The sequence below is a fragment of the Photorhabdus bodei genome, from assembly GCF_003287735.1.
Lineage (GTDB): Bacteria > Pseudomonadota > Gammaproteobacteria > Enterobacterales > Enterobacteriaceae > Photorhabdus > Photorhabdus kayaii.
Map to the genome: position 1 here is coordinate 1 of NZ_NSCM01000001.1, position 57,671 is coordinate 57,671.

Genomic DNA, 57,671 nt, shown 5'->3' on the forward strand with positions numbered 1-57,671 from the left:
TTCTTACCGGTCAGTGCCTGACCATCCTGAAGCGCTTTCAGGGCTTTGTCGAAATCGAAAGATTGAGTCATTTGTCATTCCTTTTTGAGATATATTACTGGAATGACACAGAATTTCTAACACTCCCGGGTTTTGCTTTTGTTATGAATGATCATATTTCCTATTTTTCTTTTAGTTACCATATATTCAAAGTGTTGATTAACCTTAAACATAATATTTCTCTTTCGATGAAGATTAAACAGGTTTAATCTTCGTATAATAATACCTTATCCATAACGCAATAAATACCAGAATAATAGAAAAAACTGATAACGACAACACAAAAATAATTCTGTCTTTATAACCCTGTTTTTCATAACGAACAAAGGATATCGCATACATCGTATTGTTGAAGCATGAAAGCTACCGACTTCAATTTCAGATTTAGAACCTTTAATCACAGTCGGTAACTTGTTTGTTTTAAATTGAAGTGTCAGATTGAGTTTGAGCTAAGACATGATGTTTTTTTAATATCTCTTGAACTCTATCTTTAGGAATAGAAAACGAAGTATTGCCATTTCTCCCAACCATTTTTTTGGCGGCGATCATAGCATTAATTATTGCTTCTTCTGTTGCACTTATTGTGGCCTCATACAAGGGATCTAGTTTGTCATTTGACAGTATTTTTATTGTTCTTATATCCTTTCTAGAGAATGCATCACTATTTGCGGTTGAAAATGCAATAAATATCTCACCGCTCGTATTTCTGGCTACCCCACCTACCTTTGCCAGTCCAAGAGAGACTCGTTTAGCTATTTTTTCTAATTGGTGAGGAGCTAATGGTGCATCTGTGGCTACCACCGCGATTATAGAACCGGCATCCTTTATTTCTTTCTTGTTTCCATGATATATCGGCTTGAGATCTTGTATTTCTTTACCAACTGGAATCCCAGAAATAATCAAATCGTCTCTATCACCAAAATTTCCTTGAACAAGAACGCCGACAGTGTATCCGCCATCTTTTTTATCTAGAATTCTTGATGAAGTACCTGTGCCTCCCTTAAACTTAAAAAGGTTCATTCCAGTTCCGCCGCCGACATTACCCTCTTCTATCAGCCCTGATTTAGCACTATTTAACGCATGATATACATGTTCTTTTTTTACATGCATACCGTTTATATCATTTAATATTCCATCCCACGTTTCTGCAACCACAGGTAATAACCAAAATAAATCATCTTTCAGGGGTGATGTTAGGTTGTTATCAAACATCCAGCTAATTGTTGAGTCTCTAACAACACCAACACTATGAGTATTGGTGATTAATATTGGCGTTTCCAGGAAACCACTCTCTTTAACCCATTGATTGCCTGTCATATCTCCATTTCCATTTAAAGAGAATGTACTAGAAAATACCGGGCTAAATTTCTTGCCTTTTGGCAATATAGCTGTTACGCCTGTTCTTATTGGGCCTTTTCCAACCTCTAGCTTTCCATCGCCTTCTATTATGGTTGAATAGCCAACTTCTACACCACTAACATCTGTAATCGCATTATATTTCCCCGTTATTCCAGAGAAAGGAATGCCTAAATCCCTTGCTCTAATCTCATCGGCTAAAGAATTAGAAGCTATCACTGACGATAGAGATAAAATTATAATATTTAATATTTTCATAACTACTCCTTGTTATACCAAATTAACTCGAAGGCTTAAGATTCAGAACATGAAGATCCAATACGAAAGGGATTGGTTTTTGACCAGTCGATATACCCTTTTGCACTATTACGTAATTATATTATTTAAGTTTACAATTTATTGTGATATTCCGCTGATATTTAGCAGGGAGTATAGTCAGAAATCAGTTCTCGGCACATATCACATGGGGTTCGGAATCATTATTATTTCTCGCATTATCTCTAAACGCTCACCTATCAAGTGAGCGTTAAATTTTACGTCAGTTATAAATTTCTATAACGGCACATTGTCACCCTTCTATTCGTCCCTCACTTTAGCCAATGTGATGCAATACTTCCCCAACGGCGTCAAAAAGCCGATCCAAATCGGCTCGTTCAGCATTGAACATAGGCCCGAATTGCAGCGTATCACCGCTAAAGCGTACGTAAAAACCCGCTTTCCAAAGCGCCATACTGGCATCAAAAGGACGTATAGCGGCATCACCGTCACGGGCAGCCAATTCAATTGCTCCCACTAAGCCACAGTTGCGGATGTCGGTCACATTTGGGCAGTTTGTGAGAGAGTGAAGTGCCATTTCGAAATGAGGAGCAAGTTCAGCAGAGCGTTGGATAAGATGTTCTTTATCCAACAGATCTAAAGTTGCTAACCCGGCAGCACAGGCTACGGGATGTGCAGAATAGGTATAACCATGACTAAACTCCACGGAGTGTTCCGGTAGAGGCTGGGACATAAAGGTCTCATAAATTTCACTGCTTGCCACTACGCCTCCCAGAGGAATGGCACCATTGGTAATTTGTTTGGCAAAGTTAAGCAGATCTGGCGTCACACCAAAATATTCAGCACCAGTCCAGCGTCCCATGCGACCAAAACCAGTAATAACTTCATCAAAAATCAACAAAATATTATGTTGATCACAAATTTCACGCAGGCGCTGTAGATACCCTTTGGGCGGAATAATCGCACCGGCGGAACTGGACACAGGCTCGACAATAACTGCCGCAATATTGGAGGCATCATGCAGTTCGATCAACTTGAGCATCTCGTTGGCCAATTCCACGCCGCCGGTTTCCGCCATACCCGGTGTAAACGCCATACCGCTCTGCAATGTATGGGGTAAGTGATCTACATCCATTAACTGTCCGAACATTTTGCGGTTGTTACCAATCCCCCCCAAACTAGTACCCGCAATATTGACACCGTGATAACCACGCGCACGGCCAATCAGTTTAGTTTTCTCGGGTTGGCCTTTTACTCGCCAGTAAGCTCGTGCCATTTTGACCGCGGTATCTACAGATTCAGAACCTGAGCTGGTGAAAAAGATGTGGTTGAGATCACCGGGTGTTAAATTGGCAATTTTTTCTGCCAGTTGAAACGATAAGGGATGACCGAACTGAAAGCCTGGTGAGTAATCGAGGGTGCTCAATTGAGTAGCGACAGCTTGCTGAATTTCTGTCCGGGTATGGCCCGCTCCACAGGTCCAAAGACCGGACAGACTGTCATAAATTTGGCGTCCTTTATCGTCTTTTAGCCATTGCCCTTCGGCAGCACCGATAAGGCGTGGATCGCGTTGGAAATTTCGGTTGGCACTGAATGGCATCCAGTGAGATTGCAGGTTTAACGATTCAGAAAAACGAGTTTCAGACATAGCTAACTTCCTCTCACAAAAGTAAAATTTGAGTTTAGTTCAATACTCCTATTTTCGCCAACGATAAATAACTAAATTACATATAAGTTGATTCAGGGCCATTTACGTTTATTTCTAGTAAAAACGTTGGGTATATTTAAGGTCTTTATCTTTATAGAGAATCAAACTTATTTTCTGCTGTAAAATAGAATGGATTGGAATATTTGAATTTTGCATCATAACTAACGACAGTGTATCTGACATTCCCTTACCTATCTTAGTCTCTTACTTGCCAGTTCATACGCTTCACTCCGTTCGCGCTTACCAACTGCTACCACGGCGATAATCAACACATTATCCATGACCTCATAAACCAAGCGAAAACCAGAAGCGCGTAATTTTATTTTGTAGCAATTCGACATGCCTCGAAGTTTAGCTGATGGAATATGAGGTTCAATACAACACTTTTTCAGCTTTTTAGCAAATCGTTGTTGGACTGATTTATCAAGTCTCTTCCACTCCTTGAGTGCATCCTCCCTGAATTTCACGCTATAGGTCATAGATAATTATCCAAATCTACATCAACCAATGCCTGCCCTCTACGTTCATTTACCAGTCGAATAAGCTCTTGATCGTCCAAAGCATCAAGTATCTGTTCGTAGAGTTCCGCAGGAATACAATAAAACACGGGTTGGTTACGATTTAGGATCGCAACAGGATATCCAGCCCCGGCACTAACGGTCGCCATAGGATTCTTTTTAAGCTCACTAACGCTTGCGCTAATATCTGACAGAATTATGTTAGCCATAGAAACACTCCAAAAGACTTGTTAGTAAGTCTTATAGTAGCTTTCTTTGTTGAGAAAAGAAACGAAAAAGACCACTTAAAAGGTCTTTTCCTACGGTGGTCTTTTTTTATTCTTAATTACTATCAGCGTCTTTTTCCGCTTAGATTTTTCATAATATGAAAATGGCATGAATTACTATTAATTTTAACTGATATGAATTCTAACTAAACAGCCTTTGACTTTATTTCAATATATCTACTCTTAATTCCCCTTCCCTTCATTATTCAGTGAAATCAGATGAATTTCATATTAAATTCTTCCGATGTTACTTAATGCCATTGAGTCAATGCTGAGGTTTGATTATTAGTAACTTGGGGAATATCGCTCCCATATTAAGGTACACACTCTCCCTAATTGAAATTAAAATCAATTAAAACAACGAATTATGAATTGCATGGATTTGCGCATCAAATTAAAACTATTGAACCTAACTTTCCTACCAATTACCCTTCTTCTCACCAAAAAATAATGCAATTACGTTTTTTTGTCTGGATATTTCGCAGTCTCATATAAAGGAGGATTTATGAAATTTCCCCATCTGTTTAATCCACTAAAAATAGGTGCTATTACTACGCCCAATCGTATTTTTATGGCGCCACTCACTCGCTTACGAAATACTGAACCCGGCGATATTCCCACGCCAATGATGGCTGAATATTATCGTCAACGTGCCAGTGCTGGGTTGATCATCACTGAGGCGACGCAGGTTTCATTTCAGGCAAAAGGTTATTCAGGCGCACCGGGGCTGCATACTCCTGAACAGATAAGTGCCTGGAAAAAAATTAATGAAGGAATTCATCAGGCTGGCGGTCTTAGCAACGTGCAACTATGGCATACGGGGCGAATGTCTCACACTTCTCTCCAGCCGGAGCAACTAGCCCCTGTGGCACCTTCTGCGATATCGGCTAACGCGCGGACTTCGGTGCGAGACGCTAAAGGCAATGTGATTCGAATCAACACCTCTAAGCCGCGTGCTCTGGAGAGAGATGAAATTCATCAGATTGTCAATGACTTCCGTCAGGCAGCCATCAATGCACAAGAAGCTAACTTTGACATGATGGAAATCCATGCTGCACATGGTTACCTTATTCATCAGTTCTTGTCTCCTTCTGCTAATCAGCGTGATGATGAATATGGTGGCAGTATTGAAAATCGTGCACGCTTTGCCTTGGAAGTGGTGGATGCTGCTATTGAAAGTTGGAGTTCTGATCGGATTGGCATCCGTATCTATCCATTAGGGCCATATACTGGTCTAAGTCATTATGAAGATGAGGAAAAAGCAGCACTTTACCTGATCCGCGAGTTGGCAAGACGCAATCTGGCTTATCTACATATTTCTGAGCCTGACTGGGCTGGAGGAGAACCTTTCAGCGAAGCATTTCGTCAAACTATTCGCGAGGCTTACCCCGGTGTTATTGTTGCGGCAGGCACCTATACTGCCGAGAAAGCGGAGAGACTGATTGAAAAAGGATTAATTGATGCTGTGGCATTCGGACGAAACTTTATCGCTAATCCTGACTTAGTTGAGCGCCTGAGAATTGATGCGCCCCTGAATGAGCCGCGTCCAGAATTCTTCTATGCTAATGGCCCGGAAGGGTACATCGATTATCCTACCTTAGAGCAGTTAAACGCGTAATCATACTGTGCGCTTTAATGGCGGTGATAAATCACTGCCATTAAAGCGCTTTCACCTGCTACTCCCAAGGCACACCGCCTTCCCAGCTCTCTACCAATAGGTCAATAAATCCTCGAATGCGAGGGGAAAGATGCTTTTTACTTGGATAAATGATTCGGATAGGTTCAGGCTCAACATGATAATTTTCCAATACGGGGACAAGCTTACCGTTACTAAGATCCCGACCAACAACATAGCTAGGTAGATGAATGATACCGAACCCTGCCAGCGCTGATTCGAGCATGGCTTCCGCGCTATCTATGTTTAGGCGTCCCGGCCCGTCGAAAACGTAGGTTTCTTCCGCAGTCTCAAAACGCCAGGTGCGGCGTCTATCCGCACTCTGGAAGAAAATGGTGTCATGCTCATGCAGCGCTTGTGGCGTTTCAGGTACGCCTCGCCGGGCAAAATAGTCCGGTGACGCACAGGTAATCATCCGCTGAGTAGCGATGGTACGTGTAAGGATACGAGAATCATCTTTCGGTTCACCAATGCGGATGGCAATATCGAATCCTTCCTCGATCAAGTCAATATAACGATCAGTAAAGGCAATATCCGCCTGTAGTTCAGGCCAGCGTTTCAGGAAAGTTTCTAGCAAGGAAAGAATATGGCGCTTCCCTAAGGAGATCGGTGCGGTTAATTTCAGCGTCCCGGTCGGGTTTACCCTGCGCATCGCCATCGTGTTATCCACCTCTTCGAGGTCTTCAAGAATCTGACGACAGCGTTCGAACATAATGCGTCCTTCATCTGTCAGGCTAAGCCGCCGCGTTGTTCGGTTCAGTAATCTTACGCCTAAGCGGGTCTCCAGGCGCACAATGCTCTTACCAATAGCGGAACGGGTAAGTCCCATAGAACCCGCCGCTTGCGTATAACTTCCGGCCCGTACCGCGGCAACGAAGGCTGCAATATCACCGATTCGATTTAATTCCATTTATGCTCCTAGGACACTCTGAAGATGGATCGCCTGTTCGTTATATAATTTTATTTTTTGAATATGCGCTACGGCCTAGCTCTTTTACTCTATCTTTTATCAGTGATAGTCATTGATAAGTAAAGTTCAGCGTTTATCGTCAATGATTGCCGCTACTACTTCATTTTGTGCATAGGTGGCCACTGTCTGGCTGTATGGATAAGCGTCAATATCCATATTATTTCTCCGTTGATCTCATACCAGGCGATAATTCTCGTTTGGAAACAGTTCGCGAGTGCCTGGCATTTTCCCCGGCCGGCCAAGCATGGGATGTCGTGCAAGATTGGATGCTGCATCACTAAACTGTTCATCCATTCTGACCGCCGCGTATGGGTTATCGGCTGCGATGTAGTCCCACACGTCAGAGCGATCTTGCTTCGCTTCGGGTGTCCAAATAACTTTCACGCTTGGTCCACCACATTGGCACGCCGTGCGGCAAACTCGGCTTCGACCTCATCATTAGATTGGCCCAAACCAGCACGCATTGAGGCTCGCCCGGCTTCTACCTTGTGACATAGGAATTTATCGTATTCTCGTTCCTCACGTTGGCGTTGAATAAACTCGCGCATAAGTTCGCGTAGCACCTGTGAGGCTGGGCGGTGAGCAGCTTCGGCTTCAGCCATAAATTCGGCACGTAGTTCAGGTTCTAATTTCATCGTAAAAACAGCTTGTTTCGTCATGAGCTGACCCCCTAACATTATTATTCTGTACTAATAAAGTATGTATAATCTCATTACTTTGCGCGATTTTCTAGCATAATTAGAGAGAATTGAAATCAATATTGCTTGTCGGAAAACATCTGTTTTCCGACAAAACAAGCGCCCTTTCTGAACTACATATTAGGATATTAGGGCTGATAACTTTTTTCAGATTGTAATGGTGCCATTGATACAAGTTACAGCACTACCGCCGACAAAAATCTTATCGTCAGAATGGCTGAGCCATACGCTTCCCTGACGGCCAAGTTTTTTGCCTTGTGATGAATGAACGATTTTATCGTCAATCATCGCTACTTTGTAGTAGTGCATGAATGCGGCAACGCTGCCGTTTCCACTACCGCAAACAGGGTCTTCATTGACACCGCATGATGGGGCGAAAGATCGTACTTCAATATCAGCCTCTGCTCCTTCACGGTAGGCACCATACAGACAAACCCCGGTGATGTTCATTTGCGTGTCATGCTCGCACAATTTGGCATAATCAGGTTCCGCTGCCAGCACGGCTTCTGCTCCCGTAGTATGAACGACAATCCAGCGAGCTCCCACGTCAATAAGTGCCGGTGTTAACGCGCGATCTAACGGGCAACCCAGAATGCTTTCGAGGCGATCTATCTGTTCGGCACTAAGCAATGTGATGGCGGGTTCCGGCAGTTCGAAAGTGATTGATTGCTGACTACTTTCCATTTCAGTAATGTTCAATGTAATTAGCCCCACCCCACATTCCTGCACAATACGCCCTTCTCTCGCCTGAATTAAACCGGCTTCAAGCAGAGCATGTGCGGTGCCGATCGTAGGATGACCGGCAAAAGGAAGTTCACTGCCGGGAGTGAAAATCCGTACACGGTAATCTGCTAGAGGGTTTTCTGCGGGAAGAACAAAAGTGGTCTCGGAAAGATTGGTCCAGTTAGCAATGGCCTGCATCTGTATTGGTGTGAGTCCCTTGGCATCCATGACAACGGCAACGGGATTTCCTTTAAAAGGTCGGTGAGTGAATACATCAACCTGCTTAAATGGTACGAGAGACATAAAATTTCCTTTTTATGATGTTGAAGGTGGTTTAGCAATATATCAGGGAAAATATATCAAGACTATCATAACGTTACGCTTATTTTCCCAAAAGTAGCTTCTACCCTATCCTTTAATTTAAACATCCATATTATCTATACCCGTCATCTTTCAAGTTGCTTCTTTGTTGGCTGCACTCACTCACCCCGGTCACATAGTTATCTATGCTCCCGGGGATTCGCTCCCTTGCCGTCGCGATGCATCTTGAAATCCATAGAGTATATATAGTGATTTATAATAAAAAAATAATTTCGGTAGAGTATATGTGATGAAACTCAAATAAAACAATTAAATTAAACCCTTTGTGAAATAACATAATACTAATGTTAAAACAATTGTGTTTAATTGATTGTAATGAATTGATACTTTTATGGGAAATAATAAATCATGATTAGACTTATCTATACAAATGATAAAGAACAATGGAAAGAAGGATTATCGACCATAAAAACAGATGAAAAAGCCAATTTAATTATTACTGATAAACGAGGTCGAAAATTAGATGGCTTTGGTGGTTGTTTCAATGAGCTTGGGATGAAAGCTTTATTAAATTTGGATAAAGAAAATAGAAAAGTAGTGCTAGATAAATTATTTTCACCGGATGGAGAGTGTAAATTAATATTAGCCAGGATGCCTATTGGCGCCAGTGATTATGCGGTTTCTTGGTATAGTTTAAACGATATTGAAGATGATTATAGTATGGCTAATTTCTCCATTAAAAGAGATAAACGTTTACTCATTCCCTATATAAAAGAGGCTTTAGAAAGGCAACCAAATTTAAAAATATCCGCTTCACCGTGGAGCCCTCCGGTATGGCTTAAAACCCATCAAGTTTATAATTTTGGTAGATTAAAGAGTGATGCTCAAAGTCAGGATGCATATGCTTTATATTTTGTAAAATTTGTTGAAGAGTATCAGAAAGAAGGTATTTCAATTGATCAAATTCATATTCAGAATGAGGTTGCTGCGGATCAAAAGTTCCCTTCTTGTGTATGGATCGGTGAGCAATTAAGAGATTTTATAAAAAACCATCTCGGACCGAAATTCGAACAAAATAATGTAAAAACTGAGATTTGGCTAGGTACTATTAATGCCCCTGAGTTCTCTAAAGAAATTGGACAGGATTATGATGATTATGCAAATTGTGTATTGCGTGACATAGACGCCTATAAATATATAAAAGGCGTTGGTTATCAATGGCAAGGAAAAAATGCTATCCAAAGAACGGTACAAAGCTACCCAGAATTAAGATATTATCAAACTGAAAATGAATGTGGTGATGGTCATAATAGTTGGGAATATGCTCATTATGTATTTACACTTTTCAGACATTATTTAACTAATGGTGCTAATGGTTATTTTTACTGGAATATGGTGCTACATTCAGGGGGAGAAAGTAGTTGGGGTTGGAAACAGAATAGTATGATAAGTATTCCAAAAGGAATAAATAAAGTGATATATAATCCAGAGTATTATGTCATGCGCCATTTTTCGGGTTTAATTTTACCTGATGCGCAACATGTTGAGTTAGAAGGTAATATGTCAGGAAATGCCGTTGCTTTCGAGAATAAATCGGGTTCCCTGGTGGTGAATATAAATAACTCTTATAAAGAAAAGCAAAAAATAAATATTAGTTATAATAATGATATTTGGTCTGTTTATTTGGAGAATAACTCAATTAATTCTATTATCTTTAATTAAGAAAATAGATTTTTGATGAAGATAATAATCAGGAGTTATCTATGAATACCTTATGGATTTCAAGATGCATCGCGGCGGCAAGGGAGCGAATCCCCGGGAGCATAGAGAACTATGTGACCGGGGTGAGTGAGTGCAGCCAACAAAGAGGCAACTTGAAGGATGACAGGTAAAGAATAAATTCCCTACCGGTTTTTTATGGGGCGGCGCGGTTGCCGCTAACCAAGTTGAAGGTCATTGGAATCAGGACGGTAAAGGAATGAGCATTGCTGATGTTATGACAAAAGGAGAACACGGCGTTGATCGTGTCATAACCGAAAATTAATAGACTTTTTCATGAATTTTAGCCTGGTGGTTATGGAAAGATATAAAAATAAAGTCAAATACTGGATTACATTTAATGAAATTAATAACCAAATAAATTGGCAATATCCACTATTTGGTTATTGTAATTCAGGTGTGATTTATCAGGATTACGACAATCCAGAACAGGTTATGTATCAGACCATTCATCATCAATTTGTTGCTAGTGCAAAAGTTGTCAAATTAGGCCATGAAATAAATCCTAATTTTAAAATTGGCTGCATGATCCATATGTCGCCATTATATCCAGCGAGCTGTAAGCCGGAAGATGTTTTATATGCACAACAAGTCATGCGCCAGAAATATCTTTTTAGTGATGTTCAACTTCGTGGATATTATCCATCTTATCTTATTAAAGAATGGGAAAGAAAAAAGATAGAACTTCATATTGAAGATGATGATTTAAATTGGTTGAAGGAAGGTTGCGCTGATTACTTAGCGATAAGCTATTATATGAGTAATATCGTCTCTTCATCCACGGAAATGTTAGAAAAAAATAGCCAATCCCTCTCCTTCTTTGAGAAAGGAAAGCTCAACCCCTATTTAAAATCCTCTGAATGGGAATGGCAAATTGATCCTATAGGTATTCGATACAGTTTATCTGAGTTATATGAACGTTATCAAAAACCCATTTTTATCGTTGAAAATGGGCTAGGTTCTGTTGATAAATTACCCCAAGATGGTGTTATCAATGATGATTATCGTATTGAATATTTAGCATCACACCTATCTGAAATTAAAAAATCTATTTTATTCGATGGTGTTGATATCCTCGGTTATACTGCATGGGGATGTATCGATTGTGTCTCTTTTTCAACTGGTGAATATCGTAAACGATATGGATTTATTTATGTCAATGATAATGATAATGATAATGGAAATGGAGATTTTGTACGTTATAAGAAAAAGAGTTTTTATTGGTATAAAAAAGTCATAGCAATGAACGGCGAAGATATCTAATTAAATTAAAAGCTATCCTATTTTTTGAGGATGGCTTATTTAACTATTTTTGGTAATTTTATATTTATCTCGATACTCTTTAGGTGTCATATTATAATTTCGTTTGAACATGGAGTAAAAATAATGTAAAGAAGAGTAGCCGCAAACGGTAACAATTTCACTGATTGAAATAGAGGTGTGGATTAAAAGATTTTTTACTTTACCTAATTTCTCATTATGAATGATAGTATGAATTGTTTGACCAAATTCACTTTTAAAACGGTTTTCAAGATTAGAACGAGACATACCAATAGCATCAATAACTTGTTCAACTCTTATCCCTTTACACGCGTTATGACGAATATAATGCATTGCTTGAATAACTGCGGGATCATTTAATGCTCGAAAATCTGTCGATTGCCTTGCAATAACCTTTAAAGGTGGAATTAATTGGCGATGATATTTTTTAGGAATATAACCTTTAAGAAGCTGATGAAGCAATTTTGCTGCTTGGTAACCCATTTGTTGTGTACCTTGCACAACGGAAGAGAGCTCGGTACGTGAAAGGAAACGGGCTATTTCTTCATTATCTATGCCTATAACACAGATTTTATCGGGAATAGGAATATTTAAATGTTCACATGCGGCTAAAATATGTCTAGCTCTGGCATCCGTTACTGCGATAACGCCTGTATTTGGCGGTAAAGTTTGAATCCAATTTTTTAATCTATTTTGTGCGTAAAACCAATTTTCTGGAGTCGTCTCCATTCCTTGATACACCACACCTTGATATTTTTCTTTTTCAACTAATTGTCGGAAAGCGTATTCACGTTCTATTGCCCACCGTTTACCACTTGTCTGAGGTAAACCATAAAATGCAAAACGTTTAATACCTTTATCTTTTAAATGATTAAATGCACTTTCTATTAAAGCGAAGTTATTTGTCGCAATATAATGAGCCGCAGGATAGTGATTTTCTTGGTGATAAGAGCCACCGACACCAATAACAGGAATGTCTAACTGACTGAAAATACGCTGGATTTCTATATCATCGAAATCAGCAATAATTCCATCACTCTGCAAAGTTTTCAAACTATTTAATTTCGTGGTGAAATCTTCTTCAATGAAGATATCCCAATTACATTGGCATGCATGTAAATATTCACCTATCCCTTCTATCACCTGACGATCATAAGCTTTATTGGCATTGAATAATAGTGTTATATGGTATCGTCTGTTCATCATTGATGTCCTTATTGATATATACAATATTAATCATAATTATTTTTCTATTTTCAGGATTGAATTAATGCCAAATTATGAGATAAATCACACAATTAACAATAATCTTAATGAAGAAATAAAATAACATAATTGAAAATAGAGACATTGATGAATAAAATTTTATACACACACGTATGTCTATACCCTATGGATTTCAAGATGGATCGCGACGGCAAGGGAGCGAATCCCCGGGAGCATAGATAACTATGTGACCGGGGTGAGTGAGCGCAGCCAACAAAGAGGCAACTTGAAAGATGACGGGTATATACCCTATAGATTTCAAGATGCATCGCGGCGGCAAGGGAGTGAATCCCCGGGAGCATAGCAAACTATGTGACCGGGGTGAGCGAGTGCAGCCAACAAAGAGGCAACTTGAAAGATAACGGGTATATTAGATAGAGGTTGATATGCATCGATACTTTGAGAGAGTAAATAGAATTAGTTACGAAGGTAGACAAAGTAATAATCCATTAGCTTTCCGTCACTACAATCCCGAAGAGATTATTCTAGGCAAAAAGATGAAAGATCATCTGCGTTTTGCCGTCTGCTATTGGCACAATTTTTGTTGGAATGGTACTGATATGTTTGGTGCTGGGGCATTTGAGCGTTTTTGGCAAAAAGGCAATGATGCTTTAGAACTGGCTAAGCTTAAAGCTGATGTTGCTTTTGAGTTTTTCTACAAATTAAATATTCCTTTTTATTGTTTCCATGATATTGATGTTGCTCCCGAGGGTTGTTCCTTAAAAGAATATAGTTATAATTTGGGTGTCATGTCCGATGTTCTTGCAGATAAACAAGCAGAAACTGGCATTAAATTGTTATGGGGAACGGCAAACTGTTTTACACATCCTCGTTATGCTGCCGGTGCGTCAACTAATCCAGATCTCAATATTTTCGCTTATGCATCAGCACAAGTCTGTCAAGTTATGCAAATGACTAAAAAACTGGGTGGTGAAAATTATGTACTGTGGGGCGGACGTGAAGGTTATGAAAGTTTGCTCAATACAGATTTACGTCAAGAAAGAGAACAGATCGGCCGTTTTATGCAAATGGTTGTGGATTACAAATACAAAATTGGTTTTCAGGGAACATTATTAATTGAACCTAAACCTCAAGAGCCGACTAAACACCAATATGATTATGATGTGGCTACCGTTTATGGTTTTCTAAAACAGTTTGGCTTAGAAAATGAAATTAAGGTGAATATTGAAGCTAACCACGCCACATTAGCTGGACACTCCTTTCAGCATGAAGTCGCCACAGCGATTGCATTGGGAATATTTGGTTCTATTGATGCCAATCGCGGGGATGCTCAACTTGGCTGGGATACCGATCAATTTCCGAATAGTGTCGAGGAGAATTCTCTGGTAATGTATGAAATCTTAAAAGCCGGTGGTTTTACTACTGGTGGTTTAAATTTCGATGCAAAAGTTCGCCGTCAAAGTATTGATATTGATGATCTGTTTTATGGGCATATCGGTGCCATCGATACTATGGCTTTATCATTAAAGAGTGCGGTGAAAATATTAGTAGACGGTAAATTAGATGAGTATGTCGCTCAACGTTATTCTGGTTGGAATAGTGAACTAGGTAGAAATATTCTTGAAGGAAAAATGACACTTGATGAAGTGGCTCATTATGCAGAAACATTGGTTCAGGAACCTAAACATCGAAGTGGGCAACAAGAATTACTCGAAAATCTTATTAATCGCTATATTTATGATTAAATTAATTATTGGTTAACTCTCTAGACCACTTTTTGTAAATCTTTACATTTTTTGATTTGTCAGAAAATTAATATTTTATCTCTGTGCAAATAACAATCTGTTTTATTGTTGATGTGTGAATACATATTTCTCAACAATTAAATAGGTATTATAAGATGGCTGAAATAAAATTAAAGAATGGTAAAATTATTGCTCTTGATGAAGCAGAGAAAGTAAATTCTCGTGAGGCGAAGGGCGGATATTTGTATATGTTTAATAATATAGTTTATAAACCAATGAATCTAGGCAGTTCTGTTGAACATTGTTTTAGAAATGCTGATATTAATTATGGATTGCCAAACGTATACTTAGATGTTTTTAATGCTATATTTTCATTTCAAGCTGCCAATGGTATGACTCGTAGCGAGGAAGCTACTTTTATTAAGATGAAACGAATTGATACGAGTAATAGTAATAATCATTTCTTTCAAATTTCTCATGGTGGGGAGGCGAATCTTAGGAACTTTATTAATATAGAGAGTGATAAAGAAAGGTTAAAAAGAATTTTACGAGCTTTATGTGCAGCCCGGGAATCAAAATTAAGAGACCCTCAAGGTTTTTATTTGTCAAGAGGCTCAGATCCGATATTGTTCTGTGATATTCATTGTGGTTCAACACCTCCCCCAGAAATTGAAGGATTGATTGAACATACCAAACGTAGGATGGAAGATCTTTTTGGTAATTAGGCTCACCTTCATCGTCCAGAATTTTCACATCACTTTACATATGTATGTATATACATATAATTAACATCATCTTATAATGATAAGCGTAATACAGTAACAAATGTTACTTGTTGAGTTATATAACGATTTGTTTTTACTCTCTTATTGAATTTAACTTAGATGAGAATAACATGATGACAGTATCCTACAAGCCCAACCTTCAACTTGTTTACGTATCTGATATTGAACGCTCGACAGCTTTTTACAAGACACTTTTTAATTCTGAACCGGTGTTTTCGAGTCCTCGTTATGTGGCATTTGCCGCCGATGGTGAAGCACTATTCGCTATTTGGTCAGGCGGAACAACGCCAGATGCCTCTACTCCACGGTTTTCTGAGATCGGTATTATGTTGCCATCTGGCGAAGATGTAGATCGTTTATTTGAGGAATGGCGAAAGAAACCCGATATTAAGATTGTGAAGGAACCTCACACTGAGGTCTTTGGTCGTACTTTCCTGGTTGAAGATCCCGATGGTCATATTATTCGAGTATGTCCTTTGGATTAGGGAGGTCGCTATCATGATTTCTTAAAATAACGACTAGAGGACTTCGTTTGTGAAGTCCTCTGAAAGGTAGTCACTTAATAGTGGTAGCGGCACTGTACAATAATGATTGCATCATCTGTTACCTTGTAAACTAAACGATGCTCTCGATTAATACGTCTAGACCAATAACCCGACCAATTATGTTTTAAAGGTTCTGGATCCCCTAACCCATTGAAGGGTTGCCTTTTAATGTCTTTGATGAGTGTATTAACACGCTTTAGGGCTTTTTTATCGGTTTGTTGCCAATAAAGATAGTCCTCCCATGCCATTTCTGCCCAAGATAAAATCATTCTTCCAATAGCCCTTTTTCAATCATTCTTCCTGCTTCCACTTCGGCAATTGCCTGACTTAAACGTGCGGCATTTTTCGGGCTAGCCATTAAATAGGCTGTTTCTTCGTAGGCTTGAAAATCTTCCAAACTTAGGACGACTGCTGGTTTTCCATTCTGACGAGTAATTAAAATTGGCTTGTGATCGTCGTTCACTTTATCTAAAGTGCTGGCCAAGTGAGTCCTAAATGCTGAATAGCTTATTGTGTCCATCGTTAATCCTCCTCGCTTCATTGTACCTATTATTGTACCTGTACAAATATAAGTACGCAAGTGTTACGAAATCAATTCGATGCGATGCCTTTTTCAATTTCTGCGATGATATATACCTTATGGATTTCAAGATGCATCGCGGCGGCAAGGGAGCGAATCCCCGGGAGCATAGATAACGATGTGACCGGGGTGAGTGAGTGCAGACAACAAAGAGGCAACTTGAAGGATGACAGGTATAAATTGCACTCACCTTTTCAAGGTTTCTTTTGGATAGTTTCACCTAGTCTCTAACCCTGCAACTCTCCCAATTTCTGTTCAATCTGCTGTTGAAAATATTCTGCACGGGTTAATAAAACGGTTATTGTTTTCACATCACAATGTCCACTTTTTTCAATACGCAGACAGACACGTATTCCTTGCTGATATTGCATCAACGCAAAAGCGCCTTTCATACGATGGGCGTGATGTACAACTTTTTCATGACATTGCTGGTTTTCCTGTTGTTGCAATTCTGCAATATCTTCCGACATTCCTTGCTGTATTGCGCTGAGTAATTGGCGTTCTACAGCCATATCTTGTTGAGCCAACGCTTGAATCTCATCGAATGTTAACGTTGATTTGTCATTGACTTGCCGGTAATAACGGGTAATTTCCGCCAGCAATTTGCTTTGCACCAATGGCTTAATTAATACACCATTCATTCCCGCTTCCAAACAACGAGCCTGTTCGGTAGAAAATGCGTTCGCAGTGCATCCCAGAATAATAAATGGCGGTAATTGCCGTAATCGCTCATGTTTTCTCAGCAACTGAGCCAGTTCGTAACCGTTCATCACCGGCATCTGGCAATCTGTCAGCACGATATCGAAATAGCCCTCTTCCACCAGATTCATGGCCTGTTCACCGCTTTCAGCGAGCGCGATACGATGGCCCGATGACGCTAACTGTAATGACAACACCTGTAAATTGGCAGGTAAATCATCAACCACTAAGATATTCAAAGATTCATGAAGTTCCGTCTCAATGTTTTCGGTTTTTTCGCTTATCGCCTCTTTTTCAATAACACGGCGCGTAAGCGGTAACACTACGGTAACCTGTGCGCCACCACTGGGCGCACCCGTGATTTTCAAGTTGCCACCCATTAATTCAACTAACTGTACAGAGATAGGTAATCCCAACCCCGTACCAGTTTTACCACCATTATTTTGTGTCACCTGTACATAGGGCAGCAAAACCGCTTCATACATGGTTTCCGGGATGCCACAACCGGTATCGGCAACCACCAGCGTAATTTCATCTTGGTGACTCTCTGGAATAAGCTGGTAGCTGGCGCTGATCTGTACACCACCCTGTTCGGTAAATTTAATAGCATTGCCCAACAGGTTGTTGATGACTTGAGTTACGCGTGTTGCGTCAAGGAGATGATAATATTCAGACGGCAAATCAAATTGATAGGTGAAGAATAACTCTTTTTCCTTTGCCCGATGGCTAAAAGTTGCCACGCAATTTTCCAGAATTACCTGCAATGATTCCGGCTTGAGATTCAGCACCATCCGCCCAGATTCTATCTTGGAGAAATCCAGCACATCACCGATGATTCCTTGCAAGGATATGGCAGCCTGCCAAGCGATATGTAATGGCGTGGATGGCTGAGTTTGCTTTTTTACCTCCAGATCAAGAATACCGATAATGGCTTGTAGCGGAGTGCGGATCTCATGGCTCATGTGGGCCAGAAAATCTGATTTCTCCAGGCTGGCGAGTTCCGCCTTATCACGTTCCTGGCGTAGTTCTTGCGCCAACAATTTACGTTCGGTCACATCAAACCAGCCACCAATGATTCCCTGAACAACGCCTTCGGTATTGCTATAACTTTCGAGCCACAAATAAACGTCTTTATCCTGTCCTTGAATAACAATGTTGCGATCAGAAAAATGGACAGGAGCACCTTCCAAACAGCGTAGAAAAATTAGACTGATCTCTTGCTCATCGACCGGTTTTAAAAAGCATAGGGAAAAAAGACTACGGCCAATCACCTCAGATCCAACAGAGCCCATTTCATGCTGGAAATAGAGGTTAGCCGCCGTGATACACATGGTGGGATCGCAGACAAACATGGGCGTAGGCATGTTATTAAAGAGTGTTTCCCAGTACGCCAACAAATTCTGTAAGTTGCTTTCCGCGGTTTTACGTCGTTTGATCTGATGAGCAAGATAACTGCCCCAAAAAATTGAACTTAGCGCAATCACAAATAACGCCCCTCCCCACAACTTTACCCAAGGCGAAATGTTATTATTGTCATAGGAAGCGACATTCCCCATCGATAACCACTTCAACCGTAATACCCGCAGTTCATTTGGTGGCAGTGCATCAATGCTTTTATTTAATATGTCCACCAGTTGAGGATAGGCCGGTATGATGGCGTATTGTTCCGGTTGCAATGAGCCCTTAAAGGACTGAATAGAAATATTGGCGCCATAACGGCTTGCTTGTAGATAATCCGCACTGATCAGGCTATCAAAAGTGGCATCTGCCGCCCCGGCCAGCACCATATCGATACCTTGTGTCACGCTGTCAACTTCCACGACGAAAATCTCTGGATACTGCTTCAATAGCGACGAAAGTGCATGACCACGCTGAATCGCCACCCGATGGTGTTTAAGTTGTTCAAACTCATTGGGGGTATTGCGCTCATTGCGGGTGATCATCACCCATTCCACGGTACCATAGGGATGGCTGAAAGAGAGCCAACGGCTACGCTCGGGTGTGTTGATCATAGAGGTCATTTGCGCTTCGCCATTTTCTAACAACTTTTTAATGCCGATTGCGCCATCTGTTGGCATAAAATTAAAGGTGATGCCACTTTTTTCTCCCAGTAGACGCAAAATGTCCACATCCAGCCCAGTGATTTGACCGTTTTTATCCAGAAAGGAATAAGGTGGCGCAGTACGAGTCAGTGCCACGTTGACGACAGGATTTTTTTTAATCCAAGCTTTTTCCTGAGCTGAAAAGATTGTAGCGTCATTATTACTGCCCAATGCCAGCCCAGAAATCCAACGTTCGTAAACTTTATTTCTGATAGCATGAGGAATGGATGTCAGAATCAGATTTACTGCTTCAACCATGCCATCACCGTTGTGACCGAGAAAGTCATACCGTTCCCCCAACGAGATATCCCGGCGGTAGGTCAACCCGGTAAATGGACGAAAAGCCAGCAAATAGGCAATCTGACTTTGCCCGTCCAGATAGGCATCCATTTCGCCATCCACGACTGCCTGTATCCCCTCCTGCTGATCCTTCGCCACCAAAATGCTATGGTAATGTTTACGTAATTGCTTAATGACATTTGGATCACTGCTTGGTGCCGCCATAATATTCATTTTGGCAAATGGCATATTCACTTGTTCTTTGCGCATAATTAGGGCGAGGGGTTGTACCAGAATCGGGTAAGTGTCATTTGCTTCATTTCCTGATTGTGATGAAGCGGAATTTGATAACAGTTGGATATCTCCATGTTGCAGAGCCTTATAAGCTGATTCCCAGTTGCCAAACAGCCGTACCTCCACCGGTCTTTTCAGCACAGTTTCGATCAAGCGCAGATAATCAGCATAAATCCCTTCCAACTTGCCGTCCCAACGATGGATCACCAATGGCGCGCCGATACAGCAGAGAATACCAACTTTTAATGCCGGAAAACTCGGGGGAAGCACCCCCCCATATTCTTTAACGGGAAAAGGCAGAAATTCTTGTGATTCTTGCGTGATGTTTGAATAAAACTCCACCGGTAGCCCATTTGCAGGTAGCTTTTGCGCATTGCGGTATTCAAACAGGTTGAGGCTCCAGCCAGATAGCGGTAACAGCAATACCAATATGGCAAACCATCGCCATGCTTTGCTCCGGCACTTCATGGCTTACAGCCCCAATCCAATCTGATGCAAATAATTATAAAGCGCGGCTTCGCTATCTAACCCGAGCTTTTTCATTGCGCTAATTTTTTGGGCGCTGATCGTCTGCTTAGTACGGTATAAACGCGCGGCAATATCATTCACACTCAACCCTTGTCCCAACAGTTTAATCACTTCCAACTCTTTGCTGGTTAGCGTTTTTACAACTTCTTCGTCCGGTGATTCGAGAAATTGCTCACTTAGATAGGGTTCATAACGTCCGGTTGTACTGTACAACCCTTTTACCAGTTCATGGGATAAGCTGTTTTTGTTCAAAATCGCTTTCACTTTGTAGTCAATCAATGAAGCTATTATTTTTCGGTCGCTGATCATTGTAATCACCACAATCGGCAAATACGGATATTGTTCCCGGATTCGGCTAATCATCCTCAGACCGTCGATCTGGTTATTACCCGGCATAATGAAATCTGTAATCAGCATATCCGCTTCTTTTTCCTCCAGCAGAGAGAAAAGTGAAGTAACATCATGGGCTTCCCCCACAATCTGGTAATTCTCCGGCAATGTTGCCAGTATCGTACGTAGTCCTAATAAAAATACCGGATGATCGTCGGCAATAATGACTCGTCTGGGCATAGGTTATTTCTCCAGATTATTGACTATTTTTTATTTACTATCTATTTCACGTATCGTTCCTTCAATAAAACCGGCATCTTCTCCCACATGGATGATTAAGGCGATAATGACGGGGTTAAATTCGCCTTTACCATCGGCAATCCGAACTTTTAATGTCTGTGGTATTTGCGAGACTGAATTTTTAAGCTGTTCGATTTTATGCCGATCTTCCTGATGAACCCAAGCCATCAACTGCGACCAGGAGACGGGCGCTTTTCCGCACCGCATCCAGGCAGCACCATTATGATGCCAGTACAAATGTCCGTTGGCGCTTAACCGAAAGCAATTAATCTGTTCTTGATCCAGCATGGCTCTCATTAACAGAAAACGCGCTTTACGCCGATGTAATGCATTGATTATGTTAGATAAATAGCTACAGCATAACAACGCGGGTAAAGTGAACGCTGTACTGTACCAAGCCGCTATCTGCACATTTTGTTGAAGATTGGTTAACGGGGATGAGAATGGCCCGAGACCAAAAATGGTGGCACTCACGATCCCCACCGTACATAGGGATAAAAAGCTGCTTAATACCAGCAGATTACCGCTGAGTGCCAGTAGCATCGGCAAACTGAAGGAAAACAGCAGTGCGATACCTTGCCAGTGTATTTTCCCGGCTTCCGGTGGTGGACTGATGAACAATACTGTCATGGCAAATAGGGCCACCAGCCATAAGCCATGGATTTTCCAGTTCCCAACCCCATTTTTCTCGTGGGTGATGTAGTAGATAACAAACAATGTCAGTGGTAGATAACTCAACACTGAGCCTACGACAATCGGTAATGAAACTGATATGTCGGTAGGATAACCAAATAGATGAAGTATCCATTTCGCGATAAATCGCTCAATGATTCCACTTAACGAACAGAGTACGGTCAGGTTAATGATGTCCCTTGTCCGTTTCGGCACCCACATGACACCGTAAAAAAACTGCCAGATCAGCGCTGTTGCTACCAGCATCATCATATTGATGCTGGAAAAGGTCAGCGATACATTTACTGGCCTGCCATACCACTGACTGGCAGTCAGCGAAATCAAGGCACCTGTGATTAACCAGACAGGCCAGTACCGTGGTGCCCTGGCGCAAAAAATGCCTTGTAACAAGCCTGCCGGAAACCACACTAGTGATGACAGACTCCACACATCCCGTACCTGTAGGTTTAACAGTGCCAGCGCGAAATTGACCAATGTAAAGATAAACCAGAAGATCACTATCTTTTTCATTTTCATCGGGATCTCATTTCGTAACACTGATGTTACATTGTAAGATAATAATAGCAGAGATAAGCTCTTACTACCCTTAGTTGATAATATTATATAGTTATAATTTCTTTTGGTCTGATCGTAACTGTATTTGGCCGTCTATAACATCTATCCAGACATCCTGATTGACTGGCATATCACCTAATAGCAATTGATCTGATAACAACGGCAGGACAAACTGTGTTAACAGGTTGTCAATTTCACGTGCCCCACTTTCCGCGATTCGACACCCTTCAGCGATAAAATCCACCAGCGTGTCGCTATAGTGCAATTCACATTGGGTTGATTGACGATAGCGTGTGACAATTTTATTCAGCTTATGGCGGACAATGGCATGCAGAACTTCGCCATGTACCGGCAGATAAGGAATAACCTGCAAACGACCTAAAAATGCTGGCGTAAAAATACGTTGCAGCTCTGGCCGGATAATTTCCTGAATATCTTCCAGGGTGGCCGGGCGATTTTCCCCCTGCTCTTTTACTCCGTGCATTGCGGCCCGCATTACCAAATCTGATGCCGCATTCGTGGTCAGGATGATCAACGTATTACGAAAGTTAATCTGTTGCCCTTCGGCATCTTCCATCATGCCTTTATCGAACACTTGAAAGAACAACTCCAGTACATCGGGGTGAGCTTTCTCCACTTCATCAAGTAGCACCACGCTGTAAGGTTGACGCCGAACCGCTTCGGTCAATACACCACCTTGTCCATAACCGACATAGCCCGGAGGAGAACCTTTCAGGCCGGAAACCGAATGGGCTTCCTGATATTCCGACATGTTAATCGTGATCAGATGATGCTCACCGCCATACAACTCATGAGCCAGCGCTAAGGCGGTCTCGGTTTTCCCTACACCGGAGGGGCCTGCGAGCATAAAGACTCCGGTAGGTTTGACCGGATCGGCCAGTTGTGCCTTAGCAATCCGAATTTGACGGGCTATCTGATTGAGCGCATGATCTTGCCCCATGACCCGTTGGCCGAGGCGGGTTTCCAACCGACGCAACACATCACGCTCATTTTCGACCATTCGACCAAGGGGTATCCCTGTCCAACCGGAAACAATGTCCGCTACACAGGCGGCATCAACACAATCAAAGACATAAGCGTGCTGATGATGGCGCTGATGCAGTTCTGCACGTAACACAGGTAGCCGTTCATCGTGTTCTTCACAGGCGAGGATGTCATTAACCAACTGACGTTGAGCATGATATTCCGGCAAAATTGCTTCTAGTGATGCCTGCAATTCTGCCTGACGCTGCGCCAATTTCTGTAGCTGAGTTTCATGGCCGCCTTCACGTAACAATGCTTCCTGTTCGCTAGCAATGTTTGTCAGCATGGCACGCAGATCTTCAATCGGCGCTGGTTCGTCAGTCTGTGAAACGGCAACGCGGGCACAGGCGCTGTCCAACAGGCTAACCGATTTATCCGGCAACTGACGTCCAGTGATATAACGGTTGGCTAACGTAACGGCTGCCGTGACCGCCTCTGCAAGTACTTTGACGCCATGATGTTTTTCCATTGCAGGTGTCATGGCGCGCAACATGGCGATTGCCAGTTCTAGCGAAGGTTCTTCGACTTTGATCAACTGGAAACGACGTGCTAACGCTGCATCTTTTTCAAAGTACTTCTTATATTCAGACCAGGTGGTTGCCGCAATCGCCCGTAACTCACCCCGTGCCAGCGCGGGCTTCAACAGATTGGCTGCATCATTTTGCCCGGCTTGGCCGCCTGCACCAATCAGCGTATGCGCTTCATCGATAAACAGAATCACGGGTGTAGGATACCCCTTCACTTCATCCAATAATTTTTGCAGACGGCTTTCAAACTCACCTTTTACGCTAGCACCCGCTTGTAACAGCCCCATATCCAGCGTAAATAGTTCAGCCTGTGTCAAAACTTTCGGTACACGGCCATCAACAATCCGCTGAGCAAGCCCCTCGATCAGCGCGGTTTTGCCGACACCCGCTTCACCGGTTAACAACGGGTTGTTTTGGCGACGGCGTAACAGCACGTCAATCAACTGGCGAATCTCCCGCTCACGCCCTAAAACCGGATCGAGTTTGTTATCACGTGCTGCCTGTGTCAGGTGATGCGTGTATTGTGCCAGCGCAGATTGAGTATTATCTCCGACAGGCGTTGTAGTTTGTTGCGGTTTCGGATGTGCTTGTGTACGCAACCACTGTTCTATCCCATCAGTGTTACCCTGTAACGCTTGTTGTAGTTCTGAGGTCAGCGAATGGTGCAGTGACGGATTCATGATCAGTGCCACAATCAGCGCCTGAGCGCTAATCTGTGATGCGCCCCAATGAGTACTGGCGTACATCCAAGTCTGTTCCATCCATTCAGTTAGGCTGGTCGCCAGTACCGGCGAACGATGATTACCACTGCGTAATAGTGTCAGTGATCTCTGGCAGGCATTCAGCAACGTCATGGCATCAATCCCGCCGTGGCGACACACTTGTTCCATCGTCGGAAGCTGTTTTTCAAACAAAGCCAATAGCAGGTGTTCAATTTCCACTTCATGATGGGTGCGCCGTACCGCCAGATTAGCGGCCTCATCAAGGCACTGACGCGCTTCTACCGTTAATTTACTCACGATCTGTTTAAGATAATTACTCACTTTTAGGTTTCCTTAATTCGTTCCAATGGGTGGTGATCTGTGATGGCAAAGTAGAAAGGGTCCCTTTTGCCACTGTTGGTTCACTTAAATTTAACAACTGGCTATCCAGTCGGTTGCGTTGTTCCAACAACGCCGTTTGTTGTTGCTGATGTTGCTGCCATTGCTGATACAGTGTTGAAACAGCTTTGCTTCCGCTGACTTGATAGCGCACAGTGATGTTATTGATACCCAGAGCACTTAATTCATCGCGTCGCTGTGGGAACGCTTGTGCTGCTAGTGCCAGTTCACCGCGGGAAAAAGCGTGCATAAATTGCAGCAAACCATCGGGGCCAACGTAACTTTTGCTTAATGTAAAGCGAGGAAAATAGACATCAATTTGGACTTTACCGCATGTTCCTGGGCTCCAATGCAGCGTCATGCTGTCATTGAAATTCATACTTTTAAGCTGCTGTACGCCATCATCACAACTCAACGTCACTGAACTTCCTATTGGCAATACCTTTGCCCCTGGGTTAGCGGTCGCCGGTTGGCTGATAATCGTCACTTCCGCCGATGGTTTCTGTTCTTGTTTCGGTTCCTGTTGTGCCGTCGTCAGTTGCTGTTCGCTTTCCAGTAAGGCGAGTTTCTCTTGCAGGCGACGGCGAATATCCGATGTCGCTGAAAGTAGGTCATTTGGCTGGATGAGGTTATTAATATAGAAAATGAAATCATCGCTAAGCGGAAAGAGCACATCTTCCATTTCCTGACGCTTAATCCCTTCGGGACGAATATCCAGCGCATACTCTGCGGTATCCCGTACAAATGCGTTACTGTATTCATACAAACGCGCATTCAATTCCCGAGCATCAAACAGTTCCTGTCTGCTCAATTTTTCCATCGGCCAAATCACTTTGCTTTCCCACTGGGTTTGCAAGCGGCTGGCGGCACTTAAGAAGGCGTAACGCAGTACCAGATGCGCATCACCCTGATAGAGTCGCCATAAGGCTTCATTCAACCCGGTTACCTCGGTATTCTGTTTGCTTTCGGCCTCGTGGCGCCACAGGGTGAAACGGTTGAACAATGCGTGCAGACCGCTATCGTCCAGTTCCCCTTTCTCGTTGTTTAACGCATTTTTAACCAACACTTCGGTTTCTATATCACTGAGCAATTCGCGTTGGCTATTTAACTGCACCGCTTGCCGGTAGGCGCGATAGCGTGTCAGTACGTTGTCATCTAGCCGTACAGAGATCTGCGGTGAAATACCAAACCATGACATGATGCGCTGGCGTAAAGAGAGGTTCCCTAGCGAGACCCGTTGCATCGCGCTACTTTTTTGTGCATAACCATGCAGTTGCCATAAACGATGTTGTGTCTGTAACCAAGTCTGCTGCTCCGCCGGTTCTATCGTGGCTAAATCACGTTCTAACTGTGTCAGAAAGGCGATATAGGGGCTGTCATATTGACCCGTTGCTAATATCAACGCCTGCCAGTTTTTCTTGCCTCGTACTAACGTTTCTCCTTGAGGCATGGTCTGGGCGAATGCTAACCACTCTGATTGGCGCTGACTTTGATACTGTTGATGAAATGAGCGCTGCAAAGGAGCAAAGAATGCCGGTCTGTTAAGGGCTTGTGATAATTCATCCAAGGTTGCCTGAATATCCCGTTCACCGGTTTGAGTATAGACACCACGGATACGAGCGTTAATGGTGGCGGCATCTTCTTTGGTTAGCGGCCAGAAATCAGCCAGTGTCAGCGAATGCGTTCCAGCCGGTTGTTCGTCAGCTAATAGCCACTGCCAGTTATTGCTATCTTGCAGTAATGTCTGTAATACATTTCGCCATTGTTCAAATTCTTGCTGTGCATTGCCTTGGCGATATTGCGCCAGACGGAGTGCGACGCGTTGTTCCGCTGATAAAGGATCGTTTTCACCACTTAATAGTGAAGCTGAATAAGCAGGCATATGCTGTAAAGTTTCTAGCGTAGCGCCATGCGCCATTGCCTGTTCAATGTTAATAAAACGTGCCCAGTGTAAAGCTAACAGTTGTTTTTGTGGTGCTTCCGCGTTACGGAAACGTGTTAGCAAATGTGTTGCTAACGATGCCGGGTTGAATGCATTAACAGGCGCTTGTTGCTGGTATTGCTGCGCCATCCTTTGTTCCATCGTATGGATGACCGGATAGAAAAGCAGAGATGGCAAGGTTTCCTGTGACCAGTACTCAACTTGTCGATAGCGTAAGTAACTCCGCTCAAGGGGGTTTATCTTATGGATATTCTCAAGCTGCATAACGCTACGCCAGGTTGTCATTAATGCGTTGCCGGCACCGTACACCAGCATCAAACCCAGTAGGCTAACGAATACGCGTTTGGTCAATGTCCGCCAGCCGGTCAATAATACGCTATTACTACGTTGATCTTGGCTATGTTGAACTTGGTCTGGCAGATATTCTCCCAACAAACGGTGGCTGAAAACGCCAGCAGTTTGATGCTCGGCGGTAAAAAACATGCCACGCAACAGACCATGCTCCAGATAATGGTCTCGGTCGAACAGTGCATTCAAGTAACAACCCAGTGCAGGTTGCAGTTGAGCGACGGTTTCTGGTAACGCTAAGATTTCCACATTGGGTTGCCGCCGTTGTTGATTGAGCAACTTAAGGCGCATCATTTTCAACGTGTTGACAATGGTGTTCATGCTCTTATCCAGCACGTCGGTGACATTACCCACCGTATGATGCTCGATAAAATCGCCTAGCAATTCAGCATGTTGTTCTACTGACAGTTGGGTGCACCAATGGTCAAACCCCGGCAATGTTTCGCTGTGGGTAAGGATCAACCAGATGGGTAAGCGGCGTTCCAGACGTATCTGTAATGGTTCCAACTGAGCACGTACCTGACGTGCGGCGATATAGAGCGCTCGATTGTCGCTGTTTAGCAACTGTTCCACCGATAAGCAAACGAGTACACCAGCAGGTTTACGGACTTGGGCGATCCAGCTTATTAGACGCAACCAGGCTTGCCGGTACAGGGATTGACCTTCGGTATAACGGCCGGAAACGACCATGTACATTGCCCGGCGGAAGAACCACCAGCGACAGGTAAAGGTGTTTTCTGTCAGAGACGGTAGATTTTTCCCCGTCATGGGTGCCACATTGCTGCGTGTTAACAACTTCTGTTTACCATTGCCGCGTTCGCCTACCACCAGAAACCACGGTGGAACGGGACCGTTACGGTGTAACAGTGAACGGAATCGACGCCAACTTTGTAAATATCCTCCCTGCCACCAGTGCTGATAGAGTAAATATTCCAGACGGTTATTTCCTTTCCGCCAGAATTTATTTATCCAGTGCAGTTTATTCATTATTTTCGGCATGAATACCATTGCCCCACGCAGCAATAATAACAACAGCAATAGGCAAATAAATAGTAACAGGCCACCTATTGTCGGCCATGAAAATGCCACCGCAATAGTTAAACTGAGTAATAAAAGGATAACCATCACGCTAAGCCAGCCAATGGCATAAAATAATTTTTTCATGTTTAATTTCCGAGTTTATCGGCCAATATTTAATAAATAGACAGTAAGAAAAATATAAATTAATGTAATGGATGACATGAATAATATTAATTTTCTACGCCATTTATGATTGGAGTGCTTATTTTTCGGCTTATTATCGCTCCTGTTCATTAATCGGTGATTTTCTAAAGAGAGATAACCACGTAAAGTATCAGGAAGATTATTTAATTCTTGCTGGATAATATTGTGCAATTCTAAATTATCATGTTTGCCATAACGGCCATAAAATCCAGCAAGCAGACAAAAAACATAGACCAATCGAACCGGATAATTATCCGGTACTAATGCAGCAAGACGATCAAAAAATGTATTTCCGCCCAGTTCGGCATCATAAAGCTCAGCCTGCAATGATGATTGGCGCCAAATACTCAACTCTTTCTGACCTGCACACAAAATGGCTTCGTCTGCCCAAACGACCACGGCGAAATTTGCCTCTTCGATATCTTGTGCCCCATAACCCTGCGAACGCGCCCTATTCTGCGCTTGTGTCAACTCAGCTAACACGGTTTGCCGCAGTATTTCCGCTTTATTCACCTGCTGCTGGATCATGCGCAATACGCAAGTGAATACTGGAATATAACAATCCAACAACTGCATCATGATGCCCTCACTATAACGATTTCTGTTTGTAAATCGTCTGGCGCATCTGCCCAGTGCACTGCCACACGTTTGCTCTCTTCTACCTGCCGCCACAATGCACCACGGTTTTCTACCCGGAAATAGCAGGTATTTGCTCGGTTAGGTAAACCATGTGGCGCAATTTCCTGGTAGTACAGACGTACACCGGGCAAAGCGCGGTTAATAATGTTGTCGATCTGTTCTGCCGCAGCCAGTTTAATTAAGCGATCATCAGGAATTTCACGCTCGCGATGGGTAAAGCTGTCAGAACGCAGTACCAAATAGAGCCGTTGCTGTTCATTGCTCCCCGTTGTATTGAAGGTTGCATGATAATAACCACGGCTTTCCTGTTGCAGAGGGATCACGGTATTGGGTTCCAGCACCAGTGCATTAAGCAAATCGGCAATTGTCCGTTCACAACTATCAAGAGTTAGCGTCAGATCCAGATGTTGATATTTCTCCAGTACTTCTTCCTGCCCGTTCCATTGACCTAAAAAGGAGCAACGGTCGGTAAAGCAGGAAAGCTCGCTGATCAGTTGGCGCAATAGCCCAAAAATCTGTAAGGGATGAATATCTCGTGCTTCCTGAAAATGGCGCAACTGTACGACATAGCGTGCCAGAGTCCGTAGTGTCAGCAATAATGTGCTTTTTTCCTGGGTATAAATTTCCCCTTCCAGTGTTTGCGGGCGTTTCAACTCTTCCAATTGATGGACGCGCCCGGTTAACTCCTGACACAGTTGATCAATGCGCTGGCCCAGTGGTGGCACAGCATAGAGCGTCAAACATGGCGGTAGATAGCGGTTATCCAGCGCAATACCATCACTGGTGCAGTGCAGTTGACCCACCGGTAATAATGTATAACCCGTTGCCTGAGCAATCTCATCGTGTAGGAAAAAACGTAAGTTATAGGTCAATTGTTGCACTTCCGCTTCCGGCCCCTCGCCAAAAGCATCCCGCATACGCTGTTCTTGCGGCCATGTTACCCAACGGCTGGTGATATTACCGACACCGTTGGCATCCGTGATACCGGTGACGTTACTCTGATTGTGGCTGAACATACGCAGGCCAACATAGATGCGCTGCGGTTTGTCACGTACCGGCCAGCAATCCCGCAATGATCGGGCACTGAGTACGCCATTGACATCACAATCCACGTAACAACCATCGGGAAAAATAAACGCGGCGTGATGAACACTCAGTATTTCATCACTTAGTGCGGCCAGATTGAATGCGAGTTTCACCACACCAAAAGCATAAGGCTGTGTCAGTAACTGATAACGTCCTTGCCAGTATTCATGTTGCAATTCATGGGTTTGAAAGTGCTGTGGTTGTAAATATAATCCTGAATACCAATATATCGGTTTATGTTCAAACATGGGTTACTTCCTTAACACACTTTCGTCACTGCTGGATTCTGCCGTTTGTCCGGGGAAATCTATTTGTCCGGGTTGTCCGGGGAAAACCACCTCATCTCCGGTGTTGCCCGCGGAGAAATCACTGCGGGTAATGGCGTAACGTCCTAGCGTCAGATTAATGCGCATGGGAACAAATTCAGCGCTCCAGGCGCTATTCCACCAACCGTGTTGCTCAAGGCGCAGCGGCAGTGATAATACTCGTGTATGAGTACTATCTGGCATCGGGTAGTAACCGGCAATTAATGCGATATAACGCGCCTGTTCCGCTCTATCGATGTGTAAAGATACCGATTGCCCCGGCATCATCACGTAATTATCCAACTGTAATATTTGCTCTGTTGCACCGGTGCCGGCAAATAAATTGCGTAATAACACCGGATTAGCCAGTAATTTATCTAATTGCTCTCGTTTCTCTGCTTGAGCAATTAATATTGTGCAACTGTTCGACATATTATTAAAAACATTCAGTTGCGGAACCGCGGTTATTTTTAAACGAATGGCATTGCTGGCATAAACTGGTTTGGCTTGTTCAATTGCCTGTAAGCGTTTTTCATCGTTGGAGATAGAATGACTGCAACCACTTATTACAAGAATTACTGTCAATATTAAAAAACGGCGTTTAATGACGCTATAAAAATTTATGTTATTCATTTTGCTCTCTATTTGTTTCTGGTCCTTTCATCACGCGCATAATTTCTTGTAGCGCGGAGGTATTTTCTGACATCATTTCTTCCAGCCATTCGGCCATGCCCATATTTGCCCAACGCGCTGCACGTTCAATTAAATAGGGCACCGGACTGGTAGGTTCATTTTGACGAAAGTAGTTGGCGATATTGATCATTTGTCCTATAGCGATAGTGCGCATTTCATGGTGCGCCCGATCTTCTGTTAAAAAAGTCGTATTCATGCCGTTTGGCGCATCTTCCCCTGACGCTATTGCTTCATTGCGATTACTGGATTCTTGGCTTGATCCCGGTGCCACCATTTCACGAAATCGTTCGATTAAGGCCACCAAATCTTGCAATCGTTGCGTACTGGCACTCATGCTGTTACCAGCATCAGGCAATAGTTCCACCATGATTTTTTGCAGTTCTGCTAATGCCTGGCTAACTTGTTCAGCCCGCACTAGCAGTTGGTTAAATTGTTCGACTGGTGTAGTGCGAATACTGCCGTCGCACTCAGCGATACCGAAATAGCCATCACTGATCAAAGCACTGCGTAATTCGCTATTAACGGCAACGCGTTGTTCAAAATATTGCACTCGTTGCCAGACGCTTAAGCTCAATTTGCCATCATCGGTCAGTGTCAGATTGTCTAGTTGTTTCACCAATTGCTTATCCAACCAGCTTAACCGGCCAAGACGAGCATCTGCACTGTTTGTCTCTGCATCATCCAGCAGCGGGTAAAGTACCGGCCAAAAAGTTTCCAGTAGATGGGCAAGTAATGTGATACCACCGCTAATCCCTGCCAGACCATACAGTTCCCCTTGTGCTTGGGTTAACCAGCAGGCTATTTGCAAGTCTTTACTCTGTTTTTCCAGCACCTCTTGGCACAACGTTGAAACTCGCATCCAATCAGCCTGACGAGTTTCATAACCCCATGCGTCGTCCTGGAGAAAATCGTCGTCGGTTTCGCGTGCTGCGTTTATCTGTTCAAAAATAGGTTCGTATTCGATATCGCACCCCGCGGGTTTGTCAGCAGCAATGGGTTGTAAAAAATGCGCGATATCTGTTTGGGCTAAGTTCACAGTGGCTTCCATTTTAAGCAATAATCACCAACGGGTAGCCCGTGGTAATTGTGCCGCCATGTGCACACAGATCGCCGAGTCTGGCCGCAGGCCGTCCGCCAATCAATACCGTTGGGCTGCCCATGACTATTGTATCCGGCGGCCCGACGCACACCAGCATTGAGCCCATTGTCGCCGCGGGTAATCCACCAATCAGCACTGTCGGTACACCTGGCGGCATAATCGGTCCGCCTACATGTGGCACTGGCGGTACCGCAGGCGAGACCATTGGACAAATATGCATATCACCCACACGGGCGGCTGGCATTGGCATCATTGTTCTCCTGATAATGTGGCTTCATGGTACAGATAGTTTTTGCGTCCCTGATCTTGTGACGGTGACAATTGCCTTAGTTGACCATGTGCCAGTTGAAAAAATTGCTCAACGTACTGCATTTGTCGTTCCGGTTGTTCGCCATAAATATGCAATATCAGGCACAACGTATCGGCTAATGCCGCCAGTGACTGCCACGGTTGTGGATAGACCGCTTCCAAATCCGGGGTGGTCATGCTGCCTTCACTCCAAAAAACGGAAAGCACCAAACATGAAATTGGATTATCGAACCCGACTGTTTGCGCCTGTTCGAACAGCTCATGACGCAACGGATCACCGCCATCAACCCGCCAGCGTCGCACTTGTTGCAATAACGCCCGTTGTCCTTGCATCAGATCACGTTCGTAAACGCAGGAGATAAATGTCAGTGCCAGTTCCAGAGCCTGAGTGTAAGGCAACATAAAAATGGTGTAGCACACTGCGTCTTGCCACAATATTTCTTTATTGAGCGCCGATAGATTCTGTTCATGTGCCGCGTGTTGTTGTAGTGCCAATTCCGCCTGTGGCGAAAGCTGGCAGTGTCGTAATTTAACCATGATTGCAAACTCTTATTATTCGTTGATCCTGCTATTAACCAATCTTGGTCAGAGTGCCTTTCACCATAGCAATGCCGGTCGCATCCACCTGAACAATGCCGCCTTTTAATTGTGCCATCGCACTGCCTTCTACTTTTACCGTGGTGCCGGTTAGCTCCGCCATGCCACCGCTCTTCAACGCCAATTTTCCTGATCCTTCTACGGTAACAGATGGCGCTTTGATGGTGATCCCGGCCGGGGTAATCGATAATGTGCTGGCACCGACTTTCAGTTCAATGCCCTGATTTGCCGTAATTGTGCATTGTTGACCTACATTGATTTTGGCGTTACCTCTGGATACCTCCAGCTCATAACTGCCTGCACTGACGGTGGTGGTAAAATTGCCACGATCCAGTGTTTGTTTTTTGTCACCTTTTTTCACCTCAGTTAAGGCGTTGCCTTCGCTCAAAATTAACGTGTCATTGCCCTTTTTAATTTGGGTATCGCGCTTTTCTTGGATTTCCCATAACACGTTGCGATCAATCTGCGCCGAAAAATCATTTTTCACTTTCAGGCGCATATCTTTTTGTGAGTGAAGCAAAATAAACTCTTCACCTTTCTTATCTTCAAAACAGAACTGATGTCCTTGCTCCACTGTGCCTTTTGCACTGCTGCGCGTCGTAATCCCGCTTTGGGTTTTCTGCCCCGGTAGCGCGAATGGTGGCATCTTCACCCCGTTATAAACCGTTCCGGTCACCAGCGGGCTATCTGGGTCGCCATCAATAAAACTCACCAATACTTCACTGCCCACACGTGGCACAAATTGCGCACCAAACTTTGCGCCATTCCAGAACTGACTGACGCGTATCCAACAAGAACTGTCATCATTTTTTTTATGTTCTTTATCCCAGTGAAACTGGATTTTGATGCGTCCCTGTGCATCAGTATGGATCTCCTCTGACGTCGGCCCCACTACTAGCGCGGACAATACGCCGGAAATGTAGGGCCGCGTAACAGAAGGACGCGGGCGAAATGCTTTATTCGCCGGGAATAAGGTCACTTGAGACGAAAACAATAATTCGCCTTCCTCCAGGTTGTTTTCCGCTTTTAATCGCTGGTGGCCCACGGCATAACGGCCATCGGCACTGCCGTGCCCTTTCAGGGTAAACTGATGCCCTACTTGCAAACCGGGATAACTGTTAACGGCACGTGCGTAATAGGACTGTGATTCCCATTGTTCCATGCACAGTGTTGCCTGTACTTCCAGTTGATTACGCTCCTCCTGACGTCGATCATCATAGATAGAAAGCTTTGGATTGGTAGAATAGCCGCTGTTCGCTTTGGCACTGGCACTGATTGCCGCGGCACTTTTAACGTTATAACCATTCATTTCCGCCGTACCTGGAATCAGTGTGCGATGAATATGCCAGGCGCGTAGCCCATAGCCCTGCTGATCACCCACTTTCGATTGATATGGCAATACCGCTAAAGGCGCGTTAATAAACGTAGAAGGATGATCTGCCAATACCAGCACATGACGCCCCTCTTCATGGCGAAAGAAATAGAAAATTCCAGCTTGTTCCAGTTGGCGTGTCACAAAGTCAAAATCTGATTCCTTGTATTGCATACAATATTCAAGCTTCGGATAACGGCTTTTTAGCGCCAGTTCAACGTCGTTAAACCCACGTTTACGGAAGATATCACATACCATATCCGGCACGCTGATGCGCTGATAGACGCGTAAATTATGCGTTAATGTCAGCATTTTCAGCCAGGGTTCAATACGTGCCTGATAACAAAACTGGCCGTCGCTGAAACCTTGTTGCTGCAGTTCAGTCAATATGCCATGCACAATGCGGTGATTCGGTGCTTCACCGAGACGAAATGCCAATGGCTTACCGATATGAGACTCCAGCTTATCCCAGTCCGCGTTGGAATAGAGCTGAGCAGAAAATGAATAAGGCCGCGACAGGTGCTCTTCACCCTCTATTTTGCTCAGTGCCACAATGTCTGACAGGCTACCGATAACCTGTAAAAAACGATTCTTTTGCCCTAACAGCATTTTTTTATTACCTGTATTCTTGTTTAATTCGCGTAGGGGCCTGTACATTCAGCCAGATAGATATGCTGAATATTGCTCTTGCCGGTATTGCCCAAACAACCATCCCACCCCAGTTGACGGCTGCCATTTAATATATTGTCTTGCCCACTATGCTGTACCAACAATTCCAGTGAAAAGGAGAGCAACGGCCCGGCAAATTGCCATACCCATTGTGTCAGTTTGCGATATTGTTCATTTCCCGGCATAAAGGCGGCTCGCCGCCGAGCGGCAAACGGTCCCAACTGAATATGAAATCCTGATTGAATATCCCAATAAGCGCGACCCAACATCGGGTTATCGCTTAGCAAACTGCGACCTAAACAGCAACAGTGCGCCTGTTCAACATATTGCCAGCGCCCTTTAAAGGGCTGGATGTTGACCGCCATACCAAATTCCCGCTGCAACAGGTGTTGCAAATTCACCATTGAACGGACCGGTGTTGCCAGCAATCCGACACAAGCGGGATGAGAGCGCTCTATTTTGTTCTCCATCAATTGGCCGGCAACTGCCGGAATGACGGCCGGTAAAGCCCGATGGGTTTGTAACTCTGCATGGTTTTGCAATTCGGCATTGATATATAACCGATATTTCTGCCATGCCTGAAAACGCAGGCTAAGCAGGCGGTGAGTAAAAATATCAATAAATGCCTGAGCCGATTCGTCGCCATAGCGGTAACGCCTATCAATCAGCCACTCGGTATAACGCAACGGTAATGCGCCAAGGGTTCCTAATAGACCAAAGTGATGTACCGCCATGCGATACTGCTCATCCCCCTCTTGCGGTGGTAATAGCGACTCGACTTCCCTTTCCGGCGCATCTAATGTCAGTGCAGAGCTGAATTGCACCACATCATCAGGGATGATTATCGCGTCTTCACGTTGGCGACAACGTTTAAGCAAACGACGTACATTTTGATAAAAACGGCCGCCAGCTAAACGCATCTTATTTTCTAAAGCCATGTCACTCTCCCACTGCGACGCGGCCAACGGTGAGTACTGTTATTAAGCGTCTCTAACTGTGTTACGGTCTGCGTGAAGCTGTTAATCGGCGCATACATGGCAATAAAACGCTCTAGCAGGCTGCAAAACAGATAAAAATCAATAAACTCGCCTGCTTGCGTCTGAAATGTCAATGTCACTTCCAGCCCACGCGCCAGAGAATGGGGATCGGCGGGATTTAGGCGTGCGCTCACCGGCGCAATAGCAATTTGCTGTAGTTGTGCAATCAACTGCGATATGGCTGGATCGCCAAGCAAGTTGTAGAGTTCTAGCGCCTCTTTTAAGTGCTGAACACCCTGCGGACCACTCAGTAACATTTGGTTTAAATTGAGTTGCGATACCAATCGCCAGTTCAATGCACTATTGGGCTGTGGACGCACCGGCAATCGGGGACGGATCAATCCCAGAATTTTTACTCCCGGCAGCGCGCTTTCTGATTCGAAATCGCCATCAGGATGACCGTTACTCAACTGTCGCGGTATATCGCGGTTAGTACAGGTCAAACTCAGGCTCACCACATCGGTTTCGGGTTTCAGATGTTCACCACGGCTATCAGAAAAACCGATGAACATATTCATTCCCAGATCGTTATGTCTGAGTGAGGGACGTGACGTTGCCTGCCAAAATAATGGGGGCTGTTCGTCAGACTGTGTATGTTCAATACCAAATAACGACGGCACCGGTTTGGAACTTAATTGTTCCTGTTGACGGCTGACAATCTCGACCTGATCGATGGTATAAACTTCCATACTTTGTGGGCGACGAGCATCCGGTTGAACCAGATATTCATGCTCTGTTTCCAGCGGAATAATGGGTTCCGCCTGATGAGAAAACAGATTAATTATCGGCACGCAATTTAGCCGGAAGGTTTCATTGCTGACTTTATCACTCATACGTTCAATGCGGCGCAATGCAACACAATCCTTAAGCTGGAAACGGTATTGCAGCTTGCCTGATGAACGGGTGATCAAACCAGCATCCGGTAACGGAATATCCAGGAATAAAAACTTTTCTGGGAAACTGAAATAATCACGAAATAAGTGATGAATCGGGTTTATTAATGCATCATCGGCACATAAGTTATCTTGCGGATCAAAGCCCACTACCTGAACACCCCGGCTATTCAGGTTGAATGTACGCTCGCCTAACCGACATTCCAGTTGCTTAACTTGCGCTGACAACAATTCATACAAACTATGGGTCAGCACCGGTGCGCCATGTAAATACAACCGGATATGTTGCGCCTGAAAGCTGGCACCCGGCCACAGGGTAAAACTTAGCGTTAGGATAAAGTCCCGATCGTAAGGGTCTGGTATCAGTTCCGCGTGCGTTAAATCCAATGGCAACATCTCCAGCGGATATACCATGCGGAAACGACAGGTCACATCGCCTACCGGTTGAGAAATCAACGGGGTATGCCGCGCTACCGTCATCATCCCAGTCACACCGGATGCTAATGGGTCCTGTTGAAACTGCACCAACGATACCGACGGTACCTGACGTAGAAACTGTGGCGCTAATACCTCCAACATGGCGTTGCTAAGTTCCGGCATATCTTCATCAATCCGCTGATGGATTTTTGCCGTCAGGAATGCAAAAGATTCCACCAGGCGTTCTACATGCGGATCTTCTGAAACACCTTCTGCGAACCCAAGACGTTTAGCAATTTTAGGAAAACGCTGAGAGAAAGCAGCGCCATATTGCCTTAAATAACCCAATTCCCGGTTATAATAAGTCAGTATTTTTTGTGGTAATAACATCATCTTGTTATTTATCCCATGAAATTGAATAGGTATATGCGGTACTGTTCCATGAGATAGAAAACACCACTTGTTCGTTGAAGAAAATTCCCTTCACCCAGAAGGTAATATTCTCCGGCGTATTTTTCTGTAATGTAATAACGACATCTTGCAAACGAGGCTCGAATCGGGAAATAGCTTGGTAAATATTATTGCTCAGTGCATCAATACGCTCATCATCCGAAATATCCACATTAATGACATCAGAAACGCCATAATTTAAAACGGATTTCGATAACTCACCAAATAAAGGGAAAATTTCAGAAATCGGTCTTGATGAAAATAGCATACTCAAATCGGCGATTAGGCTTTGTATAACTTCCTGACGTGACCAAACCAGTGTGACACCCCGTTTTTCATCTTGTGGATAATCATCTTTCAGACGATGGAGAAATGAAGGCTGAATCATCATATATTTCCGGTAGAAACTGCCGGCCTTCAACCGGCAGTAAATGGTAATTGTTACTGTTTTTTATTCTCGATAAGATCCCAACCTTCCGGCCCCACCTTATCTCCTTTAGTGCCATCTTCTTTGAGTGGCGTAAATGTCCATTTAATTTTGGAATAGGTGATAGAAATCTGTTCTTGTGGGAATTCACCACCACGTGAACACGTTTCATGAACATCGGAGATGACACACTCATCCATTTCCACTTCCGCGTAAGGATGCATTTCCCCTTTGAAAATCGTACAGATTTCCAATTTCACTTTCTTAATCGCGGTACCTTGCGCCACGGCAGACAGTAATTTAATCGAGCTGGAATCCATCACCTTCACACAATCAATGGTGCGGAAATCCGCTGCGCCAACGGTAATTTTACGTTTACCACTGTCTGCAATACGTGCATGGTTAAATGCGCCAAAATTGACATGTTCCAGCTCAATCCACTTTTTATGTTTGCTGTCGGTACTCTCACCGTCAATACTATCAATTTGTAAAAAAATTGAAGAACTCATAATTAACTACTCCAGTTAGTTGTAATAAATAGGATAAATATTAATAAATAGAAAAATCAGGCAGCCGATGACGGTGGTAAATCAGCCACCAACCGTAAAGACATACTTAATCCTTCTAATTGGAAATGCGGCCTTAAATAAGCCACAGCCCGATATGTTCCCGGTGAGCCGGGGACTTCAACGACATCAACTCTTGCTTCCCGTAATGGGTGACTCGCTTTAATTTCTGCGCCGACGGTATCAGAGCCAACAATATATTGGTTGATCCAGTTTTGCAGATAAGATTGACATTCCCCACGGGACATAAAACTACCCACTTTGTCACGTACAATCATTTTCAGATAATGGGCAAAACGAGAAGTTGTCATAATGTATTGCAATTGGGTCGATAATTTCGCGTTAGCGTTCGCTAGGTCAGAATTATATTTTCTCGGCTTATTCGGTGACTGCACCGAGAAAAATGCGGCATAGTCAGTTCCTTTATAATAAACCAGAGGAATGAACCCTAATTCTGCTAACTCTTTTTCACGGCGATCAGAAATAGCCACCTCAGTCGGGCATTGCAGCACATTTTCCCCGGACACAGAGGTATAATGATACGCTGGCAACGCCTCAACCAATCCTCCGCCTTCCACACCGCGGATCGCCGCACACCAGCCATACTGTTCAAATGCAGCTACCATACGTCCTGCCAGTGCATAAGCGGCGTTAATCCACAAATAACTGCTGCTGTCTCCTTCCTTTACCTGCTCTTCGAAGCAGAATTGTTCGACCGGGATGGTTTTTGCCCCGTAAGGCAAACGGCCAATCACTCGCGGCAACGTCAGGCCGACATAGCGAGAATCATCAGATTCCCGGAAGCGTTTCCAGCGCAGATAGTCGGATGTCTCAAGCAGTTTGGATAAATCACGTGGACGTGGTAGTTCACCAAAATCATTCAGCCCCAGCATGCCCGCATTGACTGAACTGATAAACGGCGCATGGGCTGCTGCTGCCACATGAGAAATCTGCTCCAGTAAGTAAAGATCTTCCGGGCTGTTATCAAAGTCAAAATCACCGACAAACGCTGAATAAGGTTCACCACCAAAGGTGCCGTATTCATATTCATACACATTTTTAAACAGCATTGACTGATCGAAATCCGATGCCGATTTAAAGTCTTTAATCAAATCGGTTTTCGTCGCGTTCAACATGCGGATCTGAGTATTATCTGTTTCGCTTTGGTCAAGTAATCCTTTAAGCCCTACCCAAGAAGATTCCAGGCGCTGAAATTCCGGGTGATGTAAGACCAGACTCAGTTGAGCGGACATCAGCGCATCAATCGCTGCGATGCGTTCCTCAATGCTGTTTACCAAATCGCCGGAAACCACCAGTGAACCGGAGGTGACTTCGGCCAAAAACTGGTCGAGCTGGCTTTTTACCCGATCACGATCTGCTTCCCGACGAATGGCTTGCGTGTTATCAATAATCTGATCAAGAAAATCACCATTTGTTTCCGTCGTTTTCAATTCTTGTTGTTCAACAACGCTCTGTTCCATACTGCCCTCACTGTGCATTGTTATTTTCCGGGGTGACGTCATCTGCTCTATTTTCTGTGGCGGCGGTTTCCGCTTCTTCATTTACCGGCGGTAATTTATCCACATGTTCAGCCAGAATTTCCGTCAGACGGTCTCGCAATTTTTCATTGCTCAATGCACGGCCTTTCAGATCACTGAGTTTGCTGCGTACCTCTAACAAATGATGAAGCGGTTCTATCTGTTTCGCTAAATTCTCAGGGTTAAAGTCAGCCATTGATTTAAATTGCAAATCGACATTAATAAATCCGCTCTGACCCGGCAGTGCGCTTTCAACCTGTAATTCCAATGAAGGTGATAAACCTTCCATCACTGCATTAAAATTATCTTTATCAACATGCATGAAACGACGTTCACGCATGGGAATAGATTGCTCAGCAAATTGCCCAATAACGCCAATAACCAAAGGCAATTCTTTTTTCTCGACCGCGTCACCTAATTCAACATCATAAGTAATCTGAACTCGGGGCGGTCTGACTTTATCAAGCTTACGTTGAGTATTCATGGCACCTTTTACCTTTATATATGACAGGAAGTGCAAACTTACGTTAAACCGCACCAAACCTGATTAATGGTCTATTTCAGTAAGTATTATGAGATAGACAGTAAATAACCGAATAAGATGAGGAATAGATGAAGAGATCAATTAACGCTATTGATAGCAAGTTAATATGTTGTGACACATTTAATGATATTCAAAACCCACCGTATTTCGGCGGGGAATAAATTCTCATGGATATTAACTTAATGCAATAGTCTTAGAGTGAAATATAATGTACGGAATTTTATGTTATTTTGTAATTAATTGTATTTGTTGTGAAAAATCGATAAAGCACATTGTGGTAAAAATGCATTTTCATACTTGTCTTATTTTTTATACCACCGTTTTTAATAATCAGAATCTGACGAATCAGAAAAATAGAAATATAGATGGAATTAGAGTTTGATTTAATCTGTGGTTAACTTTAGAAAGGAAATAAAATACTTTACGATTTTTTATTAGATATATACCCTATGGATTTCAAGATGCATCGCGACGGCAAGGGAGTGAATCCCCGGGAGCATAGGAAACTATGTGACCGGGGTGAGCGAGTGCAGCCAACAAAGAGGCAGCTTGAAAGATGACGGGTATAGGAACCGCATTCTCTTCCATCTGGGATTTTCCAAATATGACGATGATGCTCAACTATGCTTGGTTATAAAACAAGCAAGCTCATCTTACCTGATGAGCTTTTATTCTCCGTGAAAATGATTTTGCCAGAGCCAAGTGCCATGATAAACGCTGATATTCTTCATAACAAATTATGGCTATGGCAATCTCAATATCTAAGATTATTTTTAGGCCATTATTATTCCGCCTTTACGATATAGTTAAACGCAATGTTGCGAGGGCGGTTTTCATTTGCTGTTGGGACAACACGTGATGCATCCAACGTGAATTTTCCAGTATAGCCTCCTCCTTGCGCGTTACCTGTATCGTTCCCATTGTCTCTAACAAAAGCTCCTGATGCTGACGCATAACGAGTACGTCCATGAGCTATGCTATCGATTATGCCTGTAATGTTCCTAATCGCATCATTCTGTGATGTCAAAATTTTGCGCCCACTATCTACACCGCGCTCATCATCCCAACCACGAATAAATTCGCCTCTTAAATCGGGCAATCTGCCATCAGGATAAGCTTCTGCTAACTTCGGATACTGTAATTTATTAAAAGCAGAACCATTACAAGCAAAGTAGCCGATAGGTGGATGCGCTAACGGCCAAGGAATAGGAGCGCCAACAGGAATGTCATTGGTCGTTTTAATCAGTCTATCTACCTCTGCGCGTGTATATACTTCTGATCGGGTGTATACCTCTGTTCGAGTATATGCCCCTACATCACTTGCATTCAGATTAATATCCTCAGTCAACGCCTTACCATTTATTTTTCGATTGTTGGATACTTTACCATCAATATTTCCACGCAATGAGTTGATGATTTCCTGAACTAGCTTTTGTGTCACTGCCAATGTCTCATTATTGCCAATTTCATTGGTTAGTTGGACAACGCCTTTTTGTGTTAATGAGGCATTTGGAATTTCTGCCGTAACTTTTTGTTTTAATGCTTGATTTAATTTGGTGGTGAGTTTAGCGATATCACCATCATCCAGAATGTCGTCACCAGATTGTGTTGCAATAAAGTTAGCGATAACAGAAGCTATTGTTGAAGATTGGCGTAATGCCTTATTTAATACATGAGTAGAAATATTATCTGGTGGAAATCCCATCTGCAAACTCTGATTTTCCTCATATTCTTCTTGACTCACTACATTAGCATTATTACTAATAGAAAAAGCTTTGAAATCATTTTTTTGACTCATATGTCCCTCTTAAATAAAATAATTTTATTACGTAATCAATATGTTAGATTATCGTATAGATAACTCTATCTATTGACGACAATCATAGTCTAGTTCAAGAAAATAATAATGGACTATTTTTATAACTTACAGGGCTAATTGTTTTTATATAAGTGGGGAATAAACAGATTAACGTGTGTGAGCTATTGCCTTTCTATTTTAATGAAAAATAAACCCATAAAATAATAAAGTTAAAATATGAATTTTTTATTTGAGTGATAACGAAAAGAAAAACAGGATGAAATAGATGGCAATGATTTTTGTAAGTGTTTTTGCAAATTTTCAAAATTATATTTCAATATTCTGCTTTGATTTTATTTTTAATAAATATATCAATATGCATGTTCATTTCTTATCTTATTTAATATAAGGCATGCATATTTAAATATTTCATCATCCTTAAACCCAAGGATTTAATATTGGCACGTCGGTCAATTCAAAATCAATCACATTTCGTGTGACGACAGTCATACCATGAACCAGCGCGGTGGCGGCGTAGATGACGTTCAAATTCAGCCAACGCACCAAACAAGTGAAAAACGTAGGTTTTCTTTACCTAGTAGCAAAGCGGAGATTTCATGATATAGTATTAAAAGGTATTACCTTCTAATATTTAGGTGGAAGAAAATGGCAACCTCAGTAAAACTTGATGATAACTTGAAAAGTCGGATCCAGTATTTGGCAGAAGTGCGGCATCGTTCAGCTCATTGGATAATGCGTGAAGCTATACGTGACTATGTAGAGCGTGAAGAAAAACGTGAATCTTTCAAACAGGATGCATTGCGTGCTTGGGAAGCGTATCAAGAGAATGGACTACACCTGACACTTGAAGAAGCGGACGACTGGTTAGCTAAGCTCGAAGCAGGAGAAGATGCGGAGTTACCTGAATGCCACGTTTGATTTGGTCTCCACCTGCTCTCTCTGATATACAGCGGCTCTATGGTTTTCTTGCTAAAAAAGACAAAGACACTGCTCGTCGAGCTATTAAAACAATACGTGCTGGCGTGAAAATGCTGGCACGTCAACCTGAAGCGGGACGCCCTGCTGACGATATGGATCCGGAATTCCGAGAATGGCTTATTGATTTTGGAAGTAGTGGCTATATCGCCTTGTATCGGATTGAGGGTGAAACAGCAACAATTTTTGCTGTACGGCATCAAAAAGAGGCCGGATATTAAAATCAGACAGATGACTGCTAATGAGAAATAATCACTACTACCGGTTTTATCACCTACTACCCAACATGCATATTTAAATATTTCATCATCCTTAAACCCAGGGATTTAATATTGGTACACCGGTCAATTCAAAATCAATCACATTTCGTGTGATGACAGTCATACCATGAACCAGCGCGGTGGCGGCGATTAGTGCATCACGCTCTGAGCATGGATCAGGGACATGCAACCGGGCACACCGCTGAGCTACAGCCGTATCTACCGGTAAGATCCGCCCAGTAAATTCCGGTATTACATGGTGGTTGAACCATGAGCGCAATAATGCCCCTTGAGTTATGTCTCGTCGTTCAATCTGTAAGATGCCGGTTTCCAGCTCCATAATAGTAATGGCTGACAGGAAAAGCTCCGTTGCATCAACACTTTCAGCCCATGCAGCCACACCGGCATTAGCTTTACCCGTTCGAACTTTCCGAAGTTCGGAGACAATATTAGTATCAAGAATATACATCATGAGAAATTGGCTGGACGGCTATTGATAGCGACACGTGGTGGATTGAATTCAATATCTTCAACACCGGGCATTGCTAAAGCATCAGCGATGTTTCTACGCTGTTTGGTGATTCTTTGGTATTCCTCAATGGTTAGCAGGACATGTGCCGGTTTGCCACGATCTGTGATGAACACTGGACCGCTTTTGGCTGCTTTTTTTGCCCCGCTGACATCCTGATTGAGCTGCCGACTCGATAAGGTTGTGATTGACATGGTGCACCTCGATATAATAGCTAATTTATGTAGGTACGTTACTACATATTGCTAAGGGGTGCAAATTTTAGTCATTCACCCTCTTAGCATCCCAGGAAAAATTAGGCTAAATGCGCCATCACCAACCGCGTAGCCGCAGCAAGTACATCACGGCGTGATTCGGCATCTTGCTGAGGTTGGGTAAAGTAAACTGCCAGAACCACAGGAGCTCCCTTTGGCGGCCAAAGTACCGCGACATCGTTAGTGGTGCCATAATCGCCAGCACCGGTTTTATCACCAACTATCCAACCGGCTGGAGCACCGGCGCGAATACTGGCATCTCCCGTGGTATTTCCTTTAAGCCAAACGATTAATTGTTCACGTTGTGATGCTCCAAGTACCTCTCCAAGCACGATTTTCTTCACGCTGGCCGCCATTGCCGCGGGTGTTGTGGTATCTCTGAGGTCACCGGGAATGGCGCTGTTCAAATCAGGTTCCCTGCGATCGAGTCGAAATGCAGGATCACCTATACCTTGAGTAAAGCGATTTACTGCCTCTAATCCCCCCAATCCTTTAATCAATAGATTTGCTGCGGTGTTATCGCTGTATTGCACGGTTGCCGCACATAATTGTGCAATGCTCATCCCTTGATTTAAATTCTTGCGCCAATAGGGGCATAAGAGAGTAAGTCAGACTCACGATAATGAATATGTTTTGCTAATAATTCTGGCTGGGACATGCTTTTGTGCAACACCGCCGCAGCAAGTATCAGCTTGAAAGTACTACAAAAAGGAAAACGTTCATCCCCTCGGTATTGAATTTCCTGACCGTTGGCAGTATTAATCAGCGTCACGCCTAAACGGCCTTTTGTACTGTTTTCCAGTTCGGCAAGTTGTTTCTCACTCGCGAGACCATATAGCATATAAACTTTATTTATTCAATTAAAGTTTTGTAAAAATATTAAATTTTCATTATGGCTCACTAATTTATAAATTTTTAGATAATTACTCTTTAAATGATCTCCATCAATCTATACTTACCTAGCTGGTTAATATTTTTAGAACACTTTTTTAACTTTATATTAACTTAATAAGGATATGCATCATGGGTGTTTTTCAGTACAAAGACTTTGATGACACTACTTCTAAAGAGTTATTTTCCGACGCAAAAACTATCGCCGGGTATGCTTATCATAATCTGGGCAGCGGATTTGCCGAGGGGTATTACAACTATGGTTTTGGTTTAGGGATGCCATTAACGTTGTTGACTGCAATTCTTGGCAGCACGACATCGCAGGGCATCACACCTAAATTGCCTTGGAATCCGGACGCGGAAAAACAGGCACAAGATAAACTCAATGACGCAGGATGGTTTACTATCAGTGCTGATGAGTTAGGTTATCAGGGAAAAACGGATGCCCGCGGTACTTTTTTCGGCGAAAAATCAAGTCATTCCACTGCTCAGGCAGAGGTAATGGGAAAATATGATGCTGATGGTAATTTGATTTCTATCGGCATTGCGTTTCGCGGTACGAGTGGTCCCCGAGAGTCAATTATTACCGATACATTCGGCGACATTATGAATAATATGTTGGTAGCTTTAGGTAAGAAAGACTATTCGAATGACTACACGCCAAACGCTTTCGGCCGGCTGCTGGACCATGTAGCTAATTATGCCAAAGCTCACGGCTTGACGGGCAGTGACGTTGTGGTCAGCGGCCATAGTTTGGGTGGGTTAGCTGTGAATAGTATGGCGGAGTCTAGCGATACGAAATGGGGGGGATTCTACTCCCAGTCGAACTATATCTCTTTCGCTTCGCCATCACAGTATGAGAAAGGTAACAAAGTGCTGAACGTGGGATACGAGAATGATCCCGTATTCCGCGTATTAAACGGCACTAGCATTGATTCATCATCCGCGGGAGTTCACGATACACCAAGGGATTCTGCGACAAATAATATTGTTAATTTTAACGATCACTATGCATCAAACTGGTGGAATGTGTTGCCCTTCTCCATTGCTAATGCGTCAACCTGGGTTTCGCATGTGACGCCATTTTACCAGAGCGGCATGCAACGTATTATGGAGTCAACGTTCTACGATCTGACTCATAAAGACTCTACTATTGTTGTCAGTAATCTTTCCAACGTCACCCGTGAAAATACTTGGGTGCAGGATTTGAACCGGAATGCTGAGAAACACACTGGTAGTACTTTTATTATCGGTACCGACGGCAACGACCTAATTAAAGGTGGTAAAGGAAACGATTATCTGGAAGGGCGCGACGGCAATGATATCTTCCGTGATGATGGCGGATTTAACATTATTGCCGGCGGGAAAGGCCATAATACCTTTGACTTACAGAAGTCACTAAAAAATGCAGAAATAGCCTATGACCAGGCAGGTACATTGTATATGCGTGATGCACAAGGCGGCATTACCATTGCTACGGATATCTCGGCTATAAGAAGTAAGGAAAGTACCTGGCTGTTTCTGACTAAACAGGTGGATTCTCAAGTCAGAGCCGATGGTTTGTATTCTAGCAATGGATTGACGAAATACGCCAATTCAGTCACGGGCAACGATGGGAATGATACTCTGACTTCTAAAACCTCCGGTAGCTGGTTGTTCGGTCTGGATGGCGATGATACGTTGATCGGTTTCGGCAACAATAATGTTTTCGTCGGTGGTGAAGGTAATGATGTTCTGAAAAGTCAGGGTAATAACAATACCTTCCTGTTCAGCGGTGATTTTGGACAAGACATCATCTATGGTTACAACAAGACGGATAAACTGGTGTTCTTGGGTACCGAAGGCAGTAGTGATAAAAGTAATTATCTGGATCATGCTTCTATGGTGGACAATGATCTGGTGTTTACCTTCGGGCAAAACTCAGTCACTCTGGTTGGCGTCAGCATGGATAGCTTATTGGTAGATAACATAATACTGGCATAACATATAAATCATGCGATACCCCTATTCATGAAGTGGCCATGTCAAAATGGCCATCTTTTTTAGAATCAACTGAATAGTCAACATGGCAAAACAGAGATTTTCATTTATTTTCCGACCACGATATTTTCTGTTAATAAAGTGTGACCAACGGCATATTTCGCCTGCCATGCTTTAGGATTGATCAAATAATGTTGCCGGAAGCGTTTAGAAAAATGGCTTGGACTGGCGTAACCTACTGCGGTAGAAACATCAATGACACTCATACCTTTTTTCAATAAATCTTCTGCGGTCGTCATGCGGACATTTTCCAGATATTGATGGAAAGTGCGAAAAACAACAGCACGAAATCCCTCTTTTAATTTCCGTTCATTTAAACCAACCGCTCTTGATAATGATTTTATTGTCCAAGGGTAATGATAATCACTGTTAATTATTTTTATTGCATTATAAACGGCTCGGCGTTGTAACCCACTGACCATATTATATTGACAATCATAAACTTGAGACGCCACACAAGCGAGTATTTCTAACGCTTTTGCCTTTAAATAAACCTTTCTTACATTGCCACTTAATTGGCACTCTTCTATTTGGTTCACTATTTGCATAAATGGTGGGTAGATAGGACATGCCATCATCAATACATCACTGTGACTGGCGTTCTTTTCAAAACCTGCCGCTAATTGAGTAAAAGGTGGCAATTCCTGAGCTGCAATTTCGTTCAATGAAAAACGAATGTCGAGTATATGCCATGATCCGCAGCCAAAGAAGTTCATGCCTCGCGTCATTTTCGGTGAATAGAAAAATATCATCATTCCCGGATGAATATCTAATTCATCACCATTTTCAATCGCCATTTTTCCTCTCCCGTTTAAAATAAACGCGATTGACACCGTTGGCGGTCCTTCACAATATTCTGTGACATCTTTGTTGAGTTCAAAGCATAGCCGATTTATGTGAATGCCGTCAGATAATTCCTCAATCAATAAGGGAGTATTTGTATTCTTTTTATCTGCATGTGAATGCACGCAATTGCAATGGTCAGCCGTGAAAACTTCTAATTTTTTGCTATAGATTGTCTTCATGAGATCCCCTATAAAATTAGCATCAGACACCAGTTAAAAATTATTTCCGTACTTAAAATAGTAGTTTTTACATATTATAGACATTATATTTTTAATGTATATATATACTGTGTGTATATATTGTATTGTAGATATCACGCAATTTATCATTAATGATAATCATTATCAATAGTACGTAATGCGCTACTTTTGTCCCTATTCCGTTAGCCCTGATGGAATACTATCGATAGTCTCCCGTTATGTTTTTTGTTTTACCACACCTAATTTTTGTAAAACATGATTTGAACAGTGCATAACGAGTTATTTATATGAGAAAAAAATACGCTAAGGCGTCTGTTTTATGTTGTTTAATTTCGCCTATGGTATGGGCGGAACATTCGTCTGGCGCGACAGAAGATGCTTTGATTGTGACGGCCAATAAACGGGAAGAAGCGTTAAATAAAGTGGATGGTAGCGTTCTGGTTAAAACAGGCGAAGAACTTGTACAGGCCGGTATCACACAAGTACAAGATCTTGAGCGCGCTTTCCCTGGTTTACAAATCCGCTCACGAGGTAATAGAACCTATTCAGCAACCACCATTCGCGGTATTAGTTCACCGGATTTCTATTCGCCTTCTGTTCGAATTTATGTCGATGGCGTTCCTCAAGATCACCAATTCCTAACACAAGAATTAATCAACGTGGAACGTGTAGAACTATTACGCGGTCCGCAAGGGACTTTATATGGCGGAAATGCACAAGCGGGTGTTATTAATATCATCACTCGTTCGCCGCAAGAAGGCCCTTGGCTTAACCTTTCCGGTAATTACTCCAAGCTGAAACAAGGTGGTTCTTTCAGCGGATCAATACCGCTTATTGAAGATCTCCTTTATGGTAGTACCAGCCTGCGTTGGGTAAAAGAGCCTGGGCAAATTGATGCACCAAATCGTGGCGATAAAAATATTGATTCCAGCAAAACCTGGCTTGGACGAGGGCAACTGACATTTGCACCAGAAGATTCTTCGTTCAGTGCTGAACTTAGCTTTGCTCATGAAGATCTCGATTCCCATGAAGAAGTCTATCTAAACGACGAACAATTTCGTCGGAAAGAATATGATGGCCCTATCCCTGATTTAACCCGTCGAGTTAACAGTTATGCATTCAAGGCTGAATATGATTTTGGCGATAGTGTATTAACCAGTGTGACTTCTTATCAGGATCGCGATATTTACCGTGATTTCATTGGCGGTAAATGGAAAGAGAAACACCATGCCACCACGCAAGAGCTGCGTTTGAACTCCAATTTCTCAAATAGGATTACCAGCGTTCTCGGTGGTTGGTTTTCAGATGAAAAGAATAAACATCATACTAGTGGTTATCCCGGTTACTATGGCAATGCGGCTAACACAATAAAAGGAAAATCGCTGGCACTGTTTGGTGAAGTGAAATTGCCCTTTGCTTCTCAGTGGGATCTGACCTTGGGTGGCCGTTTGTCCCATGAAAAATCGCAGATAGACTATGCTGGCCGTTCTGGCATGGCAGCAATCGAAGCTTTTGATAACCAAGTTTCCAGTAATGAATTTACGCCTAAAGCCGCATTGGGTTGGCAATTGACGCCAGATACCCGTTTCTATCTCTCTGCTACGAAAGGATATAAACCCGGTGGATTCAATAACATTGTCTACTCCGCCAATGATAGAAAACCCTACGATACCGAAACCTCAGATAATTATGAGTTTGGCTGGCATACCTCGTTCTTTGATAACGCAGTGACGTTAGACAGCGCTGTTTACTACATTCATTCGAAAGATAAACAAATTTATGTTGGTCCGATCGGTGCACAATTTATACGCAATGTGGGTAAAGCAGAGAGCAAAGGCATTGAGTTGAATAGCCAAATTAAGCCAATGAAAGGGCTGAAATTTTCTCTCGGGGGAAGTGTAGGCAAATCAAACTTCACTGATGCAACCGATACAGAGAATGGCATAAGTTATAACGATAAACGCCTGCCTTATGCGCCAGATGTCATGCTCAATGCAAGTTTTGACTACTTGATTGATCAAACGTTGTTACCCGGTAACCTCTATTTAAATGCCGGTGCCCGCTACTATTCAAAAAGCTACTTTAATGAAGCGAATACCCTTGAACAGGGAGGATACACCCTCTATGACGCTTCATTAAGTTTAGAAATGGCACATGGGGTTAATGTAAAACTCTATGGCGAAAATCTGGGTGATAAAAAGTATCGTGTCTCCAGTTTCACCGTGGGGCCAAATACGCTTAGTATGATCAATAAGGGCTTGAATGTTGGGTTGGATGTGAGTGTTTCACTATGACACACAATATCTCCCATCCCCGCCATATATCGTTACTGTTGTTGACGTTAGCGGGGGTTTACACCCTCCAAAGTACTATCGGCATGTTAACGTTACAAAGTATGCCAGCGTTTTTGCGTAGCCACGGCGTAACCCCGGATAAAATCGGCTTGCTCTACTTGCTGATGCTGCCTTGGGCATTCAAATTCCTTTGGGCGCCTATTATAGAGCGCTATCGTAAATCTGGTTCGGGGGATACAAACCCCCGTCGTATCATGATTTGCGGAAATCTGTTAATTACCTTGCTTTTTTGTTCAATGTCACTGGCAAAACCTGCCGAACATATGCCGCTGATTATCGTCGGTCTGTTTCTGATCACCATTTGTTTGACCGTGGTGGATACCACCACCGATGGCCACGCTATTGACCGGTTATCACCAAAACATCGCCCTTGGTGCAATGTTATGCAAGTTGGCGGCGGTTATTTGGGTTCTATCATCGGCAGCGGTCTGTTTCTATACCTTGTTTCACTGTATGGTTGGCACATTGGTGCCGGGGTGTTAGCCATAGTGATTCTATTGATGTCACTGCCTGCCCTATTTTTACGGGAAACACAGGTAGAAAAAGCACCAACGGTTTTAAAAGCCCCGGTTGCCCCTTCTCTCAAAAATGCACTCCGTCGGGCGCCGGTTAGACAAGCACTGGTTTTGATATTGCTATGTATGATCGGTACGCGCCTTTCACTTGGTATGCTTTCGCCGTTTTTGATCGATCGCGGCGTGGATTTAACTCAACTTGGTATCATTGCCGCCAGTGGTGGTGCATTAGCTGGATTATCTGGTGTTCTGCTTGGTGGCGTCATTGTACGTAAATTCGGTGCTATCCAGACTTTACTGTCTGTCATGCTGCTTGAATCTATCGTATTAGCCTGTATCTTCTGGCTTGCCCGGCAACCAGAAGCGCCGTTATCCCTGCTTTCAGCCGCATATGTCTTCATCACCTTAATCACCGCCGCCAAATTTGTTGCGCTGTATACCCAGATGATGTCGCTCGCTGCGGGTGCTCAGTCCGGTGTGGATTTTGCGTTGATGCAATCCGCAGATATGGGTATTGCAATTATCTGTTCAGTGTTGGGTGGATTGATTGTTACTAAAGCAGGCTATTCTGCCCTTTTCGTTCTTGCACTTCTCTTCACCTTCATTGCCTTGTTCTGGACATTGCGTAAATTCCATAATTTCCACAAGGAGAGCGTGAATGCGTAATCATGATACTTCTGTTCAGAGTTCGCCGGAGCAGCGTGCGGCTGATGCCGGCGTTATTAAAGAGTTATGGTATTTGATGCGCCCATACCGCACGTTGAGTTACGTTGCTATTGCACTTGCCATTCTTTCCGCCGGCCTGCAAATGTTGCCGGCGGCGGTTGCCGGGTTCATCACCCAATCCATCTATGACGGGCAATATGACACGCTATTGAATTATGGCGCTATGTTATTGGGATTTACATTTGCCGCTATGTTGACCTTTAGTGGTTCAACGTTTTTTGCTCATTTGATCGCTGCCGATGTGCAAGCTGATGTTCGCCGCAATATCAGCAGTAAGTTGAAGTCTGTCCCTCTGGGCTTTTTCATGCTGACCGACAGCACTGAAATAAAAAAGATGATGCTAGATGACGTCGAACAGCTTGAAGATGGTATTGCCCATATCATTCCAGAGATGTCTGCTACTTTATTCGGTCCATTGATTGCATTGAGTGTCATGTTAGCCATTGATTGGCGGTTAGCCTTAGCAGCTTTCGCGCCAACTTTGGGTGCCTGCCTGTTATTCGTCTATATTCAGATAAAAGTTCAAGCGACAACTCAGCGTTTTTATGCAGCCCAAAACCGTATTGCTTCAACAATGGGTGAAGTTATTAATGCGATTCCCGTGGTCAAAACCTATTCAGGCGGCAAGGTTGCGTTGCAACGCGCTGAGAAAGCGTTTACTGCCCTGACTCGGATTATTGATGTTTGGGTTGAGAAAGTACAGGTCAAATCCAGTCGGTTTTTCGTGTTATCCAGTGCTAACCTGTTGTTTGTCCTCCCTTTGGCGGTCTGGTTATTGAACCGACAAGAGATCACTTTATTCGAATTCACTTTCTTTATTTTGGCGGCAATGGCATTCGGCAATATTGCCTCATCTATGTTCGCTGTGATGACACGTTTGCAACAGCAAGAGGCATTGATCACACGCTATCGTTGGTTAATGAATCAACCTGAACTGGCACCTTGTACCCAAAGCCAAACACCAGCCGATCACAGCGTCGCTCTGCACAATGTCAGTTTCTCTTACCAGGATAAGCAGGAGAATGCATTAAATAACATTTCATTTTCTATACCGGCGGGCAGTTCATTAGCTTTAGTCGGTGCCAGTGGTTCGGGTAAATCTACTGTAGCGAGTCTTATCGCACGTCTTTGGGACCCTCAGCATGGTCAGGTTACTATTGGCGGTGTTGATATCCGTAATATGGATGAACCGACACTACGCAATAACGTCTCTTTTGTTTTCCAGCGTGTGTTTCTGTTCAACGATACGGTGGCTAATAACATACGATTAGCCCGTCCTAATGCCTCACAGGCCGAAGTTGAAACGGCTGCTATCGCAGCGCAAGCACATCAATTTATTCAGCAATTACCGCAAGGCTACGACACCGTACTGAACGGTGGCGTGAGTTTATCGGTAGGTGAAAAACAGCGTATTGCCGTTGCCGCCGCTATTCTAAAAAACGTCCCGATTCTTGTATTGGACGAAGCTACAGCCTATGCCGATCCAGAATGTGAAAAAGAGATGCAACAAGCGCTCAATGCTCTATGCCGCAATAAGACAGTGATTGTCATTGCCCATCGTCTACCGACTATCCGTCATCTTGATCAAATAATGGTTTTAGATAAAGGACAGATTATCGAACAAGGAACCCATGAAGAACTGGTCGCACAGCAAGGCGCATACGCCAGACAGTGGGCTGCTTGGCGGGGAGAAAAAACCGGGACCGGAGCAAATTATCATGGGGCTATTTAATCGTCTCCAGCAACATCTATCACCAAAACTGCAAAGAGTTTGGTTTAAAGGGTTGTTATATAAACAGTTTGATACCGTTGCGATTATGGCTCAACTTGCTATTGCTGCTTGGGCTATTACCCATCTAGGGGAAAGTGACAATCCTATGTTGCCGCTTATCACTTTGGGATTACTGGTTATTTTACTGTTGCTGCGGTTTACTTTTATGGCTCGCGCATTATGTAAACTCACCATTGCCGCCTATGGTTTAGGCATAGAAATTCGTCGTTCTCTGCTACAACACCTTGTCAGTATGTCTGTCGCCACTATTCGGGGATTGAGTGCTGGAAAAATAGCGTTGACGTTATCTGAAGATGTGCAATGGCAGGAAAATCAGTCAGCCTATACCACACCGCAAATCGCTTGTCAGGTGATGATGCTGACTCTCATCTACCTGGCTTTATTCTGGTTCGATTGGGTGGTTGCCGGTAGTGCATTATTAGTGCTGATGGTTGGGATGTTCATCTTGGGGGCTATCCGTAAAAAACTGGATGAAATATTGCGCTTGCGTGCCACTATGATGGCTGATGTATCCGAAGCAATCGTTGAGTACGCCCAAGGTATGTCCTTTATTCGTGCTGCGGCAGCGACCACGACGGTAGAGCAGCGTTTTGACCGCGAAATCGACCAATTACGTGTCGCATTCCGCCGTGGGGTATTCAGAAGTATTCCGCTACTGAGCCTGTTTTACATCATCATTGATACCAGCGTGGTCGTTGGCATTCTGGCTGGCGCTCTGCGCTTTAATTCACCAGAAGCATTAACACTCTCAGAAATACTTATCACGATTCTGTTGTTGTTTGCCACGATGACCCCTCTACGTGGGATCATCCCCTTACTCAATATTACGGCCTTAACGCAAGTAGGTGAAACCCATATTGCAGAGATAGAAGCCGTTGCAACGCAAGCTTCCGGGCCACTAGCCGCGCCAGACAAATATGATGTTGAAGTGAATAACATCTCATTTAGCTATCCAGGTACGAATCAACCCGCTATCCAAAATGTGTCATTTTATGCGCCGCAAGGCAGTATGACCGCTATTGTCGGGCCCAGTGGCAGTGGGAAATCCACACTGGCTTATCTGCTGCTCTCTTTCTATCAACTGGATAAGGGAGAAATCCGTCTGGGTGGGAATGATATTCATCATTACCAAACCCAGGCACTGTATGACACCGTTACTATGGTATTTCAGGAAACCGCACTATTTCAGGATACCGTCGCTAACAATCTCCGGTTGGGTGATCCCGGTGCAACCCAGTTAGAACTGGAACAGGCTGCTCGCCTTGCCAATATTCACGATACGATTATGGCATTACCGCAAGGGTACGATACACCGCTAGGGGTGGATGGCGGTACGCTGTCTGGTGGCGAGCGTCAGCGCCTTGCCATTGCCCGCGCCATCTTAAAGCAATCTCCGGTTTTATTCCTCGACGAAGCGACGGCTTCTCTCGATCCCGAAAATGAACAGTTGATCCAACAGGCGTTTGATTCTCTTACCCAGAATAAAACGGTTTTTGTTATCGCTCATCGGCTGAGCACGATAACCCGCGCTGACCAGATATTGGTGATGGATCATGGAACCCTTTGTGATAGTGGAACTCACAACGAATTGTTAGGACGTTGTTCACTTTATCAATCCCTTTGGGAAAACCATCTCGGCTCAGAGGAGCACTGGCATCTATACCCAAATAAGCCAAATAAGGCGTAACCCCCCCCGTTTTATAACCGTCATTATTTATAGGATATCTTCATGCACAAGGATCTTGTCTCTCCAGATTCACTGCGTCAGATCATATCTGGCCTGTTTACTCAAAAAAATACACTGGTGGATGATAGTGATGATTTAATTCGCAAAGGGCTGGACTCAATGCAAATGATGGCATTGTTAAACCAGTTGAGGCGTCAAGGATATCGCGTCACCCTTCGTGAACTTTATCAAAAACCCACACTGTATGCCTGGAGCCAGCTTCTGCAACGTCATGCGCCTGTTACTCACACAGCACTTAAGCCTGACGCAGCGCAGCCACTGATTACAGATGCTCGTCCGTTCCCGCTGACCGCAGTACAACATGCTTATTTTGTTGGGCGTTCGCCAGAGCAGACGTTGGGAGGAGTAGGTTGCCATTTATATCAAGAATTTGACGGTATCGGGTTGGAACCTGAACAACTGGAAGCGGCAATTCATAGGTTGATTCAGCGACATCCGATGTTACGAGTGCGGTTTTTGCCCGATGGTCGCCAGCAAGGGATGGCTGATGCTTATTGGAAAAAATTAACGGTTCATGACCTGCGCAGCTTGACAGCAGAAGAACAGCAACAAGCGCTGAATAATATACGTGAACAACTAAGCCATCGGGTATTACAGGTTGAGCAAGGGGAAACGTTCGATATTCAGCTAAGTCTGTTTGGTGAGAATCAGCACCGGTTGCACGCTAATATTGATTTGCTGATCATGGATGCCGCTAGTTTTAGCCTGTTCTTTACTGAACTGGCGGCATTAATTGTTAAACGTAATCTGCCTGTTATCCCTTCCGACTACGATTTTTGCAGCTATTTAGCGCAATATCAGGCTCAATTCGCGCAGGCTCGACAAGAAGCAGAGATATTCTGGCGTAACCGGTTAGATATCCTTCCCCCTGCCCCGCAACTCCCTTTGGCTAAGGATCCATCCCTAATAAAAAACGTCCGCATTCAGCGCAGATGTTTCCGCTTGGCTCCTGAACATTGGCAACGTTTTAAACAACTTGCTCAACAAAACGGTGTTACGCCAACGATGGCATTGGCGACCGCATTTGCTGGTTTATTATGTCGCTGGAATCATGCCCCCCGCCTGTTGTTTAACCTGACATTGTTTGATAGAGCGCTGTTGCACACCGCAGTTGATAGCCTGCTGGCCGACTTTACTAATATTCTGCTATTAGATATTCCTGCTGATAATTTGCCGTTCTGCCAACTCGCTAAAGATGCGCAGGCAACATTTGCCGAAGCTTACGAACACCGCCATTGGTCTGGTGTGGAAGTTTTACGTGAACTTAAAAAACGCGGTAGTCATCCATATGGCGCGCCAATTGTGTTTACCAGCAATTTAGGCCGACCTTTATATGGTGAAAATACCCGTGATGTTCTGGGAAAACCAAGTTGGGGAATATCACAAACACCTCAGGTATGGCTGGATTTCGTTGCATTTGAACATGAAAACACGCTGAATATTCAGTGGGATAGTAACGATGAACTCTTCCCTGATGGGTTAATGGATACCTTATTTACCGCTTATCAGGGGTTCATTGAACATCTAACGGAAAACGCCACACAGTGGAGTAAAGAATTACCGGATCTGATGCCTAAATCACAATACCAGCTTCGGTATCAGATCAATGACACAACTGAACCTTT

At 43.6% G+C, this 57,671-nt stretch carries 49 protein-coding genes and 2 pseudogenes (1 of these 51 running past the window's edge); 17 read left to right on the forward strand and 34 right to left on the reverse strand.

What is annotated here, in order from left to right:
• Nucleotides 1–459: 459 nt before the first annotated feature.
• The 4 genes from CKY02_RS00015 to CKY02_RS00030 all read right to left on the reverse strand — a co-directional run bounded on the left by CKY02_RS00015 (nucleotide 460) and on the right by CKY02_RS00030 (nucleotide 4,106).
• Nucleotides 460–1,653 carry a DmpA family aminopeptidase gene (locus CKY02_RS00015; protein WP_112893741.1) on the reverse strand — a complete coding sequence of 398 codons (1,194 nt, stop codon included), beginning with the start codon at nucleotides 1,651–1,653 and terminating at the stop codon, nucleotides 460–462.
• Between the two features lie 334 nt (nucleotides 1,654–1,987).
• Nucleotides 1,988–3,319: an omega-aminotransferase AptA gene (aptA, locus tag CKY02_RS00020; protein ID WP_112893742.1), complete on the reverse strand. Its 1,332-nt coding sequence runs from the start codon at nucleotides 3,317–3,319 to the stop codon at nucleotides 1,988–1,990.
• Nucleotides 3,320–3,570: 251 nt separating this feature from the next.
• Complete coding sequence (locus tag CKY02_RS00025; RefSeq protein WP_112893743.1) at nucleotides 3,571–3,858, reverse strand: type II toxin-antitoxin system RelE family toxin; 288 nt, start codon at nucleotides 3,856–3,858, stop codon at nucleotides 3,571–3,573.
• Entirely contained in the window at nucleotides 3,855–4,106 is a 252-nt protein-coding gene (locus CKY02_RS00030; RefSeq protein ID WP_112893744.1) for a type II toxin-antitoxin system Phd/YefM family antitoxin, read from the reverse strand. Before CKY02_RS00030 ends, CKY02_RS00025 begins: the two co-directional genes overlap by 4 nt.
• A gap of 562 nt (nucleotides 4,107–4,668) precedes the next feature.
• Here CKY02_RS00030 and nemA point away from each other — a divergent pair.
• Complete coding sequence (gene nemA, locus CKY02_RS00035; protein WP_112893745.1) at nucleotides 4,669–5,781, forward strand: alkene reductase; 1,113 nt, start codon at nucleotides 4,669–4,671, stop codon at nucleotides 5,779–5,781.
• Between the two features lie 58 nt (nucleotides 5,782–5,839).
• Here nemA and CKY02_RS00040 read toward each other — a convergent pair whose 3' ends face one another.
• From CKY02_RS00040 to CKY02_RS00055, 4 genes are all read right to left on the reverse strand, one after another.
• Nucleotides 5,840–6,748: a LysR family transcriptional regulator gene (locus CKY02_RS00040; RefSeq protein WP_112893746.1), complete on the reverse strand. Its 909-nt coding sequence runs from the start codon at nucleotides 6,746–6,748 to the stop codon at nucleotides 5,840–5,842.
• 234 nt (nucleotides 6,749–6,982) lie between these two features.
• Nucleotides 6,983–7,147: a type II toxin-antitoxin system RelE/ParE family toxin gene (locus tag CKY02_RS26580; RefSeq protein ID WP_240001963.1), complete on the reverse strand. Its 165-nt coding sequence runs from the start codon at nucleotides 7,145–7,147 to the stop codon at nucleotides 6,983–6,985.
• A 41-nt stretch (nucleotides 7,148–7,188) separates the two neighbouring features.
• Entirely contained in the window at nucleotides 7,189–7,485 is a 297-nt protein-coding gene (locus CKY02_RS00050; protein ID WP_240001964.1) for an antitoxin of toxin-antitoxin stability system, read from the reverse strand.
• A gap of 168 nt (nucleotides 7,486–7,653) precedes the next feature.
• Nucleotides 7,654–8,532, reverse strand: a complete 879-nt coding sequence (locus CKY02_RS00055) for a PhzF family phenazine biosynthesis protein (protein ID WP_112893748.1) — start codon at nucleotides 8,530–8,532, stop codon at nucleotides 7,654–7,656.
• Nucleotides 8,533–8,958: 426 nt separating this feature from the next.
• Here CKY02_RS00055 and CKY02_RS00060 point away from each other — a divergent pair, with 426 nt between their 5' ends.
• The 3 genes and pseudogenes from CKY02_RS00060 to CKY02_RS00065 all read left to right on the forward strand — a co-directional run.
• The gene (locus CKY02_RS00060; protein ID WP_112893749.1) at nucleotides 8,959–10,272 is read left to right on the forward strand and encodes a glycoside hydrolase family 30 protein; all 1,314 of its coding nucleotides are present in this window, start codon (nucleotides 8,959–8,961) and stop codon (nucleotides 10,270–10,272) included.
• Between the two features lie 41 nt (nucleotides 10,273–10,313).
• Complete coding sequence (locus CKY02_RS26095) at nucleotides 10,314–10,442, forward strand: hypothetical protein (protein WP_275658190.1); 129 nt, start codon at nucleotides 10,314–10,316, stop codon at nucleotides 10,440–10,442.
• A pseudogene (locus tag CKY02_RS00065) lies at nucleotides 10,442–11,592 on the forward strand (family 1 glycosylhydrolase); the annotation flags it as partial. The gene CKY02_RS26095 and the pseudogene CKY02_RS00065, both read left to right, overlap by 1 nt.
• A gap of 39 nt (nucleotides 11,593–11,631) precedes the next feature.
• On the opposite strand, the gene CKY02_RS00070 reads toward CKY02_RS00065, so the two are convergent.
• Nucleotides 11,632–12,816: a XylR family transcriptional regulator gene (locus tag CKY02_RS00070; RefSeq protein WP_112893750.1), complete on the reverse strand. Its 1,185-nt coding sequence runs from the start codon at nucleotides 12,814–12,816 to the stop codon at nucleotides 11,632–11,634.
• A 446-nt stretch (nucleotides 12,817–13,262) separates the two neighbouring features.
• On the opposite strand from CKY02_RS00070, the gene xylA reads away from it, so the two are divergent.
• The 3 genes from xylA (at nucleotide 13,263) to CKY02_RS00085 (ending at nucleotide 15,852) form a co-directional block, all read left to right on the forward strand.
• Nucleotides 13,263–14,582, forward strand: a complete 1,320-nt coding sequence (xylA, locus tag CKY02_RS00075) for a xylose isomerase (RefSeq protein WP_112893751.1) — start codon at nucleotides 13,263–13,265, stop codon at nucleotides 14,580–14,582.
• 155 nt (nucleotides 14,583–14,737) lie between these two features.
• Nucleotides 14,738–15,307, forward strand: a complete 570-nt coding sequence (locus CKY02_RS00080) for a hypothetical protein (protein ID WP_112893752.1) — start codon at nucleotides 14,738–14,740, stop codon at nucleotides 15,305–15,307.
• Between the two features lie 173 nt (nucleotides 15,308–15,480).
• Nucleotides 15,481–15,852, forward strand: a complete 372-nt coding sequence (locus CKY02_RS00085; RefSeq protein WP_205068461.1) for a VOC family protein — start codon at nucleotides 15,481–15,483, stop codon at nucleotides 15,850–15,852.
• 74 nt (nucleotides 15,853–15,926) lie between these two features.
• On the opposite strand, the gene CKY02_RS00090 is transcribed toward CKY02_RS00085, so the two are convergent.
• Both CKY02_RS00090 and CKY02_RS00095 read right to left on the reverse strand, forming a co-directional pair.
• Nucleotides 15,927–16,181 (reverse strand): Txe/YoeB family addiction module toxin, encoded by a 255-nt coding sequence (locus CKY02_RS00090; RefSeq protein ID WP_112893754.1) that lies wholly within the window; start codon nucleotides 16,179–16,181, stop codon nucleotides 15,927–15,929.
• Nucleotides 16,178–16,432 (reverse strand): type II toxin-antitoxin system Phd/YefM family antitoxin, encoded by a 255-nt coding sequence (locus tag CKY02_RS00095; protein ID WP_112893755.1) that lies wholly within the window; start codon nucleotides 16,430–16,432, stop codon nucleotides 16,178–16,180. The genes CKY02_RS00090 and CKY02_RS00095 overlap by 4 nt, the downstream gene beginning before the upstream one ends.
• A gap of 60 nt (nucleotides 16,433–16,492) precedes the next feature.
• Between CKY02_RS00095 and CKY02_RS24190 the strand changes: the two genes are divergently transcribed.
• Nucleotides 16,493–16,723 (forward strand): hypothetical protein, encoded by a 231-nt coding sequence (locus CKY02_RS24190; protein WP_167405251.1) that lies wholly within the window; start codon nucleotides 16,493–16,495, stop codon nucleotides 16,721–16,723.
• On the opposite strand, the gene CKY02_RS00100 is transcribed toward CKY02_RS24190, so the two are convergent.
• The 18 genes from CKY02_RS00100 to tssB form a co-directional block, all read right to left on the reverse strand.
• Nucleotides 16,720–20,334, reverse strand: a complete 3,615-nt coding sequence (locus tag CKY02_RS00100) for a transporter substrate-binding domain-containing protein (RefSeq protein WP_112893756.1) — start codon at nucleotides 20,332–20,334, stop codon at nucleotides 16,720–16,722. The genes CKY02_RS24190 and CKY02_RS00100 overlap by 4 nt on opposite strands.
• A gap of 3 nt (nucleotides 20,335–20,337) precedes the next feature.
• Nucleotides 20,338–20,964, reverse strand: a complete 627-nt coding sequence (locus tag CKY02_RS00105) for a response regulator (RefSeq protein WP_112893757.1) — start codon at nucleotides 20,962–20,964, stop codon at nucleotides 20,338–20,340.
• Nucleotides 20,965–20,994: 30 nt separating this feature from the next.
• Entirely contained in the window at nucleotides 20,995–22,233 is a 1,239-nt protein-coding gene (locus CKY02_RS00110; protein WP_202924498.1) for a diguanylate cyclase family protein, read from the reverse strand.
• Nucleotides 22,234–22,324: 91 nt separating this feature from the next.
• Nucleotides 22,325–24,886 carry a type VI secretion system ATPase TssH gene (gene tssH, locus CKY02_RS00115; protein ID WP_112893759.1) on the reverse strand — a complete coding sequence of 854 codons (2,562 nt, stop codon included), beginning with the start codon at nucleotides 24,884–24,886 and terminating at the stop codon, nucleotides 22,325–22,327.
• On the reverse strand, nucleotides 24,879–28,397 hold the full coding sequence (locus CKY02_RS00120) for a type VI secretion protein IcmF/TssM N-terminal domain-containing protein (protein ID WP_112893760.1): 3,519 nt from the start codon (nucleotides 28,395–28,397) through the stop codon (nucleotides 24,879–24,881). Before CKY02_RS00120 ends, tssH begins: the two co-directional genes overlap by 8 nt.
• Before the next feature lie 15 nt (nucleotides 28,398–28,412).
• Nucleotides 28,413–29,036 carry a DotU family type IV/VI secretion system protein gene (locus CKY02_RS00125; RefSeq protein WP_238399045.1) on the reverse strand — a complete coding sequence of 208 codons (624 nt, stop codon included), beginning with the start codon at nucleotides 29,034–29,036 and terminating at the stop codon, nucleotides 28,413–28,415.
• On the reverse strand, nucleotides 29,033–30,430 hold the full coding sequence (gene tssK, locus CKY02_RS00130; RefSeq protein ID WP_112893762.1) for a type VI secretion system baseplate subunit TssK: 1,398 nt from the start codon (nucleotides 30,428–30,430) through the stop codon (nucleotides 29,033–29,035). The genes CKY02_RS00125 and tssK overlap by 4 nt, the downstream gene beginning before the upstream one ends.
• Before the next feature lie 3 nt (nucleotides 30,431–30,433).
• Complete coding sequence (locus tag CKY02_RS00135) at nucleotides 30,434–31,120, reverse strand: type VI secretion lipoprotein TssJ (protein ID WP_112893763.1); 687 nt, start codon at nucleotides 31,118–31,120, stop codon at nucleotides 30,434–30,436.
• A complete protein-coding gene (gene tssA, locus CKY02_RS00140) occupies nucleotides 31,113–32,216 on the reverse strand; it encodes a type VI secretion system protein TssA (RefSeq protein WP_112894004.1) in 1,104 nt (367 codons plus the stop codon). The genes CKY02_RS00135 and tssA overlap by 8 nt, the downstream gene beginning before the upstream one ends.
• A 13-nt stretch (nucleotides 32,217–32,229) precedes the next feature.
• Nucleotides 32,230–32,529, reverse strand: a complete 300-nt coding sequence (locus CKY02_RS00145; protein WP_176414618.1) for a PAAR domain-containing protein — start codon at nucleotides 32,527–32,529, stop codon at nucleotides 32,230–32,232.
• Nucleotides 32,529–33,125, reverse strand: a complete 597-nt coding sequence (locus CKY02_RS00150) for a DUF6931 family protein (protein ID WP_112893764.1) — start codon at nucleotides 33,123–33,125, stop codon at nucleotides 32,529–32,531. Before CKY02_RS00150 ends, CKY02_RS00145 begins: the two co-directional genes overlap by 1 nt.
• A gap of 34 nt (nucleotides 33,126–33,159) precedes the next feature.
• Complete coding sequence (locus CKY02_RS00155; protein ID WP_112893765.1) at nucleotides 33,160–35,166, reverse strand: type VI secretion system Vgr family protein; 2,007 nt, start codon at nucleotides 35,164–35,166, stop codon at nucleotides 33,160–33,162.
• A gap of 23 nt (nucleotides 35,167–35,189) precedes the next feature.
• A complete protein-coding gene (tssG, locus tag CKY02_RS00160) occupies nucleotides 35,190–36,164 on the reverse strand; it encodes a type VI secretion system baseplate subunit TssG (RefSeq protein WP_112893766.1) in 975 nt (324 codons plus the stop codon).
• Nucleotides 36,155–37,966, reverse strand: coding sequence for a type VI secretion system baseplate subunit TssF (gene tssF / locus CKY02_RS00165; RefSeq protein WP_112893767.1), 1,812 nt, complete (start codon nucleotides 37,964–37,966; stop codon nucleotides 36,155–36,157). The genes tssG and tssF overlap by 10 nt, the downstream gene beginning before the upstream one ends.
• A gap of 4 nt (nucleotides 37,967–37,970) precedes the next feature.
• Nucleotides 37,971–38,414, reverse strand: a complete 444-nt coding sequence (tssE, locus tag CKY02_RS00170) for a type VI secretion system baseplate subunit TssE (RefSeq protein WP_112875918.1) — start codon at nucleotides 38,412–38,414, stop codon at nucleotides 37,971–37,973.
• A gap of 50 nt (nucleotides 38,415–38,464) precedes the next feature.
• On the reverse strand, nucleotides 38,465–38,959 hold the full coding sequence (locus CKY02_RS00175) for an Hcp family type VI secretion system effector (RefSeq protein ID WP_112875917.1): 495 nt from the start codon (nucleotides 38,957–38,959) through the stop codon (nucleotides 38,465–38,467).
• 56 nt (nucleotides 38,960–39,015) lie between these two features.
• Nucleotides 39,016–40,497, reverse strand: coding sequence for a type VI secretion system contractile sheath large subunit (gene tssC / locus CKY02_RS00180; RefSeq protein WP_112894005.1), 1,482 nt, complete (start codon nucleotides 40,495–40,497; stop codon nucleotides 39,016–39,018).
• A gap of 7 nt (nucleotides 40,498–40,504) precedes the next feature.
• Nucleotides 40,505–41,038: a type VI secretion system contractile sheath small subunit gene (gene tssB / locus CKY02_RS00185; protein ID WP_112893768.1), complete on the reverse strand. Its 534-nt coding sequence runs from the start codon at nucleotides 41,036–41,038 to the stop codon at nucleotides 40,505–40,507.
• 570 nt (nucleotides 41,039–41,608) lie between these two features.
• Here tssB and CKY02_RS24195 point away from each other — a divergent pair.
• Nucleotides 41,609–41,779 (forward strand): hypothetical protein, encoded by a 171-nt coding sequence (locus tag CKY02_RS24195; protein ID WP_162119903.1) that lies wholly within the window; start codon nucleotides 41,609–41,611, stop codon nucleotides 41,777–41,779.
• Between the two features lie 103 nt (nucleotides 41,780–41,882).
• On the opposite strand, the gene CKY02_RS00190 is transcribed toward CKY02_RS24195, so the two are convergent.
• Entirely contained in the window at nucleotides 41,883–42,896 is a 1,014-nt protein-coding gene (locus tag CKY02_RS00190; protein WP_112893769.1) for a tail fiber protein, read from the reverse strand.
• Between the two features lie 666 nt (nucleotides 42,897–43,562).
• Here CKY02_RS00190 and CKY02_RS00200 point away from each other — a divergent pair.
• Nucleotides 43,563–43,835 (forward strand): CopG family ribbon-helix-helix protein, encoded by a 273-nt coding sequence (locus CKY02_RS00200; protein WP_011146552.1) that lies wholly within the window; start codon nucleotides 43,563–43,565, stop codon nucleotides 43,833–43,835.
• Nucleotides 43,823–44,113 (forward strand): type II toxin-antitoxin system RelE/ParE family toxin, encoded by a 291-nt coding sequence (locus CKY02_RS00205; protein WP_036776094.1) that lies wholly within the window; start codon nucleotides 43,823–43,825, stop codon nucleotides 44,111–44,113. Before CKY02_RS00200 ends, CKY02_RS00205 begins: the two co-directional genes overlap by 13 nt.
• 91 nt (nucleotides 44,114–44,204) lie before the next feature.
• Here the strand turns inward: CKY02_RS00205 and CKY02_RS00210 are convergent, their stop codons facing one another.
• From CKY02_RS00210 to bla, 3 genes and pseudogenes are all read right to left on the reverse strand, one after another.
• A complete protein-coding gene (locus CKY02_RS00210) occupies nucleotides 44,205–44,621 on the reverse strand; it encodes a type II toxin-antitoxin system VapC family toxin (RefSeq protein WP_105395527.1) in 417 nt (138 codons plus the stop codon).
• Complete coding sequence (locus CKY02_RS00215) at nucleotides 44,621–44,875, reverse strand: type II toxin-antitoxin system prevent-host-death family antitoxin (protein ID WP_105395478.1); 255 nt, start codon at nucleotides 44,873–44,875, stop codon at nucleotides 44,621–44,623. Before CKY02_RS00215 ends, CKY02_RS00210 begins: the two co-directional genes overlap by 1 nt.
• A gap of 101 nt (nucleotides 44,876–44,976) precedes the next feature.
• Nucleotides 44,977–45,755: pseudogene (gene bla / locus CKY02_RS00220) on the reverse strand (class A beta-lactamase); the annotation flags it as partial.
• Nucleotides 45,756–45,958: 203 nt separating this feature from the next.
• On the opposite strand from bla, the gene CKY02_RS00225 reads away from it, so the two are divergent.
• Nucleotides 45,959–47,809, forward strand: coding sequence for a polyurethane esterase (locus CKY02_RS00225; RefSeq protein WP_112893770.1), 1,851 nt, complete (start codon nucleotides 45,959–45,961; stop codon nucleotides 47,807–47,809).
• 104 nt (nucleotides 47,810–47,913) lie between these two features.
• Here CKY02_RS00225 and CKY02_RS00230 read toward each other — a convergent pair whose 3' ends face one another.
• Nucleotides 47,914–48,921 carry a helix-turn-helix transcriptional regulator gene (locus CKY02_RS00230; protein ID WP_240001965.1) on the reverse strand — a complete coding sequence of 336 codons (1,008 nt, stop codon included), beginning with the start codon at nucleotides 48,919–48,921 and terminating at the stop codon, nucleotides 47,914–47,916.
• Between the two features lie 278 nt (nucleotides 48,922–49,199).
• Here CKY02_RS00230 and CKY02_RS00235 point away from each other — a divergent pair, with 278 nt between their 5' ends.
• The 5 genes in view from CKY02_RS00235 to CKY02_RS00255 are tightly spaced (at most 42 nt apart) and all read left to right on the forward strand, a layout consistent with a single transcriptional unit that may run on beyond the window.
• Entirely contained in the window at nucleotides 49,200–51,206 is a 2,007-nt protein-coding gene (locus tag CKY02_RS00235) for a TonB-dependent receptor (RefSeq protein WP_112893772.1), read from the forward strand.
• Nucleotides 51,203–52,447: an MFS transporter gene (locus CKY02_RS00240; protein ID WP_112893773.1), complete on the forward strand. Its 1,245-nt coding sequence runs from the start codon at nucleotides 51,203–51,205 to the stop codon at nucleotides 52,445–52,447. The genes CKY02_RS00235 and CKY02_RS00240 overlap by 4 nt, the downstream gene beginning before the upstream one ends.
• Nucleotides 52,440–54,239, forward strand: coding sequence for an ABC transporter ATP-binding protein (locus CKY02_RS00245; protein WP_238399042.1), 1,800 nt, complete (start codon nucleotides 52,440–52,442; stop codon nucleotides 54,237–54,239). The genes CKY02_RS00240 and CKY02_RS00245 overlap by 8 nt, the downstream gene beginning before the upstream one ends.
• Nucleotides 54,139–55,986: an ABC transporter ATP-binding protein gene (locus CKY02_RS00250; protein ID WP_238399041.1), complete on the forward strand. Its 1,848-nt coding sequence runs from the start codon at nucleotides 54,139–54,141 to the stop codon at nucleotides 55,984–55,986. The genes CKY02_RS00245 and CKY02_RS00250 overlap by 101 nt, the downstream gene beginning before the upstream one ends.
• 42 nt (nucleotides 55,987–56,028) lie before the next feature.
• On the forward strand, nucleotides 56,029–57,671 hold the beginning of the coding sequence (locus CKY02_RS00255; RefSeq protein WP_112893775.1) for a non-ribosomal peptide synthetase. It continues 4,495 nt past the right edge of the window; 1,643 of the gene's 6,138 nt are visible here — the first part of the coding sequence; the start codon lies at nucleotides 56,029–56,031; its stop codon lies off the right edge, out of view.

Coding starts and splice junctions, on each gene's coding strand:
- CKY02_RS00015 (WP_112893741.1), bottom strand. CDS start 1,653: ATGAAAATATTAAATATTATAATTTTATCTCTATCGTCAGTGATAGCT.
- CKY02_RS00125 (WP_238399045.1), bottom strand. CDS start 29,036: ATGATGCAGTTGTTGGATTGTTATATTCCAGTATTCACTTGCGTATTG.
- tssK (WP_112893762.1), bottom strand. CDS start 30,430: ATGTTTGAACATAAACCGATATATTGGTATTCAGGATTATATTTACAA.
- xylA (WP_112893751.1), top strand. CDS start 13,263: ATGCATCGATACTTTGAGAGAGTAAATAGAATTAGTTACGAAGGTAGA.
- tssB (WP_112893768.1), bottom strand. CDS start 41,038: ATGAATACTCAACGTAAGCTTGATAAAGTCAGACCGCCCCGAGTTCAG.
- tssE (WP_112875918.1), bottom strand. CDS start 38,414: ATGATGATTCAGCCTTCATTTCTCCATCGTCTGAAAGATGATTATCCA.
- CKY02_RS00060 (WP_112893749.1), top strand. CDS start 8,959: ATGATTAGACTTATCTATACAAATGATAAAGAACAATGGAAAGAAGGA.
- CKY02_RS00085 (WP_205068461.1), top strand. CDS start 15,481: ATGACAGTATCCTACAAGCCCAACCTTCAACTTGTTTACGTATCTGAT.
- CKY02_RS00025 (WP_112893743.1), bottom strand. CDS start 3,858: ATGACCTATAGCGTGAAATTCAGGGAGGATGCACTCAAGGAGTGGAAG.
- CKY02_RS00240 (WP_112893773.1), top strand. CDS start 51,203: ATGACACACAATATCTCCCATCCCCGCCATATATCGTTACTGTTGTTG.
- CKY02_RS00100 (WP_112893756.1), bottom strand. CDS start 20,334: ATGAAGTGCCGGAGCAAAGCATGGCGATGGTTTGCCATATTGGTATTG.
- CKY02_RS00080 (WP_112893752.1), top strand. CDS start 14,738: ATGGCTGAAATAAAATTAAAGAATGGTAAAATTATTGCTCTTGATGAA.
- CKY02_RS00040 (WP_112893746.1), bottom strand. CDS start 6,748: ATGGAATTAAATCGAATCGGTGATATTGCAGCCTTCGTTGCCGCGGTA.
- CKY02_RS00210 (WP_105395527.1), bottom strand. CDS start 44,621: ATGTATATTCTTGATACTAATATTGTCTCCGAACTTCGGAAAGTTCGA.
- CKY02_RS00090 (WP_112893754.1), bottom strand. CDS start 16,181: ATGATTTTATCTTGGGCAGAAATGGCATGGGAGGACTATCTTTATTGG.
- CKY02_RS00050 (WP_240001964.1), bottom strand. CDS start 7,485: ATGTTAGGGGGTCAGCTCATGACGAAACAAGCTGTTTTTACGATGAAA.
- CKY02_RS00205 (WP_036776094.1), top strand. CDS start 43,823: ATGCCACGTTTGATTTGGTCTCCACCTGCTCTCTCTGATATACAGCGG.
- CKY02_RS00225 (WP_112893770.1), top strand. CDS start 45,959: ATGGGTGTTTTTCAGTACAAAGACTTTGATGACACTACTTCTAAAGAG.
- CKY02_RS00120 (WP_112893760.1), bottom strand. CDS start 28,397: ATGAAAAAATTATTTTATGCCATTGGCTGGCTTAGCGTGATGGTTATC.
- CKY02_RS00150 (WP_112893764.1), bottom strand. CDS start 33,125: ATGGTTAAATTACGACACTGCCAGCTTTCGCCACAGGCGGAATTGGCA.
- CKY02_RS00245 (WP_238399042.1), top strand. CDS start 52,440: ATGCGTAATCATGATACTTCTGTTCAGAGTTCGCCGGAGCAGCGTGCG.
- CKY02_RS00190 (WP_112893769.1), bottom strand. CDS start 42,896: ATGAGTCAAAAAAATGATTTCAAAGCTTTTTCTATTAGTAATAATGCT.
- CKY02_RS00235 (WP_112893772.1), top strand. CDS start 49,200: ATGAGAAAAAAATACGCTAAGGCGTCTGTTTTATGTTGTTTAATTTCG.
- CKY02_RS26095 (WP_275658190.1), top strand. CDS start 10,314: ATGAATACCTTATGGATTTCAAGATGCATCGCGGCGGCAAGGGAGCGA.
- CKY02_RS00030 (WP_112893744.1), bottom strand. CDS start 4,106: ATGGCTAACATAATTCTGTCAGATATTAGCGCAAGCGTTAGTGAGCTT.
- CKY02_RS00145 (WP_176414618.1), bottom strand. CDS start 32,529: ATGCCAATGCCAGCCGCCCGTGTGGGTGATATGCATATTTGTCCAATG.
- tssF (WP_112893767.1), bottom strand. CDS start 37,966: ATGATGTTATTACCACAAAAAATACTGACTTATTATAACCGGGAATTG.
- aptA (WP_112893742.1), bottom strand. CDS start 3,319: ATGTCTGAAACTCGTTTTTCTGAATCGTTAAACCTGCAATCTCACTGG.
- nemA (WP_112893745.1), top strand. CDS start 4,669: ATGAAATTTCCCCATCTGTTTAATCCACTAAAAATAGGTGCTATTACT.
- tssG (WP_112893766.1), bottom strand. CDS start 36,164: ATGGCTTTAGAAAATAAGATGCGTTTAGCTGGCGGCCGTTTTTATCAA.
- CKY02_RS00250 (WP_238399041.1), top strand. CDS start 54,139: ATGAAGAACTGGTCGCACAGCAAGGCGCATACGCCAGACAGTGGGCTG.
- CKY02_RS00055 (WP_112893748.1), bottom strand. CDS start 8,532: ATGTCTCTCGTACCATTTAAGCAGGTTGATGTATTCACTCACCGACCT.
- CKY02_RS00200 (WP_011146552.1), top strand. CDS start 43,563: ATGGCAACCTCAGTAAAACTTGATGATAACTTGAAAAGTCGGATCCAG.
- CKY02_RS00175 (WP_112875917.1), bottom strand. CDS start 38,959: ATGAGTTCTTCAATTTTTTTACAAATTGATAGTATTGACGGTGAGAGT.
- CKY02_RS00110 (WP_202924498.1), bottom strand. CDS start 22,233: ATGAAAATGAAAAAGATAGTGATCTTCTGGTTTATCTTTACATTGGTC.
- CKY02_RS00135 (WP_112893763.1), bottom strand. CDS start 31,120: ATGAATAACATAAATTTTTATAGCGTCATTAAACGCCGTTTTTTAATA.
- CKY02_RS00215 (WP_105395478.1), bottom strand. CDS start 44,875: ATGTCAATCACAACCTTATCGAGTCGGCAGCTCAATCAGGATGTCAGC.
- CKY02_RS00105 (WP_112893757.1), bottom strand. CDS start 20,964: ATGCCCAGACGAGTCATTATTGCCGACGATCATCCGGTATTTTTATTA.
- CKY02_RS00155 (WP_112893765.1), bottom strand. CDS start 35,166: ATGCTGTTAGGGCAAAAGAATCGTTTTTTACAGGTTATCGGTAGCCTG.
- CKY02_RS00095 (WP_112893755.1), bottom strand. CDS start 16,432: ATGGACACAATAAGCTATTCAGCATTTAGGACTCACTTGGCCAGCACT.
- tssC (WP_112894005.1), bottom strand. CDS start 40,497: ATGGAACAGAGCGTTGTTGAACAACAAGAATTGAAAACGACGGAAACA.
- CKY02_RS00070 (WP_112893750.1), bottom strand. CDS start 12,816: ATGATGAACAGACGATACCATATAACACTATTATTCAATGCCAATAAA.